The 56,033-nt window shown below is 66.4% G+C and carries 54 protein-coding genes (2 of these 54 running past the window's edge); 26 read left to right on the plus strand and 28 right to left on the minus strand.

The window, feature by feature from the left end; all coding sequences use genetic code 11:
* From IEW19_RS12720 to IEW19_RS12730, 3 genes are all read right to left on the minus strand, one after another.
* Positions 1-132, minus strand: partial view of a heavy metal translocating P-type ATPase gene (locus tag IEW19_RS12720; RefSeq protein ID WP_188571997.1) — the beginning only. Its footprint begins 1,824 nt before the window's first position; the window shows 132 of its 1,956 coding nt (coding positions 1-132); the start codon lies at positions 130-132; the stop codon falls past the left edge of the window.
* Positions 129-515: an ArsR/SmtB family transcription factor gene (locus tag IEW19_RS12725; protein WP_188571998.1), complete on the minus strand. Its 387-nt coding sequence runs from the start codon at positions 513-515 to the stop codon at positions 129-131. Before IEW19_RS12725 ends, IEW19_RS12720 begins: the two co-directional genes overlap by 4 nt.
* A 144-nt stretch (positions 516-659) precedes the next feature.
* Positions 660-1,049: a heavy metal-responsive transcriptional regulator gene (locus tag IEW19_RS12730; protein ID WP_188571999.1), complete on the minus strand. Its 390-nt coding sequence runs from the start codon at positions 1,047-1,049 to the stop codon at positions 660-662.
* 106 nt (positions 1,050-1,155) lie between these two features.
* Here IEW19_RS12730 and merA point away from each other — a divergent pair, with 106 nt between their 5' ends.
* Positions 1,156-2,586 carry a mercury(II) reductase gene (gene merA, locus IEW19_RS12735; protein ID WP_188572000.1) on the plus strand — a complete coding sequence of 477 codons (1,431 nt, stop codon included), beginning with the start codon at positions 1,156-1,158 and terminating at the stop codon, positions 2,584-2,586.
* A gap of 684 nt (positions 2,587-3,270) precedes the next feature.
* Here the strand turns inward: merA and IEW19_RS12740 are convergent.
* Together IEW19_RS12740 and IEW19_RS12745 are read right to left on the minus strand one after the other, a co-directional pair.
* Positions 3,271-3,927 (minus strand): anti-sigma factor family protein, encoded by a 657-nt coding sequence (locus IEW19_RS12740; RefSeq protein WP_188572001.1) that lies wholly within the window; start codon positions 3,925-3,927, stop codon positions 3,271-3,273.
* Positions 3,924-4,424 (minus strand): sigma-70 family RNA polymerase sigma factor, encoded by a 501-nt coding sequence (locus tag IEW19_RS12745; protein ID WP_188572002.1) that lies wholly within the window; start codon positions 4,422-4,424, stop codon positions 3,924-3,926. Before IEW19_RS12745 ends, IEW19_RS12740 begins: the two co-directional genes overlap by 4 nt.
* A 238-nt stretch (positions 4,425-4,662) precedes the next feature.
* Here IEW19_RS12745 and IEW19_RS12750 point away from each other — a divergent pair, with 238 nt between their 5' ends.
* Entirely contained in the window at positions 4,663-5,232 is a 570-nt protein-coding gene (locus tag IEW19_RS12750; RefSeq protein ID WP_188572003.1) for a COG4315 family predicted lipoprotein, read from the plus strand.
* 40 nt (positions 5,233-5,272) lie between these two features.
* Here IEW19_RS12750 and IEW19_RS12755 read toward each other — a convergent pair whose 3' ends face one another.
* The 4 genes from IEW19_RS12755 to IEW19_RS12770 all read right to left on the minus strand — a co-directional run bounded on the left by IEW19_RS12755 (position 5,273) and on the right by IEW19_RS12770 (position 8,581).
* A complete protein-coding gene (locus IEW19_RS12755) occupies positions 5,273-6,094 on the minus strand; it encodes a hypothetical protein (protein WP_188572004.1) in 822 nt (273 codons plus the stop codon).
* Positions 6,087-6,665, minus strand: a complete 579-nt coding sequence (locus tag IEW19_RS12760; RefSeq protein WP_188572005.1) for an RNA polymerase sigma factor — start codon at positions 6,663-6,665, stop codon at positions 6,087-6,089. Before IEW19_RS12760 ends, IEW19_RS12755 begins: the two co-directional genes overlap by 8 nt.
* A gap of 168 nt (positions 6,666-6,833) precedes the next feature.
* Complete coding sequence (locus IEW19_RS12765; protein WP_188572006.1) at positions 6,834-7,529, minus strand: protein tyrosine phosphatase; 696 nt, start codon at positions 7,527-7,529, stop codon at positions 6,834-6,836.
* A 200-nt stretch (positions 7,530-7,729) separates the two neighbouring features.
* Positions 7,730-8,581, minus strand: a complete 852-nt coding sequence (locus IEW19_RS12770; protein ID WP_188572007.1) for a DMP19 family protein — start codon at positions 8,579-8,581, stop codon at positions 7,730-7,732.
* Positions 8,582-8,800: 219 nt separating this feature from the next.
* On the opposite strand from IEW19_RS12770, the gene IEW19_RS12775 reads away from it, so the two are divergent.
* The gene (locus IEW19_RS12775) at positions 8,801-12,313 is read left to right on the plus strand and encodes a DEAD/DEAH box helicase (protein WP_188572008.1); all 3,513 of its coding nucleotides are present in this window, start codon (positions 8,801-8,803) and stop codon (positions 12,311-12,313) included.
* Positions 12,314-12,592: 279 nt separating this feature from the next.
* On the opposite strand, the gene IEW19_RS12780 is transcribed toward IEW19_RS12775, so the two are convergent.
* Complete coding sequence (locus IEW19_RS12780) at positions 12,593-13,885, minus strand: ammonium transporter (protein WP_188572009.1); 1,293 nt, start codon at positions 13,883-13,885, stop codon at positions 12,593-12,595.
* Between the two features lie 523 nt (positions 13,886-14,408).
* Between IEW19_RS12780 and IEW19_RS12785 the strand changes: the two genes are divergently transcribed.
* The 5 genes from IEW19_RS12785 (at position 14,409) to IEW19_RS12805 (ending at position 18,322) form a co-directional block, all read left to right on the plus strand.
* Positions 14,409-15,551 (plus strand): Gfo/Idh/MocA family protein, encoded by a 1,143-nt coding sequence (locus tag IEW19_RS12785; protein ID WP_373283604.1) that lies wholly within the window; start codon positions 14,409-14,411, stop codon positions 15,549-15,551.
* Positions 15,551-16,309, plus strand: coding sequence for a ThuA domain-containing protein (locus IEW19_RS12790; RefSeq protein ID WP_188572010.1), 759 nt, complete (start codon positions 15,551-15,553; stop codon positions 16,307-16,309). Before IEW19_RS12785 ends, IEW19_RS12790 begins: the two co-directional genes overlap by 1 nt.
* Positions 16,310-16,460: 151 nt before the next feature.
* Positions 16,461-16,835: a cupin domain-containing protein gene (locus IEW19_RS12795; protein WP_188572011.1), complete on the plus strand. Its 375-nt coding sequence runs from the start codon at positions 16,461-16,463 to the stop codon at positions 16,833-16,835.
* A 97-nt stretch (positions 16,836-16,932) separates the two neighbouring features.
* Entirely contained in the window at positions 16,933-17,919 is a 987-nt protein-coding gene (locus IEW19_RS12800) for an NAD-dependent epimerase/dehydratase family protein (protein WP_188572012.1), read from the plus strand.
* A gap of 226 nt (positions 17,920-18,145) precedes the next feature.
* On the plus strand, positions 18,146-18,322 hold the full coding sequence (locus tag IEW19_RS12805) for a CsbD family protein (protein WP_188572013.1): 177 nt from the start codon (positions 18,146-18,148) through the stop codon (positions 18,320-18,322).
* A gap of 105 nt (positions 18,323-18,427) precedes the next feature.
* Here IEW19_RS12805 and IEW19_RS12810 read toward each other — a convergent pair whose 3' ends face one another.
* On the minus strand, positions 18,428-19,093 hold the full coding sequence (locus IEW19_RS12810; protein WP_373283606.1) for a DUF1345 domain-containing protein: 666 nt from the start codon (positions 19,091-19,093) through the stop codon (positions 18,428-18,430).
* Between the two features lie 208 nt (positions 19,094-19,301).
* On the opposite strand from IEW19_RS12810, the gene IEW19_RS12815 reads away from it, so the two are divergent.
* The gene (locus IEW19_RS12815) at positions 19,302-19,979 is read left to right on the plus strand and encodes an AmiS/UreI family transporter (RefSeq protein ID WP_188572015.1); all 678 of its coding nucleotides are present in this window, start codon (positions 19,302-19,304) and stop codon (positions 19,977-19,979) included.
* Positions 19,980-19,990: 11 nt separating this feature from the next.
* Here the strand turns inward: IEW19_RS12815 and purU are convergent, their stop codons facing one another.
* From purU to glyA, 7 genes are read right to left on the minus strand one after another with little or no spacing between them, the layout of a single operon-like run.
* Positions 19,991-20,887, minus strand: a complete 897-nt coding sequence (purU, locus tag IEW19_RS12820) for a formyltetrahydrofolate deformylase (protein ID WP_188572016.1) — start codon at positions 20,885-20,887, stop codon at positions 19,991-19,993.
* 4 nt (positions 20,888-20,891) lie between these two features.
* Positions 20,892-22,307 (minus strand): L-serine ammonia-lyase, encoded by a 1,416-nt coding sequence (locus tag IEW19_RS12825; RefSeq protein ID WP_188572017.1) that lies wholly within the window; start codon positions 22,305-22,307, stop codon positions 20,892-20,894.
* Positions 22,307-22,957, minus strand: a complete 651-nt coding sequence (locus IEW19_RS12830; protein ID WP_188572018.1) for a sarcosine oxidase subunit gamma — start codon at positions 22,955-22,957, stop codon at positions 22,307-22,309. Before IEW19_RS12830 ends, IEW19_RS12825 begins: the two co-directional genes overlap by 1 nt.
* Complete coding sequence (locus tag IEW19_RS12835; protein ID WP_188572019.1) at positions 22,950-25,892, minus strand: sarcosine oxidase subunit alpha family protein; 2,943 nt, start codon at positions 25,890-25,892, stop codon at positions 22,950-22,952. Before IEW19_RS12835 ends, IEW19_RS12830 begins: the two co-directional genes overlap by 8 nt.
* Positions 25,889-26,260: a sarcosine oxidase subunit delta gene (locus IEW19_RS12840; RefSeq protein WP_188572020.1), complete on the minus strand. Its 372-nt coding sequence runs from the start codon at positions 26,258-26,260 to the stop codon at positions 25,889-25,891. The genes IEW19_RS12835 and IEW19_RS12840 overlap by 4 nt, the downstream gene beginning before the upstream one ends.
* Before the next feature lie 30 nt (positions 26,261-26,290).
* On the minus strand, positions 26,291-27,511 hold the full coding sequence (locus IEW19_RS12845; RefSeq protein WP_188572021.1) for a sarcosine oxidase subunit beta family protein: 1,221 nt from the start codon (positions 27,509-27,511) through the stop codon (positions 26,291-26,293).
* Positions 27,508-28,848 carry a serine hydroxymethyltransferase gene (glyA, locus tag IEW19_RS12850; protein ID WP_188572022.1) on the minus strand — a complete coding sequence of 447 codons (1,341 nt, stop codon included), beginning with the start codon at positions 28,846-28,848 and terminating at the stop codon, positions 27,508-27,510. Before glyA ends, IEW19_RS12845 begins: the two co-directional genes overlap by 4 nt.
* A gap of 125 nt (positions 28,849-28,973) precedes the next feature.
* Between glyA and IEW19_RS12855 the strand changes: the two genes are divergently transcribed.
* Positions 28,974-29,642, plus strand: a complete 669-nt coding sequence (locus IEW19_RS12855; RefSeq protein ID WP_188572053.1) for a GntR family transcriptional regulator — start codon at positions 28,974-28,976, stop codon at positions 29,640-29,642.
* Between the two features lie 6 nt (positions 29,643-29,648).
* Here IEW19_RS12855 and IEW19_RS12860 read toward each other — a convergent pair whose 3' ends face one another.
* Positions 29,649-30,701 carry a tartrate dehydrogenase gene (locus tag IEW19_RS12860; protein ID WP_188572023.1) on the minus strand — a complete coding sequence of 351 codons (1,053 nt, stop codon included), beginning with the start codon at positions 30,699-30,701 and terminating at the stop codon, positions 29,649-29,651.
* 198 nt (positions 30,702-30,899) lie between these two features.
* On the opposite strand from IEW19_RS12860, the gene IEW19_RS12865 reads away from it, so the two are divergent.
* On the plus strand, positions 30,900-32,783 hold the full coding sequence (locus IEW19_RS12865) for an alpha-amylase family protein (RefSeq protein ID WP_188572054.1): 1,884 nt from the start codon (positions 30,900-30,902) through the stop codon (positions 32,781-32,783).
* A gap of 86 nt (positions 32,784-32,869) precedes the next feature.
* A complete protein-coding gene (locus IEW19_RS12870; protein WP_188572024.1) occupies positions 32,870-33,724 on the plus strand; it encodes a prephenate dehydratase in 855 nt (284 codons plus the stop codon).
* Here the strand turns inward: IEW19_RS12870 and IEW19_RS12875 are convergent.
* On the minus strand, positions 33,697-35,619 hold the full coding sequence (locus IEW19_RS12875; protein ID WP_188572025.1) for an FAD-binding monooxygenase: 1,923 nt from the start codon (positions 35,617-35,619) through the stop codon (positions 33,697-33,699). The two genes, IEW19_RS12870 and IEW19_RS12875, sit on opposite strands and share 28 nt — an antisense overlap.
* 230 nt (positions 35,620-35,849) lie before the next feature.
* Here IEW19_RS12875 and IEW19_RS12880 point away from each other — a divergent pair, with 230 nt between their 5' ends.
* The 6 genes from IEW19_RS12880 (at position 35,850) to IEW19_RS12905 (ending at position 42,314) form a co-directional block, all read left to right on the plus strand.
* Positions 35,850-37,313, plus strand: a complete 1,464-nt coding sequence (locus tag IEW19_RS12880; protein WP_188572055.1) for a fumarylacetoacetate hydrolase family protein — start codon at positions 35,850-35,852, stop codon at positions 37,311-37,313.
* On the plus strand, positions 37,306-37,965 hold the full coding sequence (locus tag IEW19_RS12885; protein WP_188572026.1) for a GntR family transcriptional regulator: 660 nt from the start codon (positions 37,306-37,308) through the stop codon (positions 37,963-37,965). The genes IEW19_RS12880 and IEW19_RS12885 overlap by 8 nt, the downstream gene beginning before the upstream one ends.
* Positions 37,966-38,012: 47 nt before the next feature.
* Positions 38,013-39,524 carry a 5-carboxymethyl-2-hydroxymuconate semialdehyde dehydrogenase gene (gene hpaE, locus IEW19_RS12890; protein WP_188572027.1) on the plus strand — a complete coding sequence of 504 codons (1,512 nt, stop codon included), beginning with the start codon at positions 38,013-38,015 and terminating at the stop codon, positions 39,522-39,524.
* A 110-nt stretch (positions 39,525-39,634) separates the two neighbouring features.
* Positions 39,635-40,720 (plus strand): 3,4-dihydroxyphenylacetate 2,3-dioxygenase, encoded by a 1,086-nt coding sequence (gene hpaD, locus IEW19_RS12895; RefSeq protein WP_188572028.1) that lies wholly within the window; start codon positions 39,635-39,637, stop codon positions 40,718-40,720.
* 2 nt (positions 40,721-40,722) lie between these two features.
* Complete coding sequence (hpaH, locus tag IEW19_RS12900; RefSeq protein WP_188572029.1) at positions 40,723-41,508, plus strand: 2-oxo-hept-4-ene-1,7-dioate hydratase; 786 nt, start codon at positions 40,723-40,725, stop codon at positions 41,506-41,508.
* On the plus strand, positions 41,493-42,314 hold the full coding sequence (locus tag IEW19_RS12905; RefSeq protein WP_188572030.1) for an HpcH/HpaI aldolase family protein: 822 nt from the start codon (positions 41,493-41,495) through the stop codon (positions 42,312-42,314). The genes hpaH and IEW19_RS12905 overlap by 16 nt, the downstream gene beginning before the upstream one ends.
* A gap of 26 nt (positions 42,315-42,340) precedes the next feature.
* On the opposite strand, the gene IEW19_RS12910 is transcribed toward IEW19_RS12905, so the two are convergent.
* From IEW19_RS12910 to IEW19_RS12940, 7 genes are all read right to left on the minus strand, one after another.
* Complete coding sequence (locus IEW19_RS12910) at positions 42,341-42,727, minus strand: hypothetical protein (RefSeq protein ID WP_188572056.1); 387 nt, start codon at positions 42,725-42,727, stop codon at positions 42,341-42,343.
* Positions 42,728-42,908: 181 nt separating this feature from the next.
* Positions 42,909-43,334, minus strand: a complete 426-nt coding sequence (locus tag IEW19_RS12915) for a heat shock protein transcriptional repressor HspR (RefSeq protein ID WP_188572031.1) — start codon at positions 43,332-43,334, stop codon at positions 42,909-42,911.
* A 15-nt stretch (positions 43,335-43,349) separates the two neighbouring features.
* Positions 43,350-44,321 carry a DnaJ C-terminal domain-containing protein gene (locus tag IEW19_RS12920; protein WP_188572032.1) on the minus strand — a complete coding sequence of 324 codons (972 nt, stop codon included), beginning with the start codon at positions 44,319-44,321 and terminating at the stop codon, positions 43,350-43,352.
* Between the two features lie 95 nt (positions 44,322-44,416).
* Entirely contained in the window at positions 44,417-45,115 is a 699-nt protein-coding gene (locus IEW19_RS12925) for a nucleotide exchange factor GrpE (protein WP_188572033.1), read from the minus strand.
* Positions 45,116-45,117: 2 nt separating this feature from the next.
* Positions 45,118-46,995 (minus strand): molecular chaperone DnaK, encoded by a 1,878-nt coding sequence (gene dnaK, locus IEW19_RS12930; RefSeq protein ID WP_188572034.1) that lies wholly within the window; start codon positions 46,993-46,995, stop codon positions 45,118-45,120.
* Between the two features lie 234 nt (positions 46,996-47,229).
* Positions 47,230-47,526 (minus strand): hypothetical protein, encoded by a 297-nt coding sequence (locus IEW19_RS12935; RefSeq protein ID WP_188572035.1) that lies wholly within the window; start codon positions 47,524-47,526, stop codon positions 47,230-47,232.
* Positions 47,527-47,615: 89 nt separating this feature from the next.
* Positions 47,616-48,377: a TetR/AcrR family transcriptional regulator gene (locus IEW19_RS12940; protein ID WP_229748460.1), complete on the minus strand. Its 762-nt coding sequence runs from the start codon at positions 48,375-48,377 to the stop codon at positions 47,616-47,618.
* Positions 48,378-48,502: 125 nt separating this feature from the next.
* On the opposite strand from IEW19_RS12940, the gene IEW19_RS12945 reads away from it, so the two are divergent.
* Positions 48,503-49,432, plus strand: a complete 930-nt coding sequence (locus tag IEW19_RS12945; protein ID WP_188572037.1) for an NAD-dependent epimerase/dehydratase family protein — start codon at positions 48,503-48,505, stop codon at positions 49,430-49,432.
* A 6-nt stretch (positions 49,433-49,438) separates the two neighbouring features.
* Here the strand turns inward: IEW19_RS12945 and IEW19_RS12950 are convergent, their stop codons facing one another.
* Positions 49,439-51,640 carry an MMPL family transporter gene (locus IEW19_RS12950; RefSeq protein WP_188572038.1) on the minus strand — a complete coding sequence of 734 codons (2,202 nt, stop codon included), beginning with the start codon at positions 51,638-51,640 and terminating at the stop codon, positions 49,439-49,441.
* Between the two features lie 211 nt (positions 51,641-51,851).
* Here IEW19_RS12950 and IEW19_RS12955 point away from each other — a divergent pair, with 211 nt between their 5' ends.
* From IEW19_RS12955 to pabB, 7 genes are all read left to right on the plus strand, one after another.
* Entirely contained in the window at positions 51,852-52,358 is a 507-nt protein-coding gene (locus IEW19_RS12955; RefSeq protein ID WP_188572039.1) for a MarR family winged helix-turn-helix transcriptional regulator, read from the plus strand.
* A 29-nt stretch (positions 52,359-52,387) separates the two neighbouring features.
* A complete protein-coding gene (locus IEW19_RS12960; RefSeq protein ID WP_188572040.1) occupies positions 52,388-53,206 on the plus strand; it encodes a methyltransferase domain-containing protein in 819 nt (272 codons plus the stop codon).
* Between the two features lie 66 nt (positions 53,207-53,272).
* Positions 53,273-53,572: a type II toxin-antitoxin system Phd/YefM family antitoxin gene (locus IEW19_RS12965; protein WP_229748461.1), complete on the plus strand. Its 300-nt coding sequence runs from the start codon at positions 53,273-53,275 to the stop codon at positions 53,570-53,572.
* A complete protein-coding gene (locus IEW19_RS12970; protein WP_188572041.1) occupies positions 53,572-53,961 on the plus strand; it encodes a type II toxin-antitoxin system VapC family toxin in 390 nt (129 codons plus the stop codon). The genes IEW19_RS12965 and IEW19_RS12970 overlap by 1 nt, the downstream gene beginning before the upstream one ends.
* A gap of 21 nt (positions 53,962-53,982) precedes the next feature.
* Positions 53,983-54,606 carry a LysE family transporter gene (locus tag IEW19_RS12975; protein ID WP_188572042.1) on the plus strand — a complete coding sequence of 208 codons (624 nt, stop codon included), beginning with the start codon at positions 53,983-53,985 and terminating at the stop codon, positions 54,604-54,606.
* Between the two features lie 131 nt (positions 54,607-54,737).
* On the plus strand, positions 54,738-55,271 hold the full coding sequence (locus IEW19_RS12980) for a low molecular weight protein-tyrosine-phosphatase (RefSeq protein WP_188572043.1): 534 nt from the start codon (positions 54,738-54,740) through the stop codon (positions 55,269-55,271).
* Positions 55,272-55,326: 55 nt separating this feature from the next.
* Positions 55,327-56,033: the 5' portion of an aminodeoxychorismate synthase component I gene (gene pabB, locus IEW19_RS12985; RefSeq protein ID WP_188572044.1), read on the plus strand. It continues 1,387 nt past the right edge of the window; the window shows 707 of its 2,094 coding nt (coding positions 1-707); the start codon lies at positions 55,327-55,329; its stop codon lies off the right edge, out of view.

Raw genomic sequence — 56,033 nt, forward strand, 5'->3', positions numbered from 1 at the left:
TGTGAGGAGCAGGACGCCTGCGAGTGCGGCTGCCCGGAACTCAGTGACCTGCCAGAAGCCGACGGCCTCCTCCGCTTCTTCGGCTTCGCCGGTCCCGGTCTTCTGGTCGCTGCAGCCGCAGGCGTCACTCATCGTTCGTTCTCTTCCGTCAGGGCGGCGCCGGTGCTGACGGTGCCGTAGTTCGGGCAGAGGCTGACCGCGTTGCCGGTGGCGGCAAGCAGGATCTCGGCCTGTGCGAGCATGTCCATCAGCTCCGGACGGGACAGCGAGTAATAGACACTGCGGCCCTGCACCCTGCCTTCGACCAGGCCACAGTCACGAAGACAGGCCACGTGGGCCGATACCGTTGACTGGGCAAGGCCCAGCTCCCCGGTCAGGTCACCCACCCGCACCTCGCCGCCAGCCATGCGCTGGACGATGCTCAACCGAGTCGGGTCACCGAGGGAATGAAACAGTGCCGCTGCCGGACCGAGCTGCCGGCACGGGTCGGTGGAAACTGCAGGTTCAATCGTCATACGGCGATAATAGCGGTATTTGTGATGACATCGCGCGCAAGCTGCGGCCACGTGAGCATGCCAACTAATGGGAGGCCCGGGTGGGATGGTCACCCCTGGCCCCGTCGATGCCGGTGAGGGGCACTTCCTCCACTGGGATGCTAATTAGATGTAGCGGCACACCTCGTTCGCGGTGCACGTGTCCGGTTCAGGTTCAGCGGCCTGGGCGTGCAACTGGGAGATAGTTTCCCTGAGGACAAGGAGTTCGGCGATCTGGGCATCGAGTTCCCGCAGACGCCCCCCTAGCAGGTTCCGGACGTGCGAGCACGGCGCTTGGCCGTGTCCGCGGATCCTCAGGATCTGCCCGATCTGGGCGAGTGTGAGCCCGGCGGCTTGGCCGCGGTGGATGAACCCGACCATGCCCACAGCGTCGTCGGTGTAGTCCCGGTAACCGGAGGCCATGCGTTCGGCCGGCGGGAGCAGCCCCGACTCTTCGTAGAACCGGAGGGTCTTGGTCGTCGTTCCGGTTGCTTCTGCAAGCTGTCCGATTCTCACGCGGGTTGATTTCCCTCTCGATGGCCACCTGATTTGACCTTCCACTGTACTGGAAGGTTCATGCTGGTTCCATTGGAAGTCTCAAGGCACGGGGAAGGTCAACTGTATGCGCAACGAACGGTTCGACCTGGCGATCATTGGTTCCGGTGGCGCGGCTTTTGCGGCCGCGATCCGGGCCAGGGGGCTGGGCAAGCGGGTAGTGATGATTGAGCGTGGCACCGTGGGCGGGACATGCGTGAACACTGGGTGTGTGCCGTCGAAGGCGCTCCTGGCTGCCGCCGATGCCCGCCACGTGGCGTTGGACTCGGCCCGCTTCCCCGGCGTGGTGGCCTCGGCGGGTCCCGTGGATATGCCGGCACTCATCGGAGGCAAGGCTGCGCTTGTTGAAAGCATGCGGACGGAGAAGTACGTCGATCTGGCCGCTGAGTATGGCTGGGCCATGGTCGAGGGGGACGCAGAGTTCACTGGAAGCCAGAATGCGCCCCTGCTTCAGGTCACCTCACTTGGCGGTGCGGTGACAATGATCGAAGCCGTTCACTACGTTGTGGCCACGGGCTCAACACCATGGGCCCCGCCCGTTCCTGGACTGGCCGAGACCGGCTACCTGACCTCGACAACGGCGATGGAACTGGACGAGGTACCCGACACGATGCTCATCCTGGGTGGGGGCTATGTTGCCTTGGAGCAGGCGCAGCTTTTCTCCCGGCTTGGTGCCCGGGTCACCATGCTCGTCCGCTCCCGGCTGACCTCGCGGGAGGAACCGGAAGTATCCAAGGCGTTGGCCGGAGTCTTCGCGGATGAGGGTATCAGGGTGGTCCGGCGGGCCACAGTGGATTCCGTGAGCCTCGATGAGGACACCGCCGGAGTCATCGCCACCGCATCCGTGGCCGGAGGCCAGGAAGTTTTCCGGGCCTCCCGGCTGCTCGTGGCCACGGGCCGCAGGCCCGTTACCGACGGGCTGAACCTTGAGGCTGTCGGGGTAAAGACCGGCATATCCGGCGGGATCGTGGTCGACTCGCGTCTTGCCAGCTCCAACCCGCGGATCTGGGCCGCCGGGGACGTGACCGGCCATCGGGAGTTCGTCTACGTCGCAGCGGCCCACGGCACCCTGGCCGTGGAAAACGCCTTCACCGACGCCGCGGCCGAGGTGGGCTACCGGTACCTGCCCCGGGTGACCTTCACCAGCCCGGCCGTCGGTGCCGTCGGCATGACCGAGAAGGAGGCGATCGCCGCGGGGATTCGTTGCGACTGCCGGGTCCTGCCCCTGCAATATGTTCCGAGGGCGCTGGTCAACCGCGACACCCGTGGGTTCATCAAGGTCGTCGCTGATCGTGACACCGGCAGGATCCTGGGCCTCACCGCGGTGGCCAAGGACGCCGGGGAACTCGCCGCCGCCGGCGTCTACCTGCTCGAGGCCGGGATGACCACCGCACAAGTCGTGGCCGCCTGGAGCCCCTACCTGACCATGGCCGAGGGCATCAGAATCGCCTGCAAAGCCTTCACCACCGATGTCTCCAAACTCTCCTGCTGTGCCTAAAAGCGCGGCCCGAATCTCACGAAAGCCAATCCCGTGACCGCCACCGACCACCAAGCCCTCACCTATTTGCTGTCCTCTTCACGGTCGGGATCAAACCTGAGTTATTCGTGACATTGCTGCGGCTCCTGGCGAAGGCGAGCCTGTCACGGTCGTCGATCTGGCCACCGCCAGCGGACGGAGCGAAGGCACGGTGAGGCAGGGCGTGGCCGGGCGGCCCACTGGGAGTAATCGATTGCGAAAATAAACAGGATCAGGAACCTGATGGCGAAGCCTGCCGCTGCAGCCGCGCTTGCCGCCAGTGATGAGGCAACAATGACGAGTCCGCCCAGGACGGGACCTGTTACGCCGGTGGCCTGGAGGACAACGCGCGTGGCGGCGGAAGCCGGCCTTATCGCAGTCCCTGGCTTGAGGTATCTGGGAAACGCCCCTGAAGCTGGCCCGTAGAAAGCGTCGGCGATGCGCATGCGTTGATTTCCGCCACCGGAGGACCATGTCGCAACTTGCAGTCGTGATGCTCGCGCTCTTCGGCGAATGGAACGCACCTACGCGATCGAACGCGCAGCCCACGCGCACGCCGTTGCTGCCGCCAAAAGTCCCGAATATTGGTGACGGTTCGTGCATGCTACTTCAGACAAAACGACCGTTGGTCCAGCCGACTTCTGAGCCGACAAGGGGACTCACGCCTTAGGGAACGGTAATCACCGCCACGGCGTGCTGGGCGCCGTCGCGCAGTTCCACGCTTGAGATGCTGCCCAGCTGGATGGGGGTTGCCCCGGTGACCTTGACCTTTCCGCTCGGGGTGGCCGTCCAGGCGCAGGCCCGGTCCTCCCCGCCGGCACGGTCGCGCACCCACAACGAAAGTGTCCCTTCCGCCGGGAGGCTGCTGCCGCTCACCGCCAGCTCGGTTCCCCACGTCTTCCGGGCCATGTCGATGTTGACCTGCAGCCCTCCCCCGGATGCTAGCGAGTAGGTGGCATCCGGGGGAGGCGCCCTTACGAGCAGCGGCCCCACCGCCAGGCCCACAGCCAGGCACGCAGCGGCAAGGGCACCGGCCAGCGCCGCCCACCGCCGTCGTAATGTCCGACGGCGGTGCGCCAGTTCGTCAAAAAGGCGGGCAGGGACGGACGCTTCATTGGCCTCGCTGCCGCCAGGGACGGAGGTAAGCGCCACGGCGTCGGGGACGGGCAGGGAATCCAGGAGCATGGGAACCTTCTCCAGCACCGCAAGTTCCTTGCGGCAGCCCGCGCAGTCCTGGAGATGCGCATCGAAAAGGTCGAGGTCGGCGGCATCAAGGCCCCCCAGCACGTAAGCGCCCAGCAAGTGGTGCGGGTTGGTGCTCACCGTTCCACCCCCATTTCGTCCAGGATGGTGCGCAATGCCCGGAGGGCATAATAGGCGCGGGACTTGACCGTGCCGCTGGGGATGCTGAGCTGGACCGCGGCCTCGTTAACAGTGAACCGGCGGTAGTGCAGGGCCACCAGGACGTCCCGGTGTTCCTTGCTCAGCCGCAGCAGCGCTTCCTCCATCAGGACCCGGTTGAGCAGCTCGTCAACCCGGCCCATCACCTCGGCCGGGTCCGTGAGGCTGCCCTCCATCGCCTCCTGCGGGCGGCGCTGGCTCCGGCGGTAATTATCGATCATGATGTTCCTGGCCGTCCGGTACAAGTAACTGCGGAAGCTGCCGTTGATCTCCGGGGCGTGCTGCCAGACGCGGAGCACGGTTTCCTGGACCACGTCCTCCGCAAGCTGCGGATCACGGGTGGCGCTGAGCACGAAACGGCGCAGGGCGCTGCCGTGCTCACGGTAGATGGCCTCCACCACGTCGTCGTCGAGCGGCATCCCACCCCTCCCGTCACTGCCCTGTCCACGTCACTGCCCCTCGGGAAACGCCCCCAGCATCTGACCTCCCGGCTGTTACCACGCCAGGAAGCGGGAAACGGTTCAATCGATCGGCTCCACGGTGCACCTGTGAACCATTCTTTACCCGGAGGCGTCGTAGGGGTAAGCGTGCGGTCATCCAACGCCGGGCGCCCGCAAAAAACACCACCCAAGAAAGCACCCAGCCAAGGAGCACACCATGAAGCACCATTTAGGGGCAGGCCTTGCCATCCTGGCCCTGGCGGCAGCCCTCACAGGCTGCGGCGGCAGTACCGGCACAACGCCGGCAGCCACCAGCCCTGCCACGGGCACCGCAACCAGCAGCACCGGCGCGTCCCCCTCGGGCGCGTCATCTTCCAGCGCCTCCACGACCTCCGCGTCCGCGTCCCGGGCGGGAGTCGCCGTCGAGCTCAAGACAGCCTCCTCAACGGCAGGCAGCATCGTGGTGGACGCCAAGGGAATGAGCCTCTACCTCTTCGCCAAGGACACCAAGGACTCCGGCACCAGCGCCTGCACGGGCTCCTGCCTGGTCCAGTGGACGCCGCTGACCACCACCTCGGGGTCACCCGCGGCAGACGGCGTGACCGGGAAGCTGGGGACCATCACCAGCCCTGACGGCAAGAAGCAGGTGACCCTGAACGGCATGCCCCTCTACTACTTCGCAAAGGACACCAAACCGGGCGACATCCTGGGCCAGGGAGTCGGCGGCGTCTGGTACCTGTCGGACCCTTCGGGCGCAATGATCAAGGGCGCCGGCCAGGGCTACTAGGCCTGGATTCCTCCCAAGGGAGCGTCACTTCAACGGGGCGTCACTTCAAGGGAGCGTCCGCAGCCTTGCCCGGGAGCGGGATTTCCGTGGGCACCTGAACGGGCAGTTTGGGGCCCTGTTCCAGGCCCTTCCTGACGTCCCCTGGAACATCGGTGGGCAGTGACGGCTCCGAGGGCACCGCCGTCGGCTTCTGGGCCGGCCCGTGTGTGGGGGTGTTCCCCGGCCGCGCCGGAACGCCCGACGGCGCCCCGGGGGCAGGTGCCGACGCGGGCGCGGGTGCCGGCGGGACGGCATCCGCGCTGCTGGTTGCCGACGGCCGGGGCGCCGCGGGCTGGGGCGCAGGTGCCAGGCCGCCCGTGCTGCCGGCGGGCGTGACGCCGGAACCTGTCACGAACGTTGTGACGGCGTGGTTCAGCTGGGTGAAGGAATCGCGGAATCCCTGGTCGGAGGCTGCGGCGACAGCGCCGCCGGCCGCGAGCGAGGCCACGACGGAGAGCGTGGTGAGGGTGATGCGGCGCTTGGCCTTGCGGCGGGCGGCCAGCTCATCGGCCGGCTGCGGTGCGCTGCGCTCTGTTGCCCTGCCCTGTCCTGCGCCGGGCTGTGTTGCCCAATGTTGCCCTGCCCCGGGTTCAGCGGCAGGTCCGGCGGCGGGCCCGACGGCGGGAAGCACGGTGGTGGCGGACCCGGCAGTTGCCGGGCCTGCCATGAGCGCCGCGAGCTCGGCGGAGGGTGCCGGGGCCTCTGCCGCCAGGGCACGCAGGCCGAGCAGGGCGTGGCGGAGCTGGCCGTCGTCGTCCATGCCTGCCTCCAGCAGGAGCTGGTCAACGGCCCCGTTGTTGCGGGATCCTGCGGTGTCACCCATGATTCGCCTGGTTTCTCTCGAGCGTTTGTGCCTTAAGGTTCTGGAGGGCGCGGCGCTGGAGCTGCTTGATGGCTCCGGTGCTCTTGCCCATGATGGCGGCCACCTGTTCGATGGACAGGTCGGCCACGACGCGCAGGGCCAGGACCTCCTGGTGTTCCTCGCTGAGCCCTTCCAGCATGGCCGCGGCCCCGCCGGCCAGTTCCACGGCGTGGTCCTCTGCTGACGGCGTGGTCCGGCCGTCGTGCTGGGGGTCGTACGGTGTCATTTGCGGCCTGCGCTCCAGCCGGCGGTAGTGGTCCACCATGCGGGCATGGGCAATGGAGAAAACCAAGGACTTCGCGCCCTGCAGACCGCCCGTGAGGTTGCCGATCCTGGGATAGAAGGCCATGAACACGTCCTGGGTGACAGCCTCGGGGTCATCCAGTCCGCGCGCCTTGAGGTACCCGTGCACCGGGCCCGCGAAGGTGCGATAGGCAGCAGCGAACAACACGGCCGGATCGGCTCCGGCTGCGTCGTCGAAAATGTCAATCTCTTCTTGGGCCAAAGTGTCTAGCACCAGCGGCTCCTCCATCCCGGGATCCGGCCCGCGCCTTGTCCCCGCTTTGCGGGACGGACTGCCAGTCCCCGTGGTCTTCCGGCTGCCTCTTTGCGGGATTTAAGGGGCGCCCTTCCATTGGTGCGCCCCCGCCCGGCTGCCCGGGCTGCGGCCGCAGCCGCAGTCCAGACTAGCCAATGTGCCTTAGCGGGCCGAAACTGACGGCGTGTGAACGGAGTTGCCACCGGCAGCGGGAACAGCAGGAACGGCAGGAACAGTGGTTGCGCCGTCGACGCCCGGGACGGCCGGAACTGCCGGAACCCCGGGCTTTGCAGCCTCAACCGAAGCGGAACCCTTGGTTTCGGCGGAGGCCTTGGCTGCAGCATCGGCCTTGGCCACGACGTCGGTGCAGTAGCTCTTGATGTTCACGTCCCCCTTGGCGGCGATGGACAGCGAAGAGAATGCCTTGGAGGAAGCGTCCAGGCCGCCGTGGGTGTAGGCGGTGCAGAGGCCCAGGGCTGCAGGGCCGGCGGCGTCAACCGCGGTGTTGGCTGCTGCCGAAGCGGTGGCGTCTACGGCGACCTTTTCGTCTGATGCTTCAGCCGTACCGGATGCCTTGGCGGTGGCATCTGCAGTGGCGTCTGCAGTGGCGTCAGCACGCTTCACAGCGTCGGTCACAGCGGCGGTGGCCGTGGGAGCCGGGGTGGCCTTGGCATCTGCCGCTGCTTCAGCTGCCAGCTTGGGGGCAGGTGCGCCAAAGACTTCGTGGGCGGTCTGCTGGGCCTGCGTGGGAAGGGCGCCGGAGACGGCGGCGGCACCGGTTCCTCCTACTGCCAGGGTTCCTGCGGCCAGGACTGCGGCAGCGACTTTGCTTGTGGCGAGAACGGTGAACACGGACATTTGACTTCTCCAAACCTAGACAACACATCGGATTGGGCCCGCCGGGCGGGCCCATCACTGACTACATCGCCTGAGGTTGCGGAAAGGTTACGGGCGCCCTGGAGTTTCTTTTCCCGCCCCCGGATCGCTGGAAAGGCGCCGGATCGCTGGTCCGCTGCAGCGTGTTCGCAGCTTTCCAGCGACCCGGCGGGGAAGCGGTCCTAGACCCCGGCCAGGTCTGCGTCTGCGTCCTCGAACTCCACGGCCGCCACGATTTCCTGTGTTTCGGGGTTGATCATGAAGGCTTCGTCGTCCTCTTCGACCATGAGGAAGTCACCGTGGTCGGTGCTGAAGTGCCATGCGAGGGTCTTTTCGCCATAGTGCAGGTAATTGGGATCGCCCATGGTGATGCGGACCAGCTCATGGCCGGCGACGTCGCAGAGTTCGCGGATGATCACTTCAAAGTCCGGAGCATCCTCAAGGGCCGCGGCGTCGGCCTGCGCCTGGCGTTCGGGGAGGTCCGGGATCTGGGCAACGAGGCGCTGGATGTGCGGGCCCACTTCCTCGTCGTCCAGCACCAGCAGATCGGCTTGGCCGCGCAGCCAGGCGGCGTTGAGCGCGGTGATGTTTTCGCGCTCCAGCAGCTCTTCGAACTCCCCGTCCAATTCCTCCATTTGGAGGACACCGTCGGGAGTGTCCTCCGTGTCGTCCAGTCCGCCGTCCAGGTAGTGCTCGGCGTCCGCTTCGGACAGGCCGTCGAAGGACGCTGCGGCGCGGTTGAAAAGGTCCAGGTGGGCGGTGGCACCCATTCCCGCCATGCCCTCGCGGATGAGCATGTCCGTTTCCCCGCGGTCAAGGGCCATGAAGGCGTACTGCGCGAAGCCGCCTTCCAGGACCTGCGTGAGGTAGAAGTCCACGTAGTAGCTGCGGACCGCCACGGGTGACATCTCGTCAGCATGGAGCAGGGCAGTATGCATGGCGTCGACAACGCTGACGTTGGCCTGCACCGCCTCCTCGTCGCTTGCTTCAATGCTGCTGCTGGTCAGGACGACGGGCTGGTGCGTGGTGATCATGGCAATCCTCGGTGCTGGTGCTGTGGTGCTGCGGACGCTTTTCACGCTACGGCTGCCCGGCCACCGCAGAATGGAGCGGGAAATGAACGTCAAGCGAAGTTTTCGGAGCCGCCCGGGAAGGACCGCGGCAAAGGGGGTGCCGGCTGGCGAACTAAGATAGATCAGATAACCACCCACCGGACCCGGCCCCGCCGTGGCCTGCCGAAAGTAGCGCGCACCATGCCATCCCAACCGGACGAAAGTGCGGAACTGGCAATACAGACACCCGCCATCAACGACCGCTCCCTGGCGGCCGGGCTGGCGTATGCCATGGCCAGCAGGGTCTCGGGCATATCGTTCGACGGCGGCACCGGGCTCATGCTTGGAAAGGTCCGGGGCGGCGCGGAGGTTCCTTACTCCACCACGGCCAAGCTGGTCCGGAAGGCGGGCGGTTGGAGCTGCACCGTTGGTGTGTGCAGCTGCCCGGTTCGCAAGGACTGTAAGCACGTGGCGGCCCTGCTTTTCGCTGCCGAGGACAACCCGTCCATCCGGGTGCAGCTGCTGGCGCCGTCCACCTCAACGCAGGTGTCCCGCACGCCCACCACGGCCCTTTCCGATTGGGAACAGGTCCTTAGCCCGCTGATCTCCCAGCCCGGTTCCGCCCCCTCCACAAGCGGGGTCCCCCTGGCCCTGCAGTTCGAGGTGGAGGAACCGCCGCCGCACTTTTCCTACACGGGCCGCCGGGATCCGGTGCGCGGCGTACGGCAGCTCAAGGTCCGGCCCGTCATCATGGGCGCCAAAGGTAAATGGATCCGCGGTGACATTTCCTGGAACACCCTCAGCTACCTGAATTTCCGCCGCGAATCGAACCAGGCGCATGTGGAGTGGCTGCAGGAGTTCCTTGCCGGCCATTCCTCCTCCGCCAGCCGGATGCACAACTCCGCGGGCCTGTGGCTGAGCCTGAACTCCTACGCGGGGAAGAACCTGTGGGGCCTGCTGTCCGACGCTCGAAAGATCGGGCTGGCCCTGGTCCACTCGCGCGGCACCGAGCCGGTCCGGGTCGCCGAGGCCCCTGCCGCCGTCGGGCTTTCCCTGAGCCGGTACGGCACACCGGTGGCAGAACCTTCCGCCGCGGGCACTGGCGCCCAGGCCAACAGCGTCCAGTCCAACAGCGTCCAGGCCCACGCGGAGGCGTCCGACGGCGGCCTGGAGCTTTCGCCCACCATCACCATTGAGGGCGACGAGGTTGATCCGGCATCGGTGGGCACCATCGGCAGGCCCGCACACGGCCTCTTCTTCACCTCCGGGGAGGCGGCCCTGCCGGGTGTCCCCGACCCCAACGGAACCATCACGCTTGCCCCGCTCGAAAACGGGCTGAGCGAGGAGCTGCTGGCGTTCGTCACCACCGGAAGCATGCTGCACATTCCGGCCAAGGACGAATCGCGGTTCCTGACCGGCTTCTATCCCAAGCTCAAGCAGACGGCCCGGGTGACGGCGCGGGATGAGTCCGTGGAGTTGCCCGAGCTGGCCGTCCCCACCCTGTCGCTGCTGGCCAATTACGGGGCGGACCACAGGGTCCGGCTGCACTGGGAGTGGCACTACAAAACCGGCAAGCTGGTCACGGCGCAGCCCCTGTGGCGGCATCCGGGCGACCACGGCTACCGCGACGACACCGCCGAGGCCCGCATCCTCGAAGGCATCGGCCAGCCATGGGACGCGGTGCCGGCGCTTGGTGAATCCGCCACTGGCGGTTGGGGCACTCCCCGGCTGGCGGCCTCTGCGGAACTGACGGGCCTGGACACCCTGGCGTTCACCGAGGAAGTGCTGCCGCGGCTGCGGGAAGCGCCGGATGTGGACGTGGACACGGCGGGTGACATCGCCGACTACCGCGAAGCGGAGGAAGCCCCGGTGGTGTCCATCTCCACCAAGGCGACCGAACAGCGCGACTGGTTCGACCTGGGCATCCAGATTTCCCTGGAAGGCCAGCCGGTTTCCTTTGCTGCCGTGTTCTCCGCCCTGGCCGCGGGCCAGACCAAGATGCTGCTGCCCAGCGGCGCGTACTTCTCGCTGGACCTGCCCGAGCTGCACCAGCTGCGCGCGCTGATCGAGGAAGCCAGGTCGCTGCAGGACAACAAGGACGCCCCCTTGCAGATCAGCCGGTTCCAGGCGGGCCTGTGGGACGAGCTGGCGCAGCTGGGGATCGTGGACGAGCAGGCGGCCGCTTGGCGGTCCGCAGTGGGCGGCCTCCTGGAGGGCGGCACGGACGGGTTGCCGTTGCCTTCCACCTTGGACGCCGAGCTGCGCCCGTACCAGCTGGAGGGCTACAACTGGCTCAGCTTCCTGTACAAGCATGGGCTGGGCGGCATCCTCGCCGACGACATGGGCCTGGGCAAGACCGTCCAGGCACTGGCACTGATGTGCGCGGCGAAGGAACTGGCCATTGACGCTGCGTCGTCCCTGGAAACGTCCGACGGCGGTGCTGCCGCTGACCCCGAAACCCGGGCCGCCGCCGTCGCACCCTTCCTGGTGGTGGCCCCTACCAGCGTGGTGGGCAACTGGGCGCTCGAAGCCGCACGGTTCGCCCCGGGCCTCACGGTGCGGACCGTCGGCGAGACCTTTGGAAAGAGCGGCCAAGACGTGGCGGAGGCCCTTGGCGCGGCCGACATCGTCATTACCTCGTACGCCCTGTTCCGGATCGATTATGAGGCCTATGCCTCCCGCACCTGGTCCGGGCTGGTGCTGGACGAGGCGCAGTTCGTGAAGAACCACCAGTCCAAGGCGTACCAGTGCGCACGCAAACTGCCGGCCGCGTTCAAGCTGGCCGTTACGGGCACCCCGCTGGAGAACAACCTGATGGAGTTCTGGGCCTTGACGTCCATCGTGGCGCCGGGCCTTTTCTCCAGCCCCAAGCGCTTCGCCGAGTACTACCAAAAGCCTGTGGAAAAGAACGGCGACAAGGGGCAGCTGGAAAAGCTCCGCCGACGCGTCCGGCCGCTGATGATGCGGCGCACCAAGGACCAGGTGATCAAGGACCTGCCGCCCAAGCAGGAGCAGATCCTTGAGGTGGTGCTCAACCCGCGGCACCAGAAGGTGTACCAAACGCATCTGCAGCGTGAGCGGCAGAAGATCCTGGGGCTGATCGAGGACGTCAACAAGAACCGCTTCACCATTTTCCAGTCGCTGACGCTGCTGCGGCAGCTCAGCCTGGACGTATCGCTGGTGGATCCGGCGCTGTCCGCCGTCCGCTCGAGCAAGCTGGACGTCCTGTTCGAACAGCTCGAGGACCTGGTGGCCGAGGGGCACCGGGCCCTGATCTTCAGCCAGTTCACGGGCTTCCTGGGCAAGGTCCGGGAGCGGCTGGACGAGGAAGAAATCGAGTACTGCTACCTCGACGGCGGCACGCGGAACCGCGCCGACGTGGTCAGCGAATTCAAGAACGGCACCGCGCCGGTGTTCCTGATCTCGCTCAAGGCCGGCGGATTCGGCCTCAACCTCACCGAGGCAGACTACGTCTTCCTCCTCGATCCCTGGTGGAACCCGGCCTCCGAGGCACAGGCCGTGGACCGGACGCACCGCATCGGGCAGGCCCGGAACGTGATGGTGTACCGGCTGGTGGCCAAGGACACGATCGAGGAGAAGGTCATGGCGCTGAAGACCCGGAAGTCGCAGCTGTTCGCAGACGTGATGGAGGGCGATGCCCTGGCCGGCGGCGCCATCACGGCTGAGGACCTGGCAGGGCTGTTCAAGGAGTAGGCGGGGCCACCGGTGCTCCCCCAGCTTGGACCCTGCAGGCCCCGTTTCGACATGCAGGGAACGGAACTGCCGGCAACACGTTAGGCCCAGGCACAACGAAGGGCCAAACCCCGGAACTATAAGCCGGCGGTTGCCGGCACCGGTCCGAGGTTTGGCCCTGACTCGTGCGCTGGGACGCGGAAACCGCGCCGTATTTTTCGTGCGCCGGCGCCGCCCCCAGCAGGCGGGCGCCCGGCAGCAGCTTGCGCTGGATGTGTGTTAGCTCGAATCCGAGGGGAGCTAGACCCGCTGCGGCGAGCCCAGTTCCACCGGGTCCTCGTCCATCAGGTAGGCCAGCTCGGAGTGCGCTGCGAGGTCGATGCCGCGCAGTTCGTCCTCGGGCTTGATGCGGAGGCCGCCCATTGCCTTGTCCAGGATCTTGGCCAGGACCCACGTGATGCCGAAGGAGTACACCAATACCGTGACGGTGGCCAGGGCCTGGACGCCCAGCTGTTGGAAGCCGCCGCCGTAGAACAGGCCGCTGACGCCGTTGGGCGCTTTGTCGGTGGCGAAAAGGCCGATCAGCAGGGTGCCGATGATGCCGCCCACCAGGTGGACGCCGACGACGTCGAGGGAATCGTCGAAACCGAGGCGGAACTTCCATTCAATGGCCAGCGAGCAGACGGCCCCGGCGATGGCGCCGATGGCCAGGGCGCCCAGCGGGCTGACGGCGCCACAGGCGGGGGTGATGGCCACCAGCGCTGCGATCAGGCCGGACGCGGCGCCCATGCTGGTGGCGGCGCCATGGCGGAACCGCTCCACAAGGGCCCAGGCGAGCAGGCCGGCGGAGGCTGCGACGGCCGTGTTGAGGAAGACCACGGCCGCGGACTGGCCGGCGGCGAGCGCGGAGCCGGCATTGAAGCCGAACCAGCCCACCCACAGCAGGCCTGCGCCCAGCAGGACCAGGGGCCGGCTGTGCGGCTTGGCGTGTTCAACCTTGGGCCAGCCGGAGCTCTTGCCAAGGACCAGGGCCAGGGCCAGGGCGGCGGCGCCGGCGTTCATGTGGACCGCGGTGCCGCCGGCGAAGTCGATGGCTTTGATGCCGTTGGCGATCCACCCGCCGACGCTGCTGCCGTCCGCCGAGTTGAATGCGAACACCCAGTGCGCGATCGGGAAGTACACAACCGTGGCCCAGATGCCGGCGAACAGCATCCAGGCGCCGAACTTCATGCGCCCGGCAGCGGCCCCGGCGACCAGCGCGGTGGTGACGCAGGCGAAGAAGAGCTGGAACGCGGCGAACAGGATGACCGGAATCGACGCAGCATCGTCCTTGGCCAGCAGCTGGCCCATGCCGGGGAATTCGGTGATGTCACCGATCAGGCCCAGGCCGCCCACGGAGTTGCCGAAGGCCATCGAGTACCCGAACAGGGCCCACAGGACGGCCACCAGGCTGGCGCCGCCAAAGCACATCATCATCATGTTGAGGATGCGGCGCGACCCCACCATGCCCCCGTAAAACAGGGCCAGGGCGGGGATCATCATGCAAACCAGCGCCGAGCTGGCCAAAATCCAAGCGACATTTCCCGAGTCCATGGGAACCCCTTTCAAGATGCGAAAAGAACGGTAAGTTGCCGTCAGAGCCGTTCCGCGGATGGGACGTGGACGGAGAAACCACGGTCAGCGGAGGGGCGGCTTTGCCGTCTGCTACCAATGTATGGCGGCTATTTTTGGGTAGGTTTCCGGCGTGTTAAATGGTCGTTTCGGCCACTAACACGCGAGTTTCAGCTGTAACGCAGCGCGCAGGAGCACCTGCCGTTTCAGGGGCCGGAAAACGTGGTGGCGCACCTTGCGCGGCTGTATGTTCCGGTAAGGTGTGGCCTTTCGCCGCGTCACAGTCGGCACCTTTTCGGGATGGGCACGACGGCGGCAGCCCGGGTTTCCGAGGCAGGCGGCACCTGGGTGGGCGGAGAGCGGGCCGTGCGTGACGCCGTCGTGCAATGCAGGACCAAGGCGGGGCAGGACTAGGCTGGGGGAATCCGGGCAGCAAACCACCCCGAAGGAGCCAGCCCTTGAACAGCACGCAGCCCTTCCCCCGCCAGAAGAAGGGAAGCCACCAGTGAACAATGAGCAGTCCCCAGGGGCAGCAGGACAGCAGGCAGCTACGCCAGGAGGTGTTTCCTCCACCGACCTGAGGGTGGGCGTGGTCGGCATCGGCTGGGCCGGGCAGCAGCACCTGAAGGCCTATGCCGACCTCGACGGCGTCACCATTGTGTCCCTGGCGGGCATGGAGCAGGACCTCCGTGACTCCCTGCAGGCCGAATACTCGATTCCGGATGCTTTTGCGGACTGGGAAGACATGCTGGAGCACGGCGGCCTGGACGCCGTCAGCGTGGCGGTGCCCACCTTCCTGCACGCACCCATCGCCATCGCCGCGCTGGAGCGCGGAATCCACGTGCTGAGCGAGAAACCCATCGCACGCAACGCCGTCGAAGGCCAGGCCATGGTGGACGCCGCCCGCAAGGCCGGACGCGTCCTGGACGTCGCCTTCAACCACCGCCGCCGCGGCGACATCAAGGCGCTGAAGGAGGTCATCGACGCCGGTGGGCTGGGCCGTCCGTACTACGCCAAGGCCTCGTGGCTGCGGCGTTCCGGCATTCCGACGCTTGGCAGCTGGTTCACCAACCCCCAACTCGCCGGCGGCGGCCCCCTGGCGGACATCGGCGTGCATGCCCTCGACTACGCACTGCACCTGCTCGGCGAACCGAAGGTGGTGGCCGTCTCCGCAGCCACCCACTCGGAGCTGGGTCCGCAGGGCCGGGGCGGCGGAAGCCGGTATTCAGCCCAGGCCTCCAGCCACCCCTTCGAGGTGGAAGACTTCGCCTCGGCCTTCCTCCGGCTTGAGGGCGGCGGGACCCTGCTGATCGAGGCCAGCTGGGCCACCTACCGGGAAACGGACGACCAGCTGGAGTTCACCGTCTACGGTACGGACGGCGGCGCGGAACTCAAGGTGCACGGCGCTCCCTTCCCGCCGGTCGGACAGCTCCGGGTGTTCACCGACAGGGACGGCGAGTCAGCGGATTACGTGCCGCAGGTGCTGCCCGGCCGCGCGCACGACGCCGTGGTGGAAGACTTCGTCACGGCAGTCCGCGGCGGCGAGCAGGCCTGGGCAAAACATGACGGCTCCCTGGCGCTCTACCGTGCAGAGATCATCGACGCGTGCTACCAGTCGGCGCGGGAGCAGAGGGAGGTTCGTCTCTAATGAACGGCAAACTGCGGATCCGGGTGTGGAACGAGGGCGTCCATGAGGCCATCAACGAGCCCTCCCACATCGGCGACATCTACCCTGACGGCATCCACGGAGCGATCGCCGCGGGGCTCCGCGCCCACCACCCCGATGCGGACATTACGACGGCGGTCCTCGCCACGGACGATGAGCACGGCCTTGACGAGGAGGTGCTCGCGGAGACGGACGTCCTGCTCTGGTGGGGACACATGGCCCACCACGAGGTGAGTGACGCCGTCGTCGAACGCGTCCACCGGCACGTGCTCGGCGGCATGGGCCTGATCGTCCTGCACTCCGGGCACTTCGCCAAGATCTTCACCAAGCTGCTCGGCACCAGCTGCTCCCTTGCCTGGCGGAACGACGGCGAGCGCGAACTCGTGTGGACGGTGAAGCCATCGCACCCTATTGCCGAAGGGGTGGACAGTCCCATCGTCATCCCCGAGCAGGAGATGTACGGCGAGCTGTTCGACATCCCTGACCCGGACGACCTGATCTTCATCAGCTCATTCGCCGGCGGCGAGGTGTTCCGTTCCGGCGTCACGTTCACCCGGGGCAGGGGCCGCATCTTCTACTTCAGCCCCGGCGACCAGGAATACCCGGTGTACCACCACCCGCAGGTCCAGCGGGTCCTCGCGAACGGTGTGAAATGGGCTGCCCAGCCGGGGCTGCACCGTTCGGTTCCGGAGGTGACCAACCCGGCCCGGGAGTGGTTTGAGGCTGAAAAGCGCCATTGACATCGGGTGCGCGCAAGAGCAGTGTGAAATCGTTGCAGCGCAAGGTCCGGCAGGCTCTGGACGGGCACATCCCTCCCCGGCGGACCTTTCCCGGAGCGGCTCAGCGCGCTTGGGTATGAATTCCATAACCACTCCCCATGAGGAGCCAGACATGCCCGCAGTAACGGTCAACAACCTTGAATCCAAATCCTTCAACGAACCCGACGAGAAGCGGCGCCCGCCCAAGACCCAGGTTGATGTGGTCACGTTGGGCGGCACCACGCTGGGCCGGTTCACCTTCGAGCCGGGCTGGCGCTGGTCCGAGACAGTCAAGACAGTGGTCCATACGGACAGCTGCCAGGTCAACCACCTGGGTGTCTGCGTCGCCGGGACCCTGATCGTGCAGTTGGACGACGGGAGCCGGATGACCATCCATGCCGGCGACGCCTACGCCATTCCCGCCGGACACGACGCCTGGGTGGAAAACGACGAGACCTACGTCAGCTATGAGGTCATGAGTGCAGCCGAGTTCGCCAAGCCCGCCTGACCGCCGCCAGCGCAAACGAATAAGGGAGGCCCGCCAGGACCTCCCTTAACTGCTGACTGGGCCCTACCGTTGAGGTGAACACAACGATCGGAGAGCAATGAAAGTCACCGTCATCGGCGGCAGCGGCCACATCGGTTCATTCCTGGTCCCCCGCCTGGTCCGCGCCGGCCACGACGTCACCACCATCAGCCGCGGCACCAGCAGGCCCTACACCGACGAGCCGGAATGGCAGCAGGTGCACACGGTCATCGCGGACCGGCAGGCGGAGGACCGGGACGGAACGTTCGGGGACCGCGTGGCCGCACTCAGGCCGGATGTTGTGGTGGACCTGGTCTGCTTCACCCTCGAATCGGCAGCGTCCCTGGTGCGGAGCCTGCGTGGCGAGGTGGGGCACCTGCTGCACTGCGGTTCCATCTGGCGGTACGGGCAGAGCCTGAAGCTTCCCATCAGGGAGGGGTCGGACTCGGCTGCCGAGCCCTTTGGCGAGTACGGAATCGAAAAGAACCGGATCGCCCTGATGCTGCAGGAGGAAACCGCGCGCGGCGGGCTGGCCACCACGTCGCTGCACCCCGGCCACATCGTGGGCCCGGGCTGGCATCCCATCGGCCCGCTGGGAAACCTCGATCCCACCGTCTGGCAGACCATCTCGGCCGGCCAGCCCCTCCGGATCCCCGGCAGCGGCGCGGAGCTGATGCACCACGTGCACGCCGACGATCTTGCCCAGGCCTTCGAAAAAGCCATCGCGCGGCGGGAGGCTGCCGCCGGCGAGGACTTCAACATTGTCGCCCCGACGGCCTTCACCGTCCGCGGCTATGCGGACATTGCCGCGGCCTGGTTCGGTCACGCCGCCGTGCTGGAGAGCGTTACCTGGGAGCGGTTCCGCGAGAACACCTCCCGTGAGCATGCAGAGTCGAGCTGGGGGCATCTCTACCGCAGCCACTGCTTCAGTATTGAGAAGGCCGCGTCCGTGCTGGGCTACGAACCGAGGTACGAGCCCGAGCAGGCCGTCTTCGAATCCATCCACTGGCTGATTGACCACGGCCAGCTGCACGTCGCGCGGCCGCTCGGCGTCCCGGCCGGCTAAAGGCGGCTCCTGCCTAAGCTATCCGCCGCTCCTAACCCCCTCCCCCTCGCTCCGCCTTCCATCCCCTCGAGTCTTTTGGCAGGTACGAGGACTTCAGGGGCCCGGAAGCCCTCATATCTGGCAAAAACCCGATGCGGATGGGTGCCAAACTCGAAAGCATGCTTAGTATGGAGGGGTCAGGCTCTGGCTTTGGCCAGGGAGAGCACCAACGGTAAGGAGCAACTCCATGGGTTTGGATGACAAGATCGGCAACGCTGCAGAAAAGCTTGGCGGCAAGGGCAAGGAAGCTGCCGGCAACGCAACGGGCGACGAGAGCCTGAAGGCCGAAGGCAAGGGCGACCAGGCCAAATCGGACCTGAAGCAGGCCGGCGAGAACGTCAAGGACGCCTTCAAGAAGGACTAACCGACGCCGCAGCAATGGGTGCAACTCCAGCCGGAGTTGCACCCATTGGCGTTTTCAGGGCTGGTGGCGCAAATCCTGCAGCAGCATGACTGCTCAGCGCCGGGCCTAGTGGATGAGCCCCGAAACCAGATTGATGGTGGTGGCCAGGACAATGGCCCCCAGGAGGTAGGACAGCAGCGCCTGCCGCAGGACGGTGGACCGGATGGCATTGGTTTTCAGGTCGGTATCCGACACCTGGAAGGTCATGCCCACAGTGAAGGCCAGGTAGGCGAAGTCCGAGTACCGGGGCTGGGCTTCCTCATTGAAATCGACGCCGGTCCCGTCGTGGTAGTAGATGGCGGCGTAGCGGAGTGTGAACAGGGTGTGGACCAGGAACCACGACAGGGCAATGCTGCCCAGGGCCATGGCCACCGTGACATCCTTGGCTGCGCCCTGCTCATTGGAGGCATCAAGCAGGATCAGGGCCACCCCCGCGAAGCTGGCCACGGTGGCGGTGAGCACCAGGGCATCGGAGAAGACCCTGCCGGGATCCTCCCTCCGGGCGTGGGCAGCAGTGGCCGCAGGGCCCAGGCGCCCAATAACGCTCCACACCCAGATGAGGTAGGCGGCCGAGGCTGCTGCCCAGCCAAGGGCGGGCGCGTAGGCCCAATTGCCAAGCGCTCCCACCACCAGCGCCGCAGCCAGGCCGACGGCGAGCATCACCGCCATGCGGAGCCTGGAGTGGTGAGCGCGGGAATTGAAGTTCCGGTGCAGATCACCGGTGGTCGACATGGACTTCATTGTCCGATCATGGCACGCGAGGCTTGGGCTTGGCTGGTAAGAGTCGAGATCCTCTTGATGCGTCGGCGCGGCCCTCCCAACCGATTACGACCAAGGCCCGATAGGCCCCTTGTCCCCCTTCCGCTAATCTCCATCATGTGACAAAGACGTTTCACTTTCTGGAATTTGAATGGGTCACGGTCCAAGGCGGGACTGCCTGATGCCGTACGTCTGCCTCCTCCTCTCCGGCGCTGCGCTGCTGGTCAACGGACTGGCGACGCTGGGGCATCTTCCCCGCCGCGACGCCGCCACCTTCAGCCTGGTGCTCGGAGGCACCCAGGTGGTGCTCGCCGTCGTGCATCTCTCCCTGGCCGGGAACGCGGCGCCCGCGCTCATGACGGCCGCCGGCATGTTCCTGTTCGGGCTGACGTATGTCTATGCCGGGCTGGATGTCCTGCTGGGCCTGGGTTCAAAGGGCCTGGGCTGGTTCTGCGGCATGGTGGCGTTCTTTGGCCTGCTGCTGGCAAGCGCCTGGCTCGGCAGCGATCCACTGCTCGCCGTGCTTTGGGTGTGCTGGGCGGTGCTCTGGGGGCTGCTGTTCGCCTCCGGAGCGTTAGGTGCCGTGCGGCTGGAACCGTTCACCGGATGGTCGCTGGTCCTGGCCAGCCAGGCGACCGCCACCGTTCCTGCGTTCCTTGGCCTGGCCGGTTTGTGGCCCCGGAGCATGTGGGTGGCGTGGCTGGCAGCGGCCCTGGCGGCAGGACTCTTCTCTGCGTCACGGGTTTTGGCCCGCCGCGGACGTGGCGGGCCGGGAGCCCACCCCGGCCGGGTGCGGAGGGCGGACAAAGAAGCGCGGCCGGCCGCCGAAAAGGCAGCCAGCCGCGCTGACAGTTTTTAGTTGGGAACCCGCTACCGGAGCACTACCGTGCGGTTGCCCTGCAGGATGACCCGGCCTTCGCAGTGCCACTTGACGGCATTGGAGAGGGCCTTGCATTCCGTATCGCGGCCAGCGGCCACCAGGTCCTCGGGCCCGTAGGTGTGGTCAACGTCCACCACCTGCTGGGAAATGATGGGTCCCTCGTCCAGTTCCGCGTTGACGTAGTGCGCAGTGGCACCAACGGTCTTGACGCCACGCGCGTACGCCTGGTGGTACGGCTTGGCGCCCTTGAAGCTGGGCAGGAACGAGTGGTGGATGTTGATGGCCCGGCCGTCGAGCTTGCCGGTCAGGTCGTCGCTGAGCACCTGCATGTAGCGGGCCAGCACCACGAGTTCGACGTCGAGCCCGTCCACCAGTTCCATCAGCGCGGCTTCGGCTGCGGGTTTGGTGTCGGCGGTGACCGGGATGTGGTGGAACGGGATGCCGTGCCACTCCACCAGTGCCTCGTGGTCCCGGTGGTTGGATACCACGGCCACGATCTCCACGGGCAGTTCGCCGATGCGGGCCCGGAAGAGCAGGTCATTGAGGCAGTGCCCGAACTTGGACACCATGATCAGCACCTTGCGCTTGGCGCCTTTGCGTTCCAGCTGCCAGCGCATGCCGAACTTCTCCGCCACGGGGCCAAAGGAGGACCGCAAGACATCAAGTGTGGACTCGTCTCCTTCGGAGACGAAATGCACACGCATGAAGAAGTGGCCCTCGGAGCGCTCACCGAACTGCTTGTTGTCGATGATGTCGCAGCCGTGCTCCAGCAGGAAGCCGGAAACGGCATGCACAATGCCGGGCCCTTCAGGGCAGTCGAGCGTCAGGACATGTTCCACCATGGTGGGCGCCTTGGGGCTGGGGATATGGGTTTCAGTAACAGTCATGGCTTCAGCACTCGATCACATTCACGGCCAGGCCTCCTCGGGAGGTTTCCTTGTACTTGGTCTTCATGTCGGCTCCGGTGTCACGCATTGTCTTGATCGCCTTGTCCAGCGAGACCTTGTGGCTGCCGTCGCCATGCAGGGCCAGCCGGGCCGCGTTGATCGCCTTCACGCTGGCGATCGCGTTCCGCTCTATGCAGGGGATCTGGACCAGGCCGCCCACGGGGTCGCAGGTCAGGCCCAGGTTGTGTTCGATCCCCACCTCGGCGGCGTTTTCCACCTGCGCCGGCGTTCCGCCAAGCACTTCGCAGAGCCCGGCCGCGGCCATCGAGCAGGCGGAGCCCACCTCCCCCTGGCAGCCCACTTCGGCGCCGGAGATGGAAGCGTTCGTTTTGAACAGGATTCCGACGGCGGCCGCCGCCAGCAGGAAGCGGACGACGCCGTCGTCGTCAGCTCCTGGAACGAACTTGATGTAGTAGTGCAGGACGGCCGGCACGATTCCGGCGGCCCCGTTGGTGGGAGCTGTGACGATCCGCCCGCCTGCAGCGTTCTCCTCGTTCACGGCGAGCGCGAACAGGTTGACCCACTCCATGGCCAGCAGCGGATCCGCCGGTGCCTGGACGGGCGACGGCGTTGCTGCTGCGGCTTCGGCGGTTTCCGCCGAGGCCGTGAGCGTACGGAACAGTGACGGCGCCCGCCGGGTCACCTTGAGGCCGCCGGGCAGGATGCCTTCCGCGCTGCAGCCGTTCTCCACGCATTCGCGCATGACGGCCCAGAGCCCCAGCAGCTTCTCCCGAAGCTCGGCCTCCGTGCGCCAGGTGAGTTCGTTGGCGAGCATGACGTCCGAGATGGACATGCCCTCGCGGCTGCAGATCTGCAGCAGCTCGTCTCCCGTGGAGAACGGGTAGGGCAGGACGGTGTCGTCCGCCATTACCTTGTCCGCGCCCTCGGCGTCGCCGTCCACCACGAACCCGCCGCCGATGGAGTAGAAGCTCCGTTTGCTCAGCACGGCGCCGTCGTGGTCCAGGGCCCGGAAGGTCATGCCGTTCGGGTGGGCAGGGAGGGACTTGCGCCGGTGCAGCACCACGTCCTCTTCCCAGTTGAAGTCCACCCGGTGCGATCCCGCGACCTGGAGTTCGGCGTTCAGGGCGGCAGCGGCCACCTGGTCATCGGCGGTGAAGGTGTTGACTGTTTCCGGTTCGAGGCCCTGCAGTCCCAGGACCACCGCCTTGTCGGAACCATGGCCGCGCCCGGTGGCGCCAAGGGAACCAAAAAGTTCCGACTGGACGCGCACGGTGGAGGCCAGCAGCCCGTCACCCTTCAGCCCGTCCGCGAAGAGCTTGGCCGCCCGCATCGGGCCCACCGTGTGTGACGACGAGGGCCCGATGCCAACAGAAAAGAGGTCGAGGACGCTGAGCGCCATCAGGGGACCTCTGGCGAGGCGTACTCCCGCATGGCGTCCAGCAGCCAACGGCCAAGGAACTCTGCGAAGGAAGCCCGGGGGAAGACCCGGAAAGTCTCCCCACCGGTCTTCCACAGGACCGCCGGGATGTTAGCGATTTCCGTGGAGAAGGCGGTGCCGGCCTTGAACACCCGGGGGTGCAGGTCCAGCGAGCAGCCCTTTTCCAGGACGGCGCGGGCCCGGGGACCCGTGAGCTCAAACGTTGTGCGGTTGGCGGAGAGGTCCACCACCTGGCCGGCGTCGCCGCCCAGGGCGTCCCGGAGTGCTGGGATGAGGTCGCCGCCCAGGGACTCGTGTGCCTCGGTGGGTGCAACCACCAGGAACTCGGAGGGTCCCAGCCACAGGACGGACACATCGCCGTTGCCGGCCACCGCACCGGATCCGGCGGGAAGGCCGCCGGTCACGGCGGCCAGCCGTGTTGCCGCTTCCGAGCCTGCGTCCGCGCGGACCCCCACCATGGTGAGGAAGGGCAGCTCGGAGAGCTCAACCGTGCCGGCCAGGGAGCCTGCCTGGAACGCCTCCGCCAGCTGGCGGGCCGGGCTGAGGCGGGCGGCGAGGTTCTTGTCTGCAGGGTTCTTTGCGGAGGTCGGGGATGCTGCTGTTTCAGCCATCTTTACGGGTCCCTTCGGGGTCAAAAAGTACGGTTTCTGCGACAACAACGTCCACCAGCTGGTCACCTGCGGCGGCCACCAGGGTTTCGCCGATCCGGTTGCGGCCGTTCTTGATCAGGGCCAGGCCGAACGACCTGCCCAGGGCTGCGCTGTGGTAGCTGGAGGTGACGAAGCCTTCCATCGGCACCTGGCCGTAGGCCGGGTTGGTGGAGCGTCCCTTTTCCACGAGCTGGGTGCCTTCGGGCAGCCGCAGCGTTCCGTCCACCGGAAGGACGCTGACCAGGTGCTTGCGGTCCTCACGCTGGGCATCCGCCCGGGCGTAGGAGCGCTTGCCGATGAAATCCTTGGCCTTGGAAACGATCCACTCCATGCCGGCGTCCTGCGGGGTGACGGTGCCGTCGGTGTCCTGCCCGACGATCGGGTACCCCTTCTCCGCGCGGAGCACGTGCATGGTTTCCGTGCCGTAGGGCGTGATGTTGAACTCCGCCCCGGCAGCCGCCACGGCCTCCCAGGTGTTCAACCCGTACCAGGCCGGGATGTTGATCTCGTAGGCCAGCTCGCCGGAGAAAGAAATCCGGCAGATCCGGGCGCGGACGCCGGAGGCGAGGGTGGTTTCGCGGAAGGTCATGAACGGGAAGGCCTCGGCGTCCAGGCCGCCGTTTGCTGCCAGTTCCGGCGCCACCTTTGCGATGACCTCACGGGACCTGGGCCCCACGACGGCAATGGTGCTCCACTGCTCCGTCACCGAGGTGCACTTCACGTCCAGCTCCGGCCACTCGGTCTGCAGCCACTCCTCCAGCCAATCCAGGACCTTGGCGGCGCCGCCGGTGGTGGTGGTCATGAAGTAGGTTTCGTCGTCAACGCGGAGGGTCACGCCGTCGTCGAAAATCATGCCGTCCGGCGTGCACATGACGCCGTAGCGTGCCGAGCCGGGGGCGAGCTTCTTGAACGCGTTGGTGTACATCCGGTTCAGGAACTCCCCCGCGTCCTTGCCGCGGATCTCGATCTTGCCCAGGGTGGTGGCGTCCATGAAGCCGACGGATTCGCGGACGGCGGCGCATTCGCGCAGCACGGCGGCGTCCATGTCCTCCCCGGCCTGCGGGTAGTACCACGGACGCTTCCACTGTCCGACGTCCTCGAACAGGGCACCCTTGGCAACATGCCAGGGGTGGATGGACGTGACGCGGGCGGGGTCGAACAGCTCACCGCGCTGGCGCCCTGCCAGGGCTGCGAAGGCCACCGGGGTGAACGGGGCGCGGTAGGTGGTGGTGCCGATGTCGCCGATGCCGCGGGAGGCTTCGCCGGCCGTGCGCAGTGCGGCGGCGATGACGCCGATCGCGTTGACGCCGGAGGTCTTGCCCTGGTCGTTGGCCGTGCTGATGGAGGTGTACCGCTTGATGTGTTCCACCGAGCGCATGCCGGCACCGGTGGAGCGCAGGACGTCCGCCACGGACTGGTCGCGCTGGAAGTCAACGAAGTGGTGGTGCCAGTCGTCCGGGGTACCGTTCTCCCCCGGTACCAGCCAGAGCTGGCGGGTGGGAGCGGACGCCTTCGGCTCGCCAAGGACGGAGGGCGCGACGGCGGATTCGAAGCCGGCGGCGATCGCGGCCTTCGCGCCGGCGGAGATGCCCTCGGCGATGCAGTCGCCGGTGGCGAAGGAGCCGCGGCCGGCGCCGATGGTCTGCTGGTCAGGCACCTCGGTGCTGGGAACGAAGGCTGCGAGGGCGTCGTCCCAGCGCAGCTTGCCCTGCCGCTGCGAGTGCAGGTGCACCAGCGGGCTCCAGCCGCCGGACACTGCCAGCAGGTCGGCGGCGATCTGTTCGACGCCGGAGGTGAGCTCGCCGTCGTCGTTGATGCTGCGGACGGTGACGCCATCCAGCCGGCCTGCCGCATCCGCGGAGGTATTGGCAACGGCGCTGCCGATCAGCACCCGGATCCCGGATTCGACGGCGGCACTGGCCGCCGGGGTCAGCGCGGGACGCGCGTCCACCACCGCTGCGACCCTGACGCCTGCGGCGGCGAGGTCGGCGGCGACGGCGTAGGCGCTGTCGTTGGTGGTGCTGAGCACCACGCGCTTGCCGGCCGCCACGCCGTAGCGGTTCAGGTAGGTGCGGACGGCGGAGGCCAGCATGATGCCGGGGCGGTCGTTGTTCTCGAACACCAGGGGGCGTTCGTGGGCGCCCGGGGCGATGACCACCTGGCTGGCACGGATGTGCCAAATCCGCTGGCGGGACACACCGGGAGCTGCCGGGCTGGAGAGGTGGTCGGTACGGTTCTGCACGGCGATCACATAGTTGGCGTCGTAAGCGCCGAATGCGGTGGTGCGGTTCAGTACCGTGGATTCCGCGCCGGAAACCAGTTCGGCTTCGACGTCTGCAACCCATTCCAGGGCGGGCTTGCCCTCGATGGTCTCGGCCAAGTCTTCGGCGGTGGAGGTGGAGAGCAGGGAGCCGCCGAGTTCGGGCTGGTCATCCAGCAGCATCACGCGGGCGCCGGTGCGGACAGCCTCGCGGGCTGCGGCAAGCCCGGCGGGGCCGCCGCCTACCACCAGGACGTCGGTGTGGACATACTTCTTGTCGTATTCGGCGCGGTCATCCTCGGGGTCCAGTTTGCCCAGGCCGTTGAGCAGGGTGGCCTTAAGCCCGTCCACCAGCGAGACGGTGGTGGCGGGGAGCATGGATTCGGCCACGTGGCCGGGGAACCGGGCCTCCACGCGGACCAGCGCGTTGGCCTCTTCCACACCGGCGGACATGATGCCGCGGGGCCGGTCCTCGTAGAGGGAGTTGCCGGCGGCGATGCGGCCGTTGGCCAGCAGGGCCGAGGCCAGGGAGTCGCCGGGGTGGCCGGTGAATTCCTCCCCGTCCACGGTGAAGCGCCAGGAGATGGTGCGGTCGATGCGGCCGCCGGTTGCCAGGCGGGCGTTCTGCGAGGTCACTTGGTGGCTCCTTCCGGGGCGGTGCTGGGGCTGAGGGGGGTGGTGCTGGCGGCGCCGGTGCTTGCGGTTCCGGTGTCGGCTGCCGGCGGGAGGGGTGCGGCGGGCCGCGGCACTCCCATAGGGTAGACGGCCTGGATGTCATAGCTGACAGTGTCGCGGAGCATGTTGAACCACTGGCGGCAGCCGGTGCTGTGGACCCAGCGCTCGACGAAGATGCCTTTGGGGTTTTCGCGGTAGAAGAGGTAGCGGGACCATTCCGTGTCGGTCAGCTCGTTGGGGTTCTCCGGGTAGGGGACGTGGGCCTGTCCGCCGTAGTGGAATTCGGTTTCGTCCCGCGGGCCGCAGTTGGGGCATGGGATCAGCAGCATGTGCGTAAGTCCTTTTCTGGTGGCGGGCGGCTAGTGGGCCACAGCGGCGGCGCCGTGTTCGTCGATGAGGGCGCCGGTTTCGAAGCGCTCCAGCGAGAACGGCTGGTTCAGCTTGTGCGGGGCGCCGGTGGCGACGGTGTGTGCGAAGGTCATGCCCGCGGCTGGGGTGCCCTTGAACCCGCCGGTACCCCAGCCGCAGTTCACGAACATGTTCTCCACCGGGGTCAGGCCGACGATCGGAGAGGCGTCCAGGGTGGTGTCCACGATGCCGCCCCAGGTCCTGAGCACGTGGGCCCGGGCAAAGATTGGGAAGAGTTCGACGGCGGCCGCCATCTGCTGCTCGATCACGTGGAAGGAGCCGCGCTGGCCGTAGCCGTTGTAGGAGTCCACGCCGGCGCCCATGACCAGTTCGCCCTTGTGCGCCTGCGAAACGTAGACGTGGACGTGGTTGGACATGACCACGGTGGGGTGGACGGGCTCGTGCAGTTCGGAGACCAGGGCCTGCAGGGGGTGGGACTGGATGGGGAGCTGGAAGCCGGCCATTTCGGCCAGGACGGAGCTGTGGCCGGCGGCGCAGAGGCCCACCTTTTCGGTGTTGATGGTGCCGCGGCTGGTCTTAACGCCCACCACGCGCTCGCCGTCCTTGAGGAAGCCCGTCACCTCGCAGTTCTGGATGATGTCCACGCCCATTTCGTCGCACTTGCGGGCGAAGGCCCAGGCCACGTGGTCGTGCTTGGCGATGCCTGCGCGGGGTTGGTAAGTGGCGCCCATGACGGGGTAGCGGATGTTGTCCCGGATGTTCAGGATGGGGCAGAGTTCCTTGACCTGCTGCGGGTCCAGCCACTCAGCGTCCACGCCGTTAAGCTTGTTGGCGCCCACGCGGCGGATGCTCTCCCGTACGTCGCCCAGGGTGTGGGCCAGGTTCATCACGCCGCGCTGGCTGAAGAGGAAGTCGTACTCGAGTTCCTCGGGCAGGATCTCCCACAGCTTGAGCGCGTGCTCGTAGATGGCGGCGCTCTCGTCCCAGAGGTAGTTGGAACGGATGATGGTGGTGTTCCGTGCCATGTTACCGCCGGCCAGCCAGCCCTTTTCCAGGACGGCGATGTTGGTCATCCCGTGGTTCTTGGCCAGGAAGTACGCAGTGGCCAGGCCGTGCCCGCCGCCGCCCACGATCACGGCGTCGTAGGAGGACTTGGGTTCCGGGTTCCGCCAGAGGAAGTCGGGGTGCTCCGGAAGGTGCTGGGTGCTCACTGGGCGGCTCCAATCAGGTCTGCCTCGATGCGGGCCAGGCTGGCGTCGGCGGAGAGGTGCGGGTAGAGGGGGAATTTTTCGGCCAGGGCGGTCACGCGTGCGCGGAGTTCGACGGCGGTGTCCCCGGGCAGGGTGCCGGTGCCGGCTGAGGCGATCAGCGCCGTCGCGATGATGTCCGCAACCTCGGTGAACTCCGCGGCGCCGAAGCCTCGGGCGGCCAGGGCCGGGGTGCCGATGCGGAGTCCGGAGGAGACCATCGGGGGGCGGGGGTCGAACGGCACGGCGTTCCGGTTTACCGTGATGCCGATCTTGTGCAGCGCGTCCTCGCCCTGCTGGCCGTCGAGTTCGGAATGGCGGAGGTCCACCAGGACCAGGTGGACCTCGGTGCCGCCGTTGACCACGGAGATGCCGGCGGCTGCCACGTCATCCTTGAGGAGGCGGTCTGCCAGGAGCTTGGCCCCCTGCAGGACGCGCTCCTGGCGTTCCTTGAACTCGGGGGCGGCTGCGAGCTTGAACGCCACGGCCTTGGCGGCCACCACGTGCTCCAGCGGACCACCCTGCTGACCGGGGAACACGGCGCTGTTGATCTTCTTGGCGTATTCCTCCTTTGCCAGGATGACGCCGCCGCGGGGACCGCCCAGTGTCTTGTGGGTGGTGGTGGTGACCACGTCCGCGTACGGGACGGGGTTGGGGTGCAGGCCGGCGGCAACCAGGCCGGCGAAGTGTGCCATGTCCACCATGAGGTAGGCGCCCACGAGGTCGGCGATGCGGCGGAACTCTGCGAAGTCCAGCTGGCGGGAGTAGGCGGACCAGCCGGCCACGATCAGCTTGGGCTTGTGCTCCAGGGCGAGTGCCTCCACTTCCGCCATGTCCACGCGGAGGTCGGATTCACGGACGTGGTACGGGACCACCTTGTAGAGCTTGCCGGAGAAATTGATCTTCATGCCGTGGGTGAGGTGGCCGCCGTGCGCCAGGGACAGGCCCAGGATGGTGTCGCCCGGGTTCAGCAGGGCGAACATGGCTGCGGCGTTGGCCTGGGCGCCGGAGTGCGGCTGCACGTTGGCAAACTCGGCACCGAACAGTGCCTTCACGCGGTCGATGGCCAGCTGCTCGATGACGTCAACATGCTCGCAGCCGCCGTAGTAGCGCTTGCCGGGGTAGCCCTCGGCGTATTTGTTGGTGAGGACCGAGCCCTGGGCCTCCATGACGGAGGACGGAGCGAAGTTCTCCGACGCAATCATTTCCAGGGTGGACTGCTGGCGGTGCAGTTCCTGTGCCACAGCGGCGGCGACGTCGGCGTCCACCGTGGCGAGCGAGGCGTTGAGTACGTCCTGCATGTTTCTCCTTTTGAGCCCTTCGGAGTTACTGATCCATAACTGATCTGCAACTGATATATTAGAACTAACATCATAGTATGTTTGAAATCACAGTGCCGTCAATAGCAACCTTGGGAGAGCTCGAAATGAGCGTCACATTGGAGAACCACCTGGCCGGCGAGGGGGACCTCTCGCTCGCCGAGCAGGCCTACCGGCATCTTCGGGACCGCCTCATCATGCTTGACATCCGGCCCGGCGAGGCGATCAACGACGGCAAGCTGGCCGCCGAACTCGGGATCGGCCGCACGCCTGTCCGGGAAGCGCTCAAACGGCTCGAAAGCGACCACCTGGTGGTGTCCTACGCGCGCCGCGGAACGTTTGCCACCATCGTCGACATCACCGAACTCGCGGACGTGTCCGAACTGCGCGAGTCCCTGGAACCCCTGGCTGCCCGCCGCGCGGCAAAGCTGGCCACGCCGGCGCTGCGCAAGGAGATCCGCGAGACCGCGGCGGCGATCGCCAAGATGGGGGACGGGTACGATCCCTATGACCTCATGCGGTACGACATCAAGGTCCACCGCCTGATCTACCGGGCGGCTGCCAACACCCACCTCGAGGACGTCCTGATCCGCTACGACAACCTTGCCACCCGCATCTGGTGCATGGTGCTGGAAAAGGTTCCCTCCGTGGCGGAGCACATTGCCGAGCACGTGGAGCTGCTGGAGGCAGTGGCCGACGGCGACTCGGACCGGGCGGGCAAGCTCGCCCTGGAGCACGTCACCAGTTTTGAGCAGGCCATCCGCAGCGTGCTCTAGGCGGAACTACCGTAGACGGTCGCGCACTTCCTTCGCGAATTCCATGGTGGTGGCCGATCCGCCCAGGTCCGGGGTGGCGATGCCGTCTGCGAGCGTGGATTCGAACGCGGCCGTCAGGGACCGGGCCGCCGCCACCTCTCCCAGGTGCTCCAGCATCATGGACGCAGCCCAGAGGGCGCCCACGGGGTTGGCGATGCCCTTGCCGGCGATGTCCGGGGCTGAACCGTGGACCGGCTCGAACATCGACGGGTACCGTCGTTCCGGATTCAGGTTGGCGCTCGGCGCGATGCCGATTGAGCCGGCTACTCCAGCCACCAGGTCGGACAGGATGTCCCCAAACAGGTTCGACGCCACGATGGTGCGGACACTGGTGGGCTTCATGACGAGCCGGGCGGCGAGGGCATCGATGAGCACCTTGTCCACGGTGACGCCGGCGAACTGTGCCACTGTCCTGGCCACCACTTCATCCCAAAACGGCATGGTGTGGATGATGCCGTTCGATTTGGTGGCGGAAACCAGCGTTCCGCCACGGCCGGCAGCAGCTTCCGCTGCATAACGCGCCACCCTGCTGATGCCGGCTTTGGTAAACACGCTCTCCTGGACGGCGAATTCCGCATCCGTCCCGGCGCCGAAGCGGCCGCCGATCTGCGAGTATTCGCCTTCGACGTTCTCCCGCACCACCACGATGTCCAGGTCTTCGATCCCGGGCATCGCACCGGTGACGCCGGGAAGCAGCTTCATGGGGCGCAGGTTGATGTACTGGTCAAACTCGCGGCGGATGGGAATCAGCAGCCCCCACAGGGTCACGTCGTCCGGGACATCCGGGGTTCCCACCGCGCCCAAGTAGATGCCGTCGCCGCTGCTGAGTTGCTCGATGCCGTCAACGGGCATCATCCTGCCGGTCTTGACGTACAGATCGCTGTTCCAATCGCGTATCCGCCATGAAACGGTAAAGCCGTGCAGCGCGGCGGCCGCGTCGACGCATTCCATGGCTACTTGGGTGACATCCACGCCGATGCCGTCACCGGGAATTGAATCGATGGTGAAGTTGCGGCTCATGTGTTTCCTATCATTTCCGGCGTTCATACGTGTGGGTAAAGCCTAAGTCGGAGTTGGCATTACCGTGTGCGGCCGGCCGGGACCAAACGGCGGAAGTACGGTGCCGCCGTCGAACGCCTTGGGCGTGTGACGTGGAATACTTCCGTACAGAAGTGCGCGGTCGCGAAGGCCGGCGGAAGTGCGGAAGGGCCGGTCAACATGCAGGAAACCGTCAATGAGGACCAGGAGGCGCGCCGCCAGGTGCTGTCCGCGGTAGCCCGGGAACGCGGGGCCGGCCTGCGCCCGGACCCGGAGTTTGAGCGGCGGCTGGACGAGCACTTCCCCACGCTCCGCAGCCTGTTCCACTCCCTTTACGGTGCCCGGACGGACTGGCTGGACCAGCTCACGGAACTGGTGCTCCAGTGTGCCCGGTCCTGGCAGGAACGTTCACCGGAGCTGAAAGCCCTGGACGCCGAAAGAGAAACGACTCCCAACTGGTTCCAGTCCAACCGGATGCTGGGCGGGGTCTGCTACGTGGACCGTTATGCCAACAGCTTGGAAGGAGTAAGGGAACGCATCCCGTACTTCAAGGAACTTGGCCTCACCTATCTGCACCTCATGCCGCTGTTCCTGGCGCCTGAGCCGCACTCGGACGGCGGCTACGCCGTCTCCAGCTACCGCGAGGTAAACCCCAGGCTCGGCACCATGAACCAGCTGCGCTCCCTTGCAGCCGAGCTGAAGGACAACGGGATCAGCCTGGTGGTGGACTTCATCTTCAACCACACCTCGGACGAGCACGACTGGGCCCGCAAAGCAGCGGCCGGCGATCCGGAGTACAGCGACTACTACTGGATCTTCCCTGACCGGACACTGCCGGATGCCTTCGAGGCGAACGTGCGTGAGATCTTTCCCGAGAACCATCCGGGGTCCTTCATCCAGATGGAGGACGGCCGCTGGGTGTGGGCCACGTTCCATACATACCAATGGGACCTGAACTACGCCAACCCGGAGGTCTTCCGGGCCATGGCGGCCGAAATGCTGTTCCTGGCCAACCAAGGCATAGACATCCTGCGCATGGACGCAGTGGCGTTCATCTGGAAGCAGCTGGGCACCCCCTGCGAAAACCTGCCGCAGGCGCACACACTGCTCCGGGCTTTCAACGCTGTCTGCCGGCTGGCGGCGCCGTCGCTGCTGTTCAAGTCCGAGGCGATCGTGCATCCGGATGAGGTTGCGCTCTACATCAGCCCAGCCGAATGCCAGCTTTCCTACAATCCCCTGCAGATGGCCCTCATCTGGGAATCGCTGGCCACGCGCGACGCCTCGCTCCTGGCGCAGGCCCTGGAACGCCGGCACAACATCCCGGAGGGCACGGCGTGGGTGAACTACGTGCGCAGCCATGACGACATCGGCTGGACCTTCGCCGACGAGGACGCAGAAGAACTGGGCATCAACGGCTTCGACCACCGCCGCTTCCTGAACTCCTTCTACGTCAACCGGTTCCCCGGCAGCTTCGCCCATGGCGTTCCGTTCCAGGACAACCCCAAGACGGGCGACTGCAGGATTTCAGGCACGACGGCGTCCCTGTGCGGCATGGAGGTGGACCCGGCTGAGGCGGTGGAACGGATCCTCCTGGCGCACTCGGTGCCGTTCAGCACGGGCGGCGTCCCGCTGCTGTACCTGGGCGACGAGGTGGGGCAGGTCAACGACTACGGCTACGCGTCCGAGCCAGGCCACGAGGAGGACAGCCGCTGGGTGCACCGGCCGCACTTCCCCGCGGAACAGTACGCGCGCCGAATGGATCCCGCCACCCCGGAAGGCGCCGTGTACGCGGGGCTGAAACGGATGATCGAGGTCCGGGCCAACACGCCCGAACTTGCCGGAACCACGCTGGTCGACTTCGCCACGAACAACCGCTCCGTCCTGGCCCTGGCGAACTTCAGCGACTCAGCCCAGACCCTGCCCGCCGCGACTTTTGGCGGGTTCTCTGCTGCCGCCGTCGACCTTCTCTCCGAAGCAGCCCTGCACCTGGACGACGGCGTCACACTCCTCCCCCGCCAGTACCTCTGGCTGCGCGTCACTCCCCTTCAACCCCCAACTAAGTAGCGCTAAGTGTCGTTTTGGGCCCCCAAAACGACACTTAGCGCTACTTAGTTGGGCCAGCGGGGGCGGAGCGTGAAACCATACGGATCATGGCCTCCAAGATTGCGTACCAGGGTGAGCCCGGCGCCAACTCCAATATCGCTTGTCAGCAGATGTCCCCGGACATGGAAAGCGTGCCGTGCGCCAGCTTTGAGGATGCCTTCGAGCTGGTGGCAAGCGGCGAGGCGGAGCTGGCCATGATCCCCATCGAGAATTCCATCGCCGGGCGCGTGGCGGACATCCACATCCTGCTGCCCCAGTCCAACCTGCAGATCGTCGGCGAGTACTTCCTGCCCATCCACTTCGACCTGCTGGGCATCCCGGGCAGCACCATCGAAGGCGCCACCGAGGTCCACAGCCACATCCATGCCCTGGGCCAGTGCCGGAAGCTGATCCGCGACCACGGACTCAAGCCGGTCATCGCGGGCGACACCGCGGGCTCCGCGCGGGAGGTGGCCGAGTGGAATGACCCCCGCAAGCTCTCCCTGGCTCCCCCGCTGGCGGCGCAGATTTATGGCCTGGAGGTCCTGGCCTCCCGCGTGGAGGACGATCCCTCCAACACCACCCGCTTCGTGGTCCTGGCCCGGGAAACGGCACTGCCGGCCCGGGACGAACTCCCCGGGCCGGCAGTCACCAGCTTTGTGTTCCGCGTCCGCAACGTTCCCTCGGCCCTCTATAAGGCGCTGGGCGGCTTCGCCACCAACGGCGTGAACATGACGCGGCTGGAAAGCTACATGGTGGGCAACGAGTTCGCCGCCACCATGTTCATGGCCGACGTCGAAGGCCACCCCGAGGACCTGCCGCTGAAGCTGGCCCTCGAGGAACTGGACTTCTTCACCACCGAGGTTCGGATCCTCGGCGTGTACCCGGCGGCGGACTACCGGGCGGCGGCTGCCACCGCCTGACGCGGCTTCGCGGGCGCAGCCTTGAGCAGGGGCGTGAAGAACGCGCCCAGCTCGGCTGTTGCAGCCAGCGGCAGGACATTGGCCACGTACTGGTCCGGACGGACCACCACGGCGACGCCGCTGCGGTCCAGACCGCGCAGCTCGAAGATGTCGGCCTTGGGATCGGTGGCGTACACCTTTTCGTAATCCGTCAGCTTGAACGGGCCCACCTGCGGCTTGAAGACAGCGGGAACGGCATTGATGTCGACGGCGGTGTGCGGCTGCTGGTAGATGACCTTCAGGTCGAACCACGCATCCAGGTCGGCGCCGGCGGGCGTGGCAGCGAGGGGAGATTCCGGCGAGGTGGCAAACCACTCGGCGAGCTTGTCCGTGGCCGAGTTGGTGCCGGGCAGCGCGGGGTCGGCGAAGACGTAGATCCGCCAGCGCCCGTCAGCCGTAGCGTGGTGGCCGAGGTGGAGGGGGTTGGTGTCCCCCACCCGGACCACGGGTGCCGATTTGAACCGCTTGCCCACCGGGAACCCGGTGGCGAGGTCCTGGTGGTCGGTGCCGCCAACTATCAGGGACGGCGTGTACTGGGTCATGAACCCGGCGGGAAATTCGGCGGTCTGCACGTAGAAGTCCTCAAGATCCGAGGGGTGCTCGAATTCCTCGGGCTTCTTGGCCATCATGGTTGACCATTCCTTGTCGAAGTCGATCAGGTTCTTGGCTACCACCTGCCGCTCCTCGGAGTAGGTGCTCAAGAGGCTTTCCGGGCTGCGGCCCTCCAGGACGTGGCCCAGCTTCCAGGCGATGTTGAAGCCGTCCTGCATGGACACGTTCATGCCTTGGCCTGCCTTGGCGCTGTGGGTGTGGCAGGCGTCGCCGGTGATGAACACGCGCGGGGTGCGGGTGCCACGGTCCGCCGGGAGGACGTCGTCGAACCGGTCCGTGAGGCGGTGGCCCACCTCGTAGACGCTGTGCCACGCAACGTTCCGCACGTCCAGGGTGTAGGGGTGCAGGATGGCGTTGGCCTTGGTGATGATCTCCTCGATGGAGGTGTCCCGGACCGAGTGGTGGCTGTTGGGATCGACTTCGCCCAGGTCCACGTACATCCGGAACAGGTGGCCGCCTTCGCGGGGAATGTGCAGGATGCTGCCCTTGGCGCCCTGGATGGCGCATTTGGTCCTGATGTCCGGGAAATCGGTGACGGCGAGAACGTCCATGACGCCCCAGGCGTGGTTGGCCTGGTCGCCTGCGAGCGTGCAGCCGATCGCCTGGCGCACCTTGCTGCGGGCGCCGTCGGAACCCACCACATACTTGGCCCGGACAATGCGCTCCTGGCCCTCGTTGGGTCCGGTGGTGTGGCGGAGCGTCACGGCCACGGGGTAGTCACCCTCACCGCTCACCGTGAGGCCCTCGAAGTCGTAGCCGTAATCGGGTTTCATGCGGGCCGGGGCGTTGGCCATGTATTCGGCGAAGTAGTCCAGCACGCGGGCCTGGTTGACAATCAGGTGCGGGAATTCGCTGATGCCCATCTCGTCATCAACGGCACGGGCGCTCCGGATGATGTTCGCGTGGTTGGCGGGATCTGGTTTCCAGAACGCCATCTCCGTGATCCGGTACGCCTCGGCAATGATCCGCTCCGCGAAGCCGAAGGCCTGGAACGTCTCCACGCTGCGCGCCTGGATGCCGTCGGCCTGGCCAATGGCCAGCCTGCCCGGACGGCGCTCGATGATGCGGGTGGTCACGTTGGGGAACATCGATAGCTGCGCGGCAGCGAGCATTCCGGCCGGGCCGGAGCCGACGATGAGCACGTCCACTTCGTCCGGGAGCTCTTCGGCGCGGTTAAGGCCGACGCCGGCGGCTGGCTGGACGCGCGGGTCACCGGATACGTATCCGTGGTGGTGGAACTGCACGGGCTTTCCTCACTTCGTTGTGGATGATTCTCGCAGTTGTGTTCCATATAAGAACAAGAGATTCGATAATCGAAAAGAATAAACCTGATTTCCACTGTACGCCGGATGTGATGCGGGCGACAAGTGGACCGGATAATGCGCAGGAATCGGCGAAAATCGGGGGGTTGACGAATGCGCGCAACGCGGGGATAGTCATCGTATACGATTTCGTACCTGATGAGGAGAAGGCTTTGGAGCAGGCCAACGGCGACACCTTGGCGGCAGCACGCAAGGTGATCGCAGTGCACATCAACTACCCCAGCCGGGCCGCCCAGCGCGGCCGTACCCCGGCCCAGCCGTCCTACTTCCTCAAGCCTTCCAGCTCACTGACCCTGGGCGGAAGCCCCGTGGAGCGGCCCGCCGGCTGCGAACTGCTCGGCTTCGAGGGCGAGATTGCCCTAGTGATCGGCAAGGCCGCCCGCCGCGTTTCGATCGAGGACGCCTGGAGCCACGTCGCAGCCGTCACCGCCAGCAACGATCTCGGCGTGTACGACCTCCGCTGGGCGGACAAGGGTTCCAACCTCCGGTCCAAGGGCGGCGACGGGTTCACCCCGGTGGGCCCGGCACTTATCCCGGCAGACGCCGTCGACCCTTCCAAACTGCGCATCCGCACCTGGCACAACGGGGATCTGGTCCAGGACGACACCACCGAAGACCTGCTCTTCCCGTTCGCGCGGCTCGTCGCGGACCTCTCCCAGCTCCTCACGCTCGAGGAGGGCGACATCATCCTCACCGGCACCCCGGCCGGCGCCTCGGTTGCGAAGCCGGGCGACTTGCTGGAAGTGGAAGTGGAGACGGTGGACGGCGGCCTGTCCACCGGGCGGCTGGCCACCACAGTGGAGGAAGGCACGACGGCGTTCGCGGACTTTGGCGCCCAGCCCAAGGTCGATGACCTGCAGCGGGAGGAAGCCTACGGTTCCCGTGAAGCAGCGGGCCTCGCCGCCGTCGAACCCGTCCTCACCCCGGAGCTGAAAGCCAAGTTGGAGTCGGTTGCCACCGCCACCCTGTCTTCGCAGCTGCGCAAGCGCGGCCTTAACAACGTCAGCATCGACGGGCTGCAGGCCACCCGCCCGGACCGCCGCGTGGTTGGCCTGGCCCGCACCCTCCGCTACGTCCCCAACCGCGAGGACCTGTTCAAAACGCACGGCGGCGGCTTCAACGCCCAGAAGAAGGCCATCGACTCCGTCAACGAGGGCGAAATCCTGGTGATGGAAGCCCGCGGTGAAAAGGGAACCGGCACGGTGGGCGACATTTTGGCCCTGCGGGCGCAGGTCCGCGGCGCCGCGGCCATCATCACCGACGGCGGCGTCCGCGACTATTCGGCCGTGGCCGGCCTGGAGATGCCCACCTACTTCGCCAACCCGCATCCCGCGGTACTGGGCCGCCGCCACATCCCGTGGGACACGGACATCACGATCGCGTGCGGCGGAGCCACCGTCCAGCCCGGCGACATCATCGTGGCCGATTCCGACGGCATCCTGGTGATCCCGCCGGCCATCGCCGAGGAACTGGTGGCGGACTGCATCCAGCAGGAGAAGGAAGAGACCTTCATCTTCGAGATGGTCAAGCAGGGCAACAGCGTTGACGGCCTCTACCCCATGAACTCCGAATGGCAGGCACGGTACAAGGAATGGGCGGGCAAGACCAATGACTGAAGCCACCATGGTTGCAGGCAGCAAGTCGGAGCAGGCCTACCGAGCCGTCAAGGCCCGGATCGTCGAAGGCACCTACACCCCCGGCTACCGCCTGGTCCTGGGCTCCATCGCCAAGGACCTGGGGTTCAGCGTGGTCCCGGTCCGCGAAGCCATCCGCCGGCTCGAAGCCGAAGGCCTGGTGACGTTCGAACGCAACGTGGGCGCCACCGTCGCCGGCATCGACCCCACCGAGTACCTCTACACCATGCAGACCCTCAGCATCGTGGAGGGCGCCGCCACAGCCATGTCCGCCCCGCTGATCGATCCCGCGGCCGTGGCCCGCGCCCGCGCCGTGAACGAAGAGATGCGCGAATGCCTGGAGCACTTCGATCCGGTCCGCTTCACCCAGCTCAACCAGCACTTCCACAGCGTCCTGTTCGAGCACTGCCCCAACCCGCACATCCTGGACCTGGTGCACCGCGGCTGGAACCGGCTGGCAGCGCTGCGGTCCTCCACGTTCCGCTTCGTCCCGGGCCGCGCCCGCGGCTCGGTGGAGGAACACGAGAACCTGCTGAAGCTCATCGAAACCGGAGCCGACGCAGAGCAGATCGAAAAAGCCGCCCGGCTCCACCGCACCGCGACGTTGGACGCCTACCTCGCCCAAACCAACTAGTACGCCAAGACCACTTGTACGGAAAGAACACAGTAAGGACTTCAACGATGACGACCTCAGTAGAAACCGCCAAGCACTACGTCCCTGAGGACCTGCCTGCCCACATCCAGCACTACATCAACGGCCAGTTCGTTGACTCCGTGGGCGGCAAGACCTTCGACGTCCTGGACCCGGTCTCCAACCGGAACTACGCCACCGCCGCGGCCGGGCAGAAGGAAGACATCGACCTGGCTGTCGCCGCCGCCCGGGAAGCGTTCGTGAATGGCCCCTGGCCCAAGATGAAGCCCCGCGAGCGTGCCCGCGTGCTGAATAGAATCGCCGACGCCGTCGAAGCGCAGGAAGGCCGGCTGGCCGAACTCGAAACTTTCGATACCGGCCTGCCGATCACGCAGGCCAAGGGCCAGGCCCTGCGCGCCGCCGAGAATTTCCGCTTCTTCGCGGACCTGACCGTGGCCCAGTTCGACGACGCCATGAAGGTTCCCGGCTCGCAGATCAATTACGTGAACCGCAAGCCGATCGGCGTCGCCGGGCTGATCACGCCGTGGAACACCCCGTTCATGCTGGAGTCCTGGAAGCTTGCCCCGGCGCTGGCCACCGGCAACACCATGGTCCTCAAGCCGGCCGAGTTCACCCCGCTTTCCGCGTCCCTGTGGGCCACGATCTTCAAGGACGCCGGCCTGCCCGACGGCGTGTTCAACCTGGTCAACGGCCTGGGCGAGGAAGCCGGCGACGCCCTCGTCAAGCACCCGGATGTCCCGCTGATCTCCTTCACCGGCGAGACCACCACGGGCCAGACGATCTTCCGCAACGCCGCCGCCAACCTCAAGGGCCTGTCCATGGAACTCGGCGGCAAGTCCCCCTGCGTCGTCTTCGCCGACGCAGACCTGGATGCCGCCATTGATTCCGCCTTGTTCGGCGTCTTCTCCCTCAACGGCGAGCGCTGCACCGCCGGCTCCCGCATCCTGGTTGAGCGCGCCATCTACGACGAGTTCTGCGAGAAGTACGCCACCCGGGCCAACAACATCGTGGTGGGCGATCCCCACGACCCCAAGACCCAGGTAGGCGCCCTGGTCCACCCCGAGCACTACGAGAAGGTGGCCTCCTACGTGGAGATCGGCAAGTCCGAGGGCCGGCTCCTTGCCGGCGGCGGACGCCCCGACCACCTGCCCGAAGGCAACTACATCGCACCCACGGTGTTTGCCGACGTCGCCCCTGACGCCCGGATCTTCCAGGAGGAGATCTTCGGACCCGTCGTGGCCATCACCCCCTTCGAGAACGACGACGAGGCCCTCGCCCTGGCGAACAACACCAAGTACGGCCTCGCCGCCTACATCTGGACCCAGAACCTCACCCGGGCCCACAACTTCTCGCAGAACGTCGAGGCCGGCATGGTGTGGCTGAACAGCCACAACGTCCGCGACCTGCGCACCCCTTTCGGCGGCGTCAAGGCCTCGGGCCTCGGCCATGAGGGCGGCTACCGCTCCATCGACTTCTACACCGACCAGCAGGCCGTGCACATCACGCTCGGCACGGTTCACACCCCCAAGTTCGGCGCCTAGCCCTTCCCCGCCCAACTGGGTCGCAATTGTTGTCGTTATGAGCCCCCAAAACGACACCTACTGCTACCTAGTTGGGTCCCATAAGACCCTTTCGAAGAAGAGAGACCATCATGACCAACTTCGTCCCCACTCCCACCGTCCCGGCCCCGGACATCGTCCGCTGCGCCTACATGGAAATCGTGGTCACCGACCTCGCCAGGTCCCGCGAGTTCTACGTGGACGTCCTCGGCCTGCACGTCACCGAAGAAGATGAGAACAACATCTACCTGCGCTCCCTGGAGGAGTTCATCCACCACAACCTGGTGCTGCGCAAGGGACCCATCGCCGCCGTCGCCGCGTTCGCCTACAGGGTGAAGTCCCCCGCCGAGGTGGACGCCGCCGAGGCCTACTACAAGGAACTCGGCTGCCGGGTGGAGCGCCGCAAGGAAGGCTTCACCAAAGGCATCGGGGACTCCGTCCGCGTGGAGGACCCGCTGGGCTTCCCCTACGAGTTCTTCTACGAGGTGGAGCACGTGGAGCGCCTCACCCAGCGCTACGACCTCTACTCCGCCGGAGAACTGGTCCGCCTGGACCACTTCAACCAGGTCACCCCGGACGTCCCCAAGGGCCGCAAGTACCTGGAGGACCTGGGCTTCCGCGTCTCCGAGGACATCAAGGATGCCGACGGCGTCACGTACGCCGCGTGGATGCACCGCAAGCAGACCGTCCACGACACGGCCCTGACAGGCGGCAACGGCCCGCGCATGCACCACGTCGCGTTCGCCACGCACGAGAAGCACAACATCATCCAGATCTGCGACAAGATGGGCGCCCTGCGCATCAGCGACCGGATCGAACGCGGCCCCGGCCGGCACGGCGTGTCCAACGCGTTCTACCTCTACATCCTGGACCCGGACGGCCACCGCATCGAGATCTACACCCAGGACTACTACACCGGCGACCCTGACAACCCCACCATCACCTGGGACGTCCACGACAACCAGCGCCGCGACTGGTGGGGCAACCCCGTCGTGCCCTCCTGGTACACCGAGGCCTCCCTGGTCCTGGACCTGGACGGCAACCCGCAGCCGGTGATCGTCCGCGAGGAAAAGTCCGAAATGGCCGTGACTGTCGGAGCGGACGGCTTCTCCTACACCCGCAAGGACGGGTCCCCGGAAGGCGACCGGACCGGGTTCAAGCTGGGAGCCCAGGTCTAGCCATGCTGGAGCCAAAGACGATCGAGGCCATCGCCGACGAGCTGGTGGAGGCCGGACGGACGCGCACCCCTGTCCCCCGCCTGACGGCCCGTTATCCGGAGATGACGGTGGAGGACTCCTACGCCGTGCAGCAGCTCTGGCGGCGCCGGAACGAGGACGCCGGCCGGACCCTGGTGGGGCGCAAGATTGGCCTCACGTCCAAGGCCATGCAGGCTGCCACCGGCATCACCGAACCGGACTACGGCGCCATCTTCGACGACATGGTCCTGGACACGGGCTGCTCCGTGGAGTGGGACCGGTACACGCATCCGCGGGTGGAGGTTGAGCTGGCGTTCGTGTTGAAGGACGGACTCAAGGGCCCCGGTGTGGCCATCTTCGACGTCCTGAAGGCCACAGACTACGTGGTACCGGCCCTGGAGATCCTGGATTCAAGGATCGAGATGGAGGGCCGGACCATCGTGGACACCATCTCGGACAACGCCGCCATGGGCGCCATGGTGATTGGCGGCAACCCGGTCAAGCCTGACGCCGTGGACCTGCGCTGGGTCTCCGCCATCCTCTACAAGAACCAGACCGTGGAGGAAACCGGAGTGGCCGCCGGCGTCCTGGACCACCCCGCCAACGGAGTCCACTGGCTGGCAAACAAGATCGCCGCCCACGGTGACGCGCTGAAGGCCGGGGACATCATCCTCGCCGGCTCCTTCACCCGTCCCATGTGGGTCTACAAGGGCGACACCGTCCACGCCGACTACGGCCCCCTGGGGAGTGTCACATGCCGCTTCGAATAACAGACACCTTCCGCGACGCACTGGCCGCGGAAAAGAACCGCGGTGAGGCTGGCCGGCCGCTGGCCGGGATGTGGGTGTGCTCGGGCAGCCCGCTGGTCGCGGAACTCTGCGCCGGGGCCGGCCTGGACTGGATCCTGGTGGATGCCGAGCACAGCCCCAACGGCCTTGAGTCCATCCTCGCGCAGCTCCAGGCCATCCACGGCTACCCCGTGCACACCGTGGTCCGGCCGCCGGTGAACGACACGGTGGTGATCAAGCAGTACCTGGACCTCGGCGTGCAGAACCTGCTGATCCCCATGGTCAACTCGGTTGCCGAGGCGGAAGCTGCCGTGGCTGCCACCCGCTATCCGCCACAGGGCGTCCGCGGCGTGGGGTCTGCTTTGGCGAGGGCGGCCCGCTGGAACCGGGTCCCCGACTACCTGGCCCGCGCCAACGACACCATCAGCGTCACCGTCCAGATCGAATCAACCGCCGCGGTGGAGGCCGTGGAAGACATCCTCAAGGTGGACGGTGTCGATGCCGTCTTCGTCGGGCCGTCGGACCTCGCCGCGTCCATGGGCCTGCTGGGACAGCAGGAACACCCCGAGGTGCGCGCCGCCGTCGAGCACTGCCTCGCAGCCGCCAGGGCGGCCGGCAAGCCCGCGGGCGTGAACGCCTTCAACCCCCACACCGCCCGGCACTACCTCGACCACGGGGCCGACTTCATCCTGGTGGGCGCCGACGTCGCCATCCTGGCCCGTGGTTCCGAAGCCCTCGCGGCGAAGTTCGTGAAGCCAACCGACGGCGACACCCGGCCCAGCTACTGACCGCCGTCGCCCCGGTCCTGGGGCTACTAACCCAGGGCCGGAGCGGTGGACGTCCGGCCGGCGAACTGCCGTCGGGCCCACCGGGCGAGCTTCTTGCCCTTGCCCTTCCACCAGTTGTCCTCGTCCTTGTTGTAGTGGAAGCGGAAAATGATGGCCACCAGAACGAACATGCCCATCACCACGTCCACCCAGGACGACACCACCAGGGCGATAAAGACGGTCATCGCATTGGCCATGATCGACGGGATGGCCAGGGTCCGGAACACGGTGTTGGCCACGTAGCGCCGTTGCGACCTCGGGACGGACAACTCCCGGACCATGTCGAAGCAGACACAGACCACCACAATGGTCTGGCCGAGGGCCAACAAAATCTGGCCCGGCATTGAGCTGCTGAAGGCAGCCACTGATTCCATTCCCGGGCTCACGGCCGGGCCTTGCTGTTGAGACTTTTGCTGAGAACACCAAACACGGAAAACCCCCAGAACTTGTGGATCCGCCGCCGCTGATCCGGCGATGGTTCCATTCAAGGTTCAGGGGGCCGTTGGGTCACGAGTAGTGGGTACTCTAATTTGGCGGACCGGTGGAAAAGAGTACCTATTTCCCGATCGCCCGCGGCCGCCACAGCACCATGGCCTGCGACCGGGGCCTGGGCCGCTGACCGCGGGCCAGGCTCACCACGTCGCCCGCTGCGCCGGCGGCGAAGATGCGGGAGTCAACGGCACGCGGCCGCCGCCCCAGTTCCTCGGTGAGTTCGGAGATCCTGCTTTGGAGGGCGGCCACCTGGTTTTCGAGTTCCAGGATGCGCTTGATCCCCTCCAGCGACACGCCTTCCTGTGAAAGGCGCTGCACCTCACGCAGCATGTTCACGTCACGCTGCGAGTAGCGCCGGGACTTCCCGGGGGCCCGGCTGGGCTTGACGATGCCGAGCCTGTCGTACTGCCGCAGGGTCTGCGGGTGCATATCCGCCAGCTCCGCCGCCACGGAAATCACGAAGATCGGCTGGTCAGCACTGATGTCCACGGCTCACCTCCGCTCCTAGAGCCGGGCCTTGGCTGCCAGGCCCTCGCGGACGTCCGCCGACGACGTGGCCTCGGCGAACGCCTTGACCGCAGCTTCGGCGTCCTTGTTGAGATTTTTGGGAACCGCGACGTCGATGGTCACCAGCAGGTCTCCGGTCACCTTGGACGTTTTCACGCCTTTGCCCTTGACCCGCAGGGTACGGCCCGACGGCGTGCCCGCCGGAACACGGACCTTCACCTTGTCGCCGTCGATGGTGGGAACTTCGATGTCCGCTCCCAAAGCAGCCTCCGGGAAGGTGACGGGGACGTGCATGCGGAGGTTGTCGCCGTCGCGCGTGTAGAACGCGTGGGGCTGGACGGCTACGGATACCACCAGGTCGCCGTTGCCGGCTGCACCAGGCTGGCCTTTGCCGCGCACCCTGACCTTCTGGCCGTCCTTGATGCCTGCCGGAACCCGGACATCGATCACCTCGCCGCTGGGCTCGCGCAGACCAATAGTGGTGCCACGGATGGAACCGGCGAAGGAAATACTGGTGGAAGCGGTACGGTCGGCGCCCTTCTGCGGGGTGCGCTGGTACCCGGGCGCGCCACCGAAGCCGCCAAAAAGATCTGCGAACTCGGGCGGGATACCGCCTGCGGACGGGTTGAACCCGCCGGAGTGGCGCCCGGTATTGCCGGTGAACAGGCCGCCGAACATGTCCTCGAACCCGCCGTTGGGGGCACCGGCGCCGCCGGGGGCAAAGCGGGCCCCGCTGCCCATGGCCCGGATGGCGTCATACTGCTGGCGCTCATCGGTATCCGAGAGCACCGAATAAGCCTCTGAGATGTCCTTGAACTTCTTCTCGGAAGCAGCGTTCCCCGCGTTGGTGTCAGGGTGGTGCTGCCGCGCAAGCTTCCGATAGGCCTTCTTGATATCGGCGTCGGAAGCGTCCTTGGCAACACCTAGGATCTTGTAAAAGTCCTTGTCCACCCAATCCTGGCTAGCCAATGGCGTTTCCTTTCAAGAATCTGTGCCGAGATGACAGTTCGCGCCAATGTTCTGTCGAATCACTGCCGCGAACTGTCATCTCGATGAAGGTAATGCTACGCAGGGACGGCGACGATGACCTGGGCTGCGCGGAGGACGCGTTCTCCTGATTTGTACCCCGAGCGGAGGACCTGGCTGACGGTGTCAACCTCGATGTCCCCGCCGGGCTGCTGGATCAGGGCTTCGTGGATCGTGGGATCGAACTCCACGCCGGTCTCGTTAATCCGGACCAGGCCATAGGTCTTCAGCGCGTTCTCCAGTTTGGTGGCGATCGCGGCGAAGGGACCATCGGTGAGGTCGCCGTGCTGCCGGGCGGCGTCGACGTCGTCCAGGACCGGGAGCAGGGAGTTCAGGACGCCGATGACGGCCATCTCCCCTGCCACGGCCCGGTCGCGTTCAACGCGCTTGCGGTAGTTGACGTACTCGGCCTGCAGGCGGAGCAGGTCATTGCGCAATTCGGCTGCCTCGGGGTTGCCGGCTGATCCTGCCGAAGCACCCTGGGCCACGGATTCCTCGGCCGGCACGTCCATGCCGTTGAGGATCTCCTCGGCCTGGGCCAGCGCGTCGCCGTCGGAATCCGCGGCTCCGGTCTGCGACCCGGCCCCGGTGGCGGACTGACCGCCCTCGGGGTGCCGGGCCTGCCCGGTCACCGGGTCAACTTTGCGGTTGTCCCGGATGACCGGCTCGCCGTTGCCCTGCTTGGCGTCATGGTTCGCGGATGAGTTGTGCTCTTCCTCGTTACCGTGGTGCGGCATGGCTACTTCTTCGCTTCGTCTTCGTCGATGATCTCGGCGTCAACGATGTCCTCGTCGGCCTTCCTGCCTGCCGAGGCTCCGGCGGCACCACCGGCACCGGCACCGGCAGCGCCTGCGCCGTCCGGCGAACCGGCCTGGGCGTAGATGGCTTCGCCGAGCTTGGTCTGGGAAGCCTGCAGCTTCTCGAACGCGGACTTCACGGCGGCGTCGTCGGTGCCTTCGAGGGCCTTCTTGAGGCTGTCGACGTCGGCCTGGACCTCGGTCTTGACCTCTTCGGGCAGCTTGTCCGCGTTGTCCGCGATCAGCTTGTCCACGGAGTAGGCGAGCTGTTCGGCGGTGTTGCGGGTGTCTGTGGCCTCGCGGCGGGCCTTGTCCTCTGCAGCGTGCTCCTCGGCGTCCTTGACCATGCGGTCAATGTCTTCCTTGGACAGGCTGGAGCCACCGGTGATGGTCATGGACTGTTCCTTGCCCGTGCCCTTATCCTTCGCGGAGACGTGGACGATGCCGTTGGCGTCGATGTCGAAGGTGACCTCAACCTGGGGGACGCCGCGGGGGGCCGGGGCGATGCCGGTCAGCTCGAACGTGCCCAGCGGTTTGTTGTCACGGGTGAACTCGCGCTCGCCCTGGAAGACCTGGATGGCCACCGACGGCTGGTTGTCGTCCGCTGTGGTGAAGGTCTCGGACCGCTTGGTGGGGATGGCGGTGTTGCGCTCGATCAGGTGCGTCATCACGCCACCCTTGGTCTCGATGCCGAGGGACAACGGGGTGACGTCGATCAGCAGGACGTCCTTGCGCTCACCCTTCAGCACACCGGCCTGCAGGGCTGCGCCGACGGCCACAACCTCGTCCGGGTTGACACCCTTGTTGGGCTCCTTGCCGCCAGCCAGTTCCTTCACCAGTTCGGAGACTGCGGGCATACGGGTTGAGCCGCCCACCAGCACGATGTGGTTGATGTCGGAGAGCTTGATGCCGGCTTCCTTGATGACGTCGTGGAACGGCTTCTTGGTGCGCTCGAGCAGGTCCTTGGTGAGGTCCTGGAACTTGGCGCGGGTCAGCTGCTCGTCCAGGTGGACCGGGCCGTCGGGGGTGACGGACAGGTACTGGAGCGAGACGTTGGTGCTGGAAGAGGAGGACAGTTCCTTCTTGGCCTGCTCAGCTGCTTCGCGGAGGCGCTGCAGGGCGATCTTGTCCTTGGAGAGGTCGATGCCCTTGACCTTGAGCTGGTTCAGCAGGTAGTCAACGACGCGCTGGTCCCAGTCGTCGCCGCCCAGGCGGTTGTCACCGGCGGTGGCGCGGACCTGGATGGTGGAGAAGTTGTCTTCGTCCTTGCCGACTTCCAGCAGGGAGACGTCGAAGGTACCGCCACCGAGGTCGAAGACCAGGATGAGTTCGTCTTCCTTGCCCTTGTCCAGGCCGTAGGCCAGTGCTGCTGCGGTGGGCTCGTTGACGATGCGCAGGACGTTCAGGCCTGCGATTTCGCCGGCTTCCTTGGTGGCCTGGCGTTCGGCGTCGTTGAAGTAGGCGGGGACGGTGATGACGGCGTCGGTGACCTTCTCACCCAGGTAGGACTCGGCGTCGTTCTTAAGCTTCATGAGGATACGCGCCGAAATTTCCTGCGGGGTGTACTTCTTCTCGTCGATGGCGACGGTCCAGTCGGTGCCCATGTGGCGCTTGACCGACGCGATGGTGCGGTCGATGTTGTTGACGGCCTGGCGCTTGGCGATTTCGCCCACCAGGACTTCGCCGGACTTGGAGAACGCAACGACCGACGGCGTGGTGCGGCCACCCTCGGCGTTGGCAATAACGGTGGGCTCGCCACCTTCGAGAACGGAGACGACGGAGTTGGTGGTTCCGAGGTCGATACCTACTGCACGTGACATGTGTTGCTTCCTTCTTTCCTTGGAAACTGGCTGGCGCCCTAAGCATTGAGCGTTCTGCACTCAACTTTACTCAGGGCGCCAGCGATGTCAATCCAAAGTTGAGTGCAGTCCGCTCAACTTTGGCCGTTACGTCGGGTTCGTATGTCAATCTTCCTTGGAATTCCGGGGCTGCGGTCGCAGGATTACGACGGCGGCGCGCCATTTCGCTTTGGGAGAACGGTGCCGCCGGGCTGCTTACCGCTCCGGATTCCGGTCGCCGTGGAGTGGACCCCGCTCTTCGTCAGTGGCCTGTACCTGGCCGCCGGTGAGTCCTTCACGGATGCCGTGCTCGGTCCGGGCCTCACCCGTGGCGCCCGCATCGCCGTAATCGCCTTCCTCATATTCGCCGTCCAGCTCCCCGCGTTCGGGTTCATTGATGGTGCCGGCGTCGCCGTAGTCCCCATCCACGTACTGCCCGCCTTCGCCCTCCGGCCCGGGCGCGCTGCTGCCCTTGCGGGGCTCCTCGGCTGCAAGTTCAGGATTCTCAGTCATGTGCATCTCTCCTTCGAGGCTCCGCGTCCATGCGGGCGCACTGGCAGTCTACCGACGGGCCGGACGCACCAACAGGGCCTCGGCAGCCTTCATCCGGAGGACTGCACCGCAAGCCCTGCGACGCCCGCCAGAACCGCAAGATGATGATCGAAAAGCTCGGCGGGAGCCTTGAACGTGTCCGGCCCGTACTGGTTGAACACCTCAAAACTGACTGCGCCGAAGAGGGAACTCCACGCCAGGACCCCCCGCGCCACCAGTTCCTCCGGGACGGCCAGCGCGAACTCCTCGCGGATGGCCGCCAGATCGGCACCCAGGGCGGGCGGCAGCCGCGGGGACCCGGCCGGGACAGCCAGATGGCCGCCCCGGGAGGCGGCGTCCAGGATGCCAATGAGGCTGACGATAACGCGCGTCCCCGGACCCGTTGTACGTTCCGCCGGCGCGTTGTAGCCAGGAACTGGGCTGCCGAACAAAAGCGCGTAGCTGGCAGGCTCGCGCAGTGCCCATGCCCTGACCGCCCTGCCCAAAGCCAGGAAACGGGCCCCGTGATCACCGTCCGGCACTCCCGCAACGGCGGCGTCCACCTCGTCCCCGAGTTCACCGAATGCGTCTATCAGCAACAGCGTCAGCAGCTCATCCCTGCTCTCCACGTAGCGGTAGACGGCGGAGGACACCACCCCCAGGTCCCTTGCCACTGCGCGCAGGGAGAGCGCGGCCGCACCGTGGGTTGCAAGGTGCTGCCGGCCCAGGCGCACAATGTCCGCCACTGTTTGCGTCCTTGCGCGCTGGCGGGGGGTGAGGGGGCGGGAAGCATCAGCGTGTGTGGTGTCGGGTGTTGCATCGGCTTCAGTCACGGGTCCAGCATGCCACAAGTGAGAGCGGCAGCAACAAAAGAGAGCACTGCTCTTGACTTTAACCCGGAGGCATTCCATGCTGTTTACGAGAGCAGCGCTCTCTACGTGCGGATAAGGAGGCGGAAGTGGCAGATACGTATGTGGTGACCGGAGCGGGACCGGTGGGTTGGACGGTAGCTGAACAGCTCGCGGACCAGGGGCGGAAGGTGCGTGTGGTAACGCGTTCGGGCAGCGGACCGGAGCACCCACTCGTCGAGCGGATCAGGGGGGACGCGAAGGACCGGGCAACCCTGGGGACTGCCTTTGCAGGAGCCAAAGCGGTCTTCCACTGCATCCACGGCTCCGCGTACACGGCCTCGGCATGGCAGGCGGAATTGCCTGCCGCCGAGCGGGCGGTACTCAGCGCCGCCCAGGAGGCCGGCGCCGTCGTCGTATTTCCCGAAAGCCTCTACTCCTACAGCGAGCCGGACAACGTCATGACGGAGGGAAGCCCGCGGCAGGCCACCGGCGGCAAGCGCGGTGTCCGGACGGAGCTGCTTCTGGCCCGCGGTGCCGCAGCCACTCCCACAGTGAGCGTGGCGGCCGGAGATTTTTTCGGGCCCCGTGTCCGGATGGCGCACGGCGGCGAACGCATGGTGGTGCCGATCCTGGCGGGAAAGAACGTGAGCGTGATGGGGAGCTCCCGCCAGCCGCACTCGTTTACCTACGTCCCTGACCTGGCCAAGGCAATGGTCGCGGCAGCTGACCGGCCGGCCGTCTGGAATGCCGTCTGGCATGCGCCCACCGGTCCGGCGCTGACCCAGCGGCAACTTGCCAATGCCTTCGCCGCAGCGGCGGGGCGCCCTGCCCCGAAAGTGCGCACCCTCCCTGGCTGGACGCTCCGGGCGGCAGGGCTGTTCTCAACCGACGCCCGCGAGTTGCTGGAAACCCTTTACCAGTTTGAGCGGCCGTTCATCATGGACTCGGCCGCATCCCAGGCGGCCCTGGGGGTCAGCCCCACTCCGCTCGAAACGGCTGTTGCCGCCACCGTGGACTGGTGGCGGCAACAGGCTTAGTGGCCGTCAGCGGCTGGGAACCTCTTCCAGGGGTTCGACGCCGGGCTCCCGCGGCTGAACGGCATTCCCACCGTCCGTCCGCCCCAATTTGCCGGGCCACCAGATCCTGGGGCCGATGTCGTAGGCCAGGGCGGGCACCAGCAGCGAACGCACCAGCACAGTGTCCAGCAGGACGCCGAACGCCACGATGAATGCCAGCTGCACCAGGAACATGATGGGGATGACTCCGAGCGCTGCGAACGTGGCGGCCAGCACCACGCCGGCAGAGGTGATCACGCCGCCGGTGACGACGAGCCCCCGGAGGATGCCGGCGCGGGTGCCGTGCTTGATCGATTCCTCCCGGACCCGGCTCATCAGGAAGATGTTGTAGTCCACGCCCAGCGCCACCAGGAACACGAAGCCGAACAGTGGAACGGTGGCGTCGGCGCCGGGGAAGCCAAAGAAGTTGTTGAAAACGAAGGCTGACACCCCAAGCGCGGCCGCATAGGACAGCACCACGGAGAGCACCAGCAGGACCGGTGCAACGATGGAGCGCAGCAGCAGCATCAGGATGAAGAGGATCACCACCAGGACCACCGGGATGATGACCACCAGGTCGTGCTGGGCGGTGGTGTTGGTGTCGAGTGCCGTGGCAGTGACGCCGCCCACCAGGGCGCCGGGATCAACGGCCTTCAGGTCGGTGCGCAGGGCCTTGATGGTCTCCTCCGCCGCCAAGGAGTCCGCCGCGTCGTTCAGCGTGGCGTTGATAAGCACTTTTCCATCCCGGACGTCGGGGGCAGTGGGTGCGCCCGGGGCTCCGGTGATGGGGATACTGCCGGGGGCCAGCAGGTAGGCCTCGCCCACGCCGTCGTCAGCTTTCACCCGGTCCAGCACTTCCGCTGCCTTGGCCTGGTCAGCAACCACGACGGCGGGGCTGCCGCTGCCGGCGTCGAAATGGCGGGCCAGCGCGTCCTGGCCGTCCACGGCGTTGGACGCAGCAAGGATGACGTCGGTCTGGGGCACGCCGTTGGCCTTCAGCTGGAACAGGCCGCCTGCGGCAACCAGCAGCAGGAGGACCGAGGCGACCCACACCGTCCTGGGGCGCCGGGACACCAGCGATCCGATGGCACGCCAGAGCCCTTTCTGCCCCTCCAGGCCGGTGACCAGTTCGGGTTCGCGTTCGTCGGCAGGGAGGAGCTTGGGCCGGAAGGGCCAAAAGGCGGCCCGGCCCAGCAGTGCCATCAGGGCGGGCAGCAGGGTCAGCGCCGCGAACAGGGCACACAGGATGCCTGCGGCTGCAACGGGGCCCAGGGCCTTGTTGGAGTTGAGGTTGGAGAAGAGCAGGCACAGCAGCGCGATGATTACCGTGGCGCCGGACGCCAGGATGGGCTCGAAGGACGCTCTCCAGGCGGTCAGGACTGCTGCCGTGCGGTTGGTGGTGTGGGTGAGCGCTTCCCGGAAGCGTGCAACGAAGAGCAGGGCGTAGTCAGTGGCGGCGCCGATCACCAGGATGGAGAGGATGCCCTGGCTTTGGCCGTTGAGCTGGATCCAGCCGGCCTTGGCCATGCCGAACACCAGCAGGATGGCGGCACACAGGGCGAAGACCGAGGTCAGCAACACCATGACGGGCAGCAGCAGGGACCGGTAAACGACCAGGAGGATCACGAACACCGCGGACAGGGCCACTAGCAGGAGGATGCCGTCAATGCCTGCGAATGCCGCAGTAAGGTCTGCCGCAAGCCCGGCAGGTCCGGTCACGAAGGTTTGGGCACCCTCCGGCGCAGCTTCCTTGACCGTGTCGCGGAGTTCCTTGACGGCACCCTTGACCCCGGCCGATGATCCGATGGGGACCACGAACTGGACTGCCTTGGCGTCCTTCGATGGAATCGGGCCAATCACCGTGCTGCCGAGCTTGAGGCCTTCGAGGCTGGTCTTGAGCGTGGCGAGCTCCCCCAGCTGCGCAGGAGTGAAGGCCTCGTTCTTCTCGATGACGATGATGCCGGGAACCTCGTTCGAGTCGCGGAACTTTGCCTGCCAGTCCTGCGCCTCGGTGGCCTCTGCGCTGGCGGGCAGGAAGGACGCCTGGTCATTGGAGGAGACCTCGTCCAGCCGGCCGAATGTGGGGCCGCCCACCCCGGCGAGTCCGAGCCAGGCCAGCACCAGGACGACGGGGACCAGCCAGCGAAGCCAGAAGGGGACGCGTTCCCTGGCAACTTTTGTGCGATTCATGATGCCTTCCGTGGCTGGGCAAGGGAGTAATATTTATTCCAGCATAGATTATCTCCATGGGAGAGATAAGTGCCAGTCAAGCTTTTTCTTTCGCCGGGCATTCGGAGGCAGGAGCTGCCTGCCTGCTCCAGGGGCGGGCAGGCCTGGAGTAATATCCGTCAGTACGGCTGGGGCAAAACGCTGATGCAGAACCGGAAGCAGGGAGGTGGGCGTGGCAGGAGAGAGCACTCCCGGCCTGCCCTCCTTCCCGCAGGCAGGGCCGGAATTCGGTCCGCCGAATCCGCTGATCCGCCTCCTCCAGGAGTTCACCATCGAAGCGAACCGCTACGTTGATGCCGCCGGAGACCGGAAGGACATGCACCGGACAGACATGAACGCCCTGGCGGTGATCATGCGCCACACCGCCAGGGGCAATATCGTGACGCCCGGCCTGCTGCGGAAAGAACTGAACCTGAGCTCCCCCGCCACCACCGCCCTGATCGACCGGCTGGACAACGCCGGACACGTGGTCCGCGAGCGCCACAGCACTGACAGGCGGCAGGTCCAGCTGAAGATGACCCCCAAGGCGTTCCGTGAGGGCGGGGCTATCTTCGCCCCGCTGGCGCAGCACATGGGCTCCGCGATGGCCGGGTTCTCCGAAGAGGAACTCGAAACTGTCACGCGCTTCATGACCGCGATGATCGACGCGACCGTGGCAGCCCGCACGGAATCCCAGTAGCTTTCCCGGGCAGGGGGTAGCGTTTGGTTATGAGTGCCCAGCAGCCTGAAGATGACGTTTACACTCACGGCCACCACGAATCGGTGGTCCGCGCCCACGCCTCCAGGACCGCCGAAAATTCCGCGGCGTTCGTCCTCCCGCATCTCACGCCTGGGTCGACACTGCTCGACGTCGGCTGCGGGCCGGGCACCATCACCTGCGACTTCGCCGCCCTGGTCAGCCCCGGAAAGGTCACGGGACTGGACCGCTCACCGGACATCATCGCCCAGGCGCAGGCCCTCGCCATGGAGCGGGAAGTGCCCAACGTTGAATTCGTGGCGGGCAACATCTACGACCTCGACTTCGCCGACGAAACGTTCGACGTCGTCCACGCCCACCAGGTGCTCCAGCACCTGACCGACCCCGTGGAAGCCCTCCGCGAGATGCGGCGCGTTGCCAAGCCGGGCGGCATCGTGGCGGTGCGCGACGCCGATTTCCACGGCATGAGCTGGTATCCCGACTTCCCGGAGCTGGACGAGTGGATGGACCTGTACCAGCGGATTGCCCGCCGAAACGGAGCAGAGCCCGACGCCGGGCGGCGGCTGGTCAGCTGGGCACAGGCTGCGGGATTCGCCGACGTGGCGCCCACCAGCAGCAACTGGCTTTACGCCACCGCCCAGCAGCGCCGCTGGCAGGCGCGTGTCTGGGGTGAGCGGGTGCTGCACTCGGCCTTCGCCGAACAGGCGCTGGAGTACGGGTTCGCCAATCCAGCGGACCTGGCCCGGATCTCTGCGGGCTGGCACCGCTGGGGCTCCACCGACGACGGCTGGTTCCTGATCCCCAACGGCGAGGTCATCGCCCGGGCATAGCCGCGGTTGTCCACATAGCGCTCATTTGGGCTTCTTGCAGGATGGCCGCGCTAATACCGTCGGGGCATGAGCTATTACGGCGATAACGAATACTGGGCTGAGCCTTACGCTGTGGAGGTAGACCAACTAGACTTGGTCAACATGGGACAATACAACGTCCAGGAGGCAAAGACGCGCCTGTCCGAGCTGTTGAACCAGGTGGAGAATGGTGAGGACGTGGTCATCGCCAAGGCCGGCAGGCCCGTCGCCAGGCTGGTGAAGATTGAGCGTCCCCACAAGCGGGAACTTGGCTTCCTGGGCCCCCTGCATATTCCCGATCAGTTCTACGACCCCTGGACTGACGAGGAGATGGGGGCGACGGACTGATGCGGCTTCTCCTGGACACCCATGTTTTCCTGTGGGCGGTAGCCGAACCGAAGCGGCTCTCCAGCAAGGCCCGGAGTTCCATCGGCAAACTGGAGAACCAGGTTTATGTCTCGCCGGTGACCGCCTACGAACTTTCCTACAAGCACCACCTGGGCAGATTGCCGTACGCCGCGGCACTCATCACAAGCTTCGGACGGCAAGTGGCCCACCTTTACGCTACCGAACTGGCGGTCACGTCACCGCACACGCTGGCGGCGGGACAACTGGACTGGGAGCACAAAGACCCCTTCGACCGAATGCTGGCTGCCCAGGCCATGGTGGAGGGGCTTACACTCGTCACCGCCGATGAGGACTTGCAGGCCTTCGGGCCGGTAGCAACCCTCTGGTAATACGGGCACTAAACTTGGTTGGTGCAATTCTCTCTTTGGCTGGCCCTGGCGGGCGCCGGCGCCCTGATCAGCTTCACCCCGGGAGCCGGGGCCATCAACACCATGAGCAACTCGCTGAATGCGGGGTTCCGCCGGTCAATCTGGGGAATTCTGGGCCAGCAGGCAGCGCTGGTTGTCCACGTCCTGATTGTGGCCCTGGGTGTTGGGGTCTTGGTGGCCAGCTCCCCAATTGCCTTCAACGTGATCCGCTACGCCGGCGCGGCCTACCTCGTGTACCTGGGCATCCGCCAGTTCCTCAGCAAGCCCACCGTCGCGCAGGAACAGGCCGCCGCGCTTCGCAATGAACCTGCGTGGTCCATTTTCCGCCGGGGATTCTGGGTCAATCTTTTGAACCCGAAAGCGATCGTATTCTTCCTCGCCTTCACTCCCCAGTTCATCCGGCCGGAGCACCCCCTGTTCACCCAGTACGCCGTGCTGACGGCCACAATTGTTGCCATCGACATCCTGGTGATGTGGTTCTTCTTTGCCGCGGCGGCCAGGTCCTTCCAGCGCTTCACCAATACGGAACGGGGCCAAACGGTCCTGGGCAGGGTATTCGGCGTCCTGTTCGTGGGCGTGGGCATCCTGCTGGCCCTCATCCACTAACCGGCACCGCCGCCCCACCACCAACGTGAAACGTACCCATTTCAAAGCCGGTAATGCATCTTTACAAGACTGTAAAACTTTGTGAACAGGCGGCTAGCCAAGAGCGATCGGGAGCGCGCATGCTTAGGTGCATGACCTCAACGTCGAGCGCATACCGCGTCATCACCGTCTGCACCGGCAACACCTGCCGGAGCCCCATGGCAGAGATCATGCTCGAGGCAGCGCTTGGACGCGAGGGGCTGGACGGGCTGGTGGAGGTAGACTCGGCCGGGATCACCGGTTACGAGGCCGGCAGGCCCATTGATCCCCGCGCAGCCCGTCGGCTCGCTGCCACCCAACTGGCATCGGATCATCACGTGGCCCGCGAGTGGGAGCGTGAGTGGTTCCGCGAGCGCGACCTGATCCTGGCGCTGGACATCGACCACTACGCCTGGCTGAGTGAGTCAGCCCCGGACCAGGAAGCCCTGGACAAGATCCGGATGCTCCGCAGTTTCGATCCCGCCATGGCTGGGCGGGACCGCCTGGACCAAGGCATCGAGGACCCCTGGTACGGCGGCCATGCGGATTTCGATGCTGTCTGGCACCAGATCCAGGCGGCACTGCCGGGCCTGGTCCAGCACATCAAGGCCGCTGTCCTGCAGAGCACCCAACTGCAGCCGCACTAGCCGAGGAGCGCCCGATTTAAGCGGCGCGGGCACTGGAAACGGTACGCTCTAGTCCATGAGCCCAGCCCCCGTCATCATCGCCGTGGACGGGCGCTCCGGCGCGGGGAAGACCACCCTCGCCGTCGAGCTTGCGGCCCGGCTCCGCACCCACCACAAAGTCTCGCTGTTCCACCTCGAGGACATCTACCCAGGCTGGGACGGGCTGGCGGCCGGCGTCGAGCGCTATGTCGCCACGGTCCTCACGCCGCTGAGCCGCGGCGAGGCAGCCACCTGGACCAGCTGGGACTGGGAGAACCATTACGACGGCGACGCCCGGGTCACGCTTCCCGCCGAGATCGTCATCGTGGAGGGAGTGGGGGCCGCCGCCGAGGCCGCCCGGCCCATGCTGGGCGCGGTGGTCTGGGCCGATTCCCCGGACGAGGTCCGCAGGACCCGGGCGCTGGACCGTGACGGCGCAACCTATGAACCGCACTGGGACCGGTGGGCTGCCCAGGAGGACGAGTGGCTGGGCCGCGACGACGTACCCGGCCACGCGGATCTTCGTGTCCAGAACCTCGCGGACGGGTCGGCCCCGGCGGATATGCTGAGGCTCCTCCCTTACCTGCCCAAACTGGCGTCGGTCCTGGCACCCGAACTCTCCGCCCGCCGCGGCCTCCGGCTTCATGCCGAACGCCTGGACACCCTCCCGGATGCCCCGGCACTGTTCCAATCGCTGTACGGGAGCTCCGCCAGCGCCGTCTGGCTGGACTCCTCGAACGCGGG

This window comes from Arthrobacter liuii, from assembly GCF_014639275.1.
Classification (GTDB): Bacteria; Actinomycetota; Actinomycetes; order Actinomycetales; family Micrococcaceae; genus Arthrobacter; species Arthrobacter liuii.

What these genes read in the sequence shown, in the direction of transcription:
- IEW19_RS12725 (WP_188571998.1), bottom strand. Translation starts at nt 515, where the DNA reads ATGACGATTGAACCTGCAGTTTCCACCGACCCGTGCCGGCAGCTCGGT.
- merA (WP_188572000.1), top strand. Translation starts at nt 1,156, where the DNA reads ATGCGCAACGAACGGTTCGACCTGGCGATCATTGGTTCCGGTGGCGCG.
- IEW19_RS12745 (WP_188572002.1), bottom strand. Translation starts at nt 4,424, where the DNA reads ATGCCGCTCGACGACGACGTGGTGGAGGCCATCTACCGTGAGCACGGC.
- IEW19_RS12750 (WP_188572003.1), top strand. Translation starts at nt 4,663, where the DNA reads ATGAAGCACCATTTAGGGGCAGGCCTTGCCATCCTGGCCCTGGCGGCA.
- IEW19_RS12755 (WP_188572004.1), bottom strand. Translation starts at nt 6,094, where the DNA reads ATGGGTGACACCGCAGGATCCCGCAACAACGGGGCCGTTGACCAGCTC.
- IEW19_RS12760 (WP_188572005.1), bottom strand. Translation starts at nt 6,665, where the DNA reads ATGGAGGAGCCGCTGGTGCTAGACACTTTGGCCCAAGAAGAGATTGAC.
- IEW19_RS12765 (WP_188572006.1), bottom strand. Translation starts at nt 7,529, where the DNA reads ATGTCCGTGTTCACCGTTCTCGCCACAAGCAAAGTCGCTGCCGCAGTC.
- IEW19_RS12770 (WP_188572007.1), bottom strand. Translation starts at nt 8,581, where the DNA reads ATGATCACCACGCACCAGCCCGTCGTCCTGACCAGCAGCAGCATTGAA.
- IEW19_RS12775 (WP_188572008.1), top strand. Translation starts at nt 8,801, where the DNA reads ATGCCATCCCAACCGGACGAAAGTGCGGAACTGGCAATACAGACACCC.
- IEW19_RS12780 (WP_188572009.1), bottom strand. Translation starts at nt 13,885, where the DNA reads ATGGACTCGGGAAATGTCGCTTGGATTTTGGCCAGCTCGGCGCTGGTT.
- IEW19_RS12790 (WP_188572010.1), top strand. Translation starts at nt 15,551, where the DNA reads ATGAACGGCAAACTGCGGATCCGGGTGTGGAACGAGGGCGTCCATGAG.
- IEW19_RS12795 (WP_188572011.1), top strand. Translation starts at nt 16,461, where the DNA reads ATGCCCGCAGTAACGGTCAACAACCTTGAATCCAAATCCTTCAACGAA.
- IEW19_RS12800 (WP_188572012.1), top strand. Translation starts at nt 16,933, where the DNA reads ATGAAAGTCACCGTCATCGGCGGCAGCGGCCACATCGGTTCATTCCTG.
- IEW19_RS12805 (WP_188572013.1), top strand. Translation starts at nt 18,146, where the DNA reads ATGGGTTTGGATGACAAGATCGGCAACGCTGCAGAAAAGCTTGGCGGC.
- IEW19_RS12810 (WP_373283606.1), bottom strand. Translation starts at nt 19,093, where the DNA reads ATGTCGACCACCGGTGATCTGCACCGGAACTTCAATTCCCGCGCTCAC.
- IEW19_RS12815 (WP_188572015.1), top strand. Translation starts at nt 19,302, where the DNA reads ATGCCGTACGTCTGCCTCCTCCTCTCCGGCGCTGCGCTGCTGGTCAAC.
- purU (WP_188572016.1), bottom strand. Translation starts at nt 20,887, where the DNA reads ATGACTGTTACTGAAACCCATATCCCCAGCCCCAAGGCGCCCACCATG.
- IEW19_RS12825 (WP_188572017.1), bottom strand. Translation starts at nt 22,307, where the DNA reads ATGGCGCTCAGCGTCCTCGACCTCTTTTCTGTTGGCATCGGGCCCTCG.
- IEW19_RS12830 (WP_188572018.1), bottom strand. Translation starts at nt 22,957, where the DNA reads ATGGCTGAAACAGCAGCATCCCCGACCTCCGCAAAGAACCCTGCAGAC.
- IEW19_RS12840 (WP_188572020.1), bottom strand. Translation starts at nt 26,260, where the DNA reads ATGCTGCTGATCCCATGCCCCAACTGCGGCCCGCGGGACGAAACCGAA.
- glyA (WP_188572022.1), bottom strand. Translation starts at nt 28,848, where the DNA reads ATGCAGGACGTACTCAACGCCTCGCTCGCCACGGTGGACGCCGACGTC.
- IEW19_RS12855 (WP_188572053.1), top strand. Translation starts at nt 28,974, where the DNA reads ATGAGCGTCACATTGGAGAACCACCTGGCCGGCGAGGGGGACCTCTCG.
- IEW19_RS12860 (WP_188572023.1), bottom strand. Translation starts at nt 30,701, where the DNA reads ATGAGCCGCAACTTCACCATCGATTCAATTCCCGGTGACGGCATCGGC.
- IEW19_RS12865 (WP_188572054.1), top strand. Translation starts at nt 30,900, where the DNA reads ATGCAGGAAACCGTCAATGAGGACCAGGAGGCGCGCCGCCAGGTGCTG.
- IEW19_RS12870 (WP_188572024.1), top strand. Translation starts at nt 32,870, where the DNA reads ATGGCCTCCAAGATTGCGTACCAGGGTGAGCCCGGCGCCAACTCCAAT.
- IEW19_RS12885 (WP_188572026.1), top strand. Translation starts at nt 37,306, where the DNA reads ATGACTGAAGCCACCATGGTTGCAGGCAGCAAGTCGGAGCAGGCCTAC.
- hpaE (WP_188572027.1), top strand. Translation starts at nt 38,013, where the DNA reads ATGACGACCTCAGTAGAAACCGCCAAGCACTACGTCCCTGAGGACCTG.
- hpaD (WP_188572028.1), top strand. Translation starts at nt 39,635, where the DNA reads ATGACCAACTTCGTCCCCACTCCCACCGTCCCGGCCCCGGACATCGTC.
- hpaH (WP_188572029.1), top strand. Translation starts at nt 40,723, where the DNA reads ATGCTGGAGCCAAAGACGATCGAGGCCATCGCCGACGAGCTGGTGGAG.
- IEW19_RS12905 (WP_188572030.1), top strand. Translation starts at nt 41,493, where the DNA reads ATGCCGCTTCGAATAACAGACACCTTCCGCGACGCACTGGCCGCGGAA.
- IEW19_RS12910 (WP_188572056.1), bottom strand. Translation starts at nt 42,727, where the DNA reads ATGGAATCAGTGGCTGCCTTCAGCAGCTCAATGCCGGGCCAGATTTTG.
- IEW19_RS12925 (WP_188572033.1), bottom strand. Translation starts at nt 45,115, where the DNA reads ATGCCGCACCACGGTAACGAGGAAGAGCACAACTCATCCGCGAACCAT.
- dnaK (WP_188572034.1), bottom strand. Translation starts at nt 46,995, where the DNA reads ATGTCACGTGCAGTAGGTATCGACCTCGGAACCACCAACTCCGTCGTC.
- IEW19_RS12935 (WP_188572035.1), bottom strand. Translation starts at nt 47,526, where the DNA reads ATGACTGAGAATCCTGAACTTGCAGCCGAGGAGCCCCGCAAGGGCAGC.
- IEW19_RS12950 (WP_188572038.1), bottom strand. Translation starts at nt 51,640, where the DNA reads ATGAATCGCACAAAAGTTGCCAGGGAACGCGTCCCCTTCTGGCTTCGC.
- IEW19_RS12960 (WP_188572040.1), top strand. Translation starts at nt 52,388, where the DNA reads ATGAGTGCCCAGCAGCCTGAAGATGACGTTTACACTCACGGCCACCAC.
- IEW19_RS12965 (WP_229748461.1), top strand. Translation starts at nt 53,273, where the DNA reads ATGAGCTATTACGGCGATAACGAATACTGGGCTGAGCCTTACGCTGTG.
- IEW19_RS12970 (WP_188572041.1), top strand. Translation starts at nt 53,572, where the DNA reads ATGCGGCTTCTCCTGGACACCCATGTTTTCCTGTGGGCGGTAGCCGAA.
- IEW19_RS12980 (WP_188572043.1), top strand. Translation starts at nt 54,738, where the DNA reads ATGACCTCAACGTCGAGCGCATACCGCGTCATCACCGTCTGCACCGGC.